The organism is Paenibacillus sp. J22R160 (assembly GCF_059692135.1).
In genome coordinates, this window is record NZ_JCAUAU010000010.1 from 1 (window position 1) to 57,671 (window position 57,671).

Genomic DNA, 57,671 nt, shown 5'->3' on the forward strand with positions numbered 1-57,671 from the left:
CTTTTTGAATTCTTCATTATAACGTTTCCGTTGTTCACCCATGGGAACACCTCCTGATATATTCATTATCGAATTCTCTTATTGAGGTGTCCACTCTTTATTCTAGCTGCAAAACTCCCGTTAATTTGCTCGGACACCCCTGCTTTCTTGCACAATCGTCTCCATTAACAGGAGAAATTCCATTTATTCATACAGAAGCTATGTTATTGCATGAAATAACAGGAATATTTCCCTTTATTTTAAAGAATCTGTCCCATACGTTCAAAAAAAGGGGCGCTCCATCGGTCATTACATGACTTTTGGGAAAGCCCCGCTTTTTTCTTTACGGGCTTTTTTCAGTGGTTTTTGGCCTCAAATCACGGAAAGCCGTCGGTTTAAATCCCGTTTGCTCCCGGAACATGCGGGAAAAATACGATAACTCCATCCCTAGCGCGTCAGCGATTTGCGAAACGTTCAATTCCGTCGTCATAAGCAAATCTTTGGCTTTTTCTGAACGCAGATGATTCATGTATTGGATAGGCGAGTAGCCGGTAAATTGCTTGAAAGCATTGATAAAATAATTAGGATGGTAATGCGCAATGCGAGATAGTGTATCCACGGACACATTCTCGGCAATATGCTGTTCCATGTACAGCAGGACTTTATTCATTTTCTCAAAAGTAGGCGTGGAGGTCAGGTTGAGCTTGACGGATTGATTTTGTTCAATAAAATCGGCAATAAACATCATCAGAATCGAGTAGGCACGGAACTCTGAGGTTATGCTATCGCTCTGGCTGTAAGCAATCAACTGTTCAAAGGCTTTCACCAGCTCTTCTGGGTCCTGAACCTTTAAGCAAGGGGAGGTTTGCAAAATTTGAAACAAATCCAAATCCCCGATTTTGGCGGAAAAATGACACCAGTATTTCCCGAAGGTATTGTCGCTTATCGTACCATAAGCTTGGTCGCTGCCGGCTGGAAGCAAATAGAGCTCCCCAGGCTTCGGATAGTAGGTCTGATCCCCAATCCTAACATAGCCTTCACCTTCGCGTATAAAATAAAGTCGGTTAAACGGACAGGCGGGATTCTCATCTGTCCAAGATTTCTGGACTTTGGTATATGCCGCGTAGGATAAATCCGGCTTTGCTTTGGCAAGGTACTTCTTCCAGAACGTGCGTTCACTCGCGTTCATTCCGTTCTTCATAGCCTATATTCCTTTCACGAATATTCGGGCATCACCTTTACGAGCATGACGGTGATATAGCTTACCTTGATCCTTTCGAATCGACATAGGGAACTAGGATCCGCTATTCCACACATTTTGGGGCATTTGGCAAACTAAAGGGAACTACATTCCGCTATTCCGTCATTTAGATGCCAAAGGCTCGTTTTTGATCGAAAATAAGACCCCGTAGTTCCCATTCACGGCTAAAGGCGCCTGATCTTAAACAAATAGCGGACTCTAGTTCCCTTTATCAGGAATAAGACCCTCGTATGCACATCAATTACTCGTTCGTTAGCTTTAACTTATCCAGCAGTTTGAAAAACAGGCTAAGCACAATAGCAACAATCGTGGCCAGCGCCATGCCCTTCAATTCAAAATGCCCCAGCTTCAACGTTGCCCCGCTAAGACCGATGACAAGAACCGTCGTTGTCAGAATCAGATTAATAGGTTTGGAATAATCAACTTTCGTCTCCACGAGCATCCGAATACCGGAAGCGGCGATGATGCCGAACAACAGCATGGAAACGCCTCCCATGACAGCCGTTGGAATCGTTTGAATCAAGGCCGAGATTTTCCCCACAAAAGAGAGAATAACCGCCAGGATCGCTGCTCCGCCAATGACCCAAACCGAGTAGACACGGCTAATCGCCATAACGCCGATATTTTCACCGTACGTTGTATTTGGCGTCGATCCAACCAAAGAAGATAACATCGTGGAGATCCCGTTTCCAAGTAAGGATCTGCTTAGACCTGGATCTTTGGATAAATCTTTCCCCACCATATTGCTGGTTACGATCAAGTGGCCGATATGCTCTGCTATAACAACAAGTGCTGCAGGAGCGATGATGAATATACTAGCCCAATCAAACGTTGGTGAGTAGAAGGTCGGCAGCTTAAGCCACTGAGCAGCGCTCAAGGTTTCTTGAATATGTACTAAGCCGAGAAATGCCGCAAGCAAGTAGCCAAGGATGATAGCCACTAGAATAGGGATGACTTTCAATAGCCCTCGAAATACGATGGAGCCAACCACGCCTATTAATAAGGTGAAAATAGATACCGTGATCACGGTCATATCGGGAACCCAAGCTTCCTTGGCATCGGCAGGAGCGATAATGCCAGCCATAGAGGCGGCTGTAGGTACTAATTCTAGCCCGATTACAGACACGATAGCGCCTCGCGGCAGGCGGGAAGACAACGTCAATCCAGCGTGTTCCTACGAAGCGAATTAATAATGCGATGATCGTAAAGATTAGACCGACAACGAGAAACCCGCCTAGTGCCGCACTATAGCCCTTTTGACCGAGGACGACGAAAACAGGCGAAAGGAAAGCGAAGCTTGATCCCAAGAAAGCGGGAATTTTTCCTCTAGTAATGAAAATATAGAGCAGGGTACCGATCCCATTCATCAATAATATCGTAGCTGGATCGACATGAAATAGAATGGGTACAAGCACGGTGGAGCCAAACATCGCAAATAAATGCTGTAAGCTGAGGGGAATGCTTTCGCCTAAGGAGGGGCGTTCATCAACTTGAATGATACGAGACACGGTAATAACTCCCTTTCTGTTTCTTCTCGTTCGATATCTTATCATAAAATATGTTCGCCGGTAACCCTTACCAATCTTTTCGCAGAGCAAATAGATCATGAAGCTCTTCATTAGAGAGCTCGGTAATCCACGCTTCGGAGGTGGAAATCACATTTTCGCTCAGACTCATTTTGCTCTCGAGCATTTCGTCGATTTTCTCTTCCAGCGTGCCCAGTGAGATGAATTTGTGCACTTGCACATTCCGTGTCTGTCCCATCCGGTAGGCGCGGTCAGTCGCTTGGTTTTCTACAGCTGGATTCCACCAACGGTCAAAATGGAACACGTGGTTTGCGGCGGTCAAATTGAGACCGACACCGCCTGCTTTCAGCGACAGAATAAAGATACCAGGCCCATCTGCGGCTTGGAACTTGTCAATCATTTTGTCGCGTTCTTGCTTCGGCGTGCTGCCGTTCAGGTACAACACGGGTTCGTCCCGCTGTGCCCTCAAAATATCAACCAGCAGCTTACCCATGCTGACGTACTGCGTGAAGATCAGGCAGGAGTCGCCTTCATCCCGCAGCTCGCCAACCATCGCTGCGAGCCTTTCCAGCTTCGCTGAGCGTGAGATGAAGCCTTCCCGGCTGTCTTCATCAAGCAAGCTCTCCTCGGAGAGGGGAGCCTCTTTGGTCAGCAGAACCGGATGGTCGCAAAGCTGCTTAAGCTGTGTTAGCGCAGAGAGGATCGCGCCTTTGCGCTCCATGCCTTCCAGCTTTTGCATGCGCTCCATGAGGTTTTTGACCGCTTGCTCATATAGAGCGCCTTGCTCGGCGGTCAAGTTCAAGTAGACCTTCATCTCCTGCTTATCCGGCAAATCGAGCTGGATAGCAGGGTCTTTCTTTTTCCGGCGCAGCATAAAAGGTTTGACGAGCTTCTGGAGCTGCATCGTCCGCTCCTCGTCTTGGTGTTTCTCGATCGGATTCGCGAAACGATGCTGGAAGCCACGCTGATTCCCCAAATATCCAGGATTCAGGAAGTCATAGATCGACCACAGCTCAGACAACCGATTTTCGATCGGTGTGCCTGTCAGGGCGATTCGATGTTTGGCTTTTAGTGAACGAACGGCGGCAGACTGTTTGTTCTGGGCGTTCTTAATATTTTGCGCTTCATCTAGGCAAAGGGAGCTCCATACCGTCTCTTGCAGCGTTTCTTGTTCCATGAGAGCAGTCGTGTAAGATGTCAGTACGATATCAGTGTCCTTCAAAGCTTCAGAAAGCGCTTCGCCGCTTAATCGGCCTTTGCCGTAATACAGCAGGACTCTGAGCTCCGGGGCAAAACGGACCAGCTCCTTCTGCCAATTGCCGAGTACAGAGGTAGGGCAGATCAGCAGAGCAGGCTGCTCGGATTCTGCTTGGTGATGCAGTAAATAGGTGATAAATTGAATGGTTTTCCCAAGTCCCATATCATCGGCAAGGCAGGCGCCAAGCCCGAACTTTCTTAAATAGGTTAACCATGTGAAACCTTCATGTTGATAGCTGCGCAGTTCAGCGCGCAAACCAGCAGGAACAGGGATCTCCTGCAGTTCTGACGGTTGTGCAAGCTGACGCACAAGCTTCATCAGATGTGCGTTTAACTCAACTTCCAGCTTGATTCGTTCTTCATTCTCAGCGTCATCTTCAGGAGATGCACTGCCCTTAGGTGAATTCTCTTTCTCCGATTCATTAAGCAGGTGAAGTTGGAAAATATCCAGCAAGGATAAACCTTCTTGCGGGTCAACGCTGGACATCAGTCTGCGAATTTGCTCAAGCAGAGCGGGGTCTAGATAGACCCACTGGCCGCGGAAGCGAATGAGGCGCTCATTGCGAGAGAGCAGCGCAGCGAATTCGGCTTCGCTTAGATCCGCCTCCCCAATGGCGATTCGCCAGTCGAAGTCGACTAAGGCGTTCAGCCCGAAAAGCGACTGCCCCTTGCCTCCAGCCTCGGAGGATACCTTCGCGCGCAGCCGCGGCTTTCGCTTGGAGGCAGCCTCCCACCAGCCAGGCAGCATAACGTTCCAACCGCCGTCTAGTAAGTGACGGCTGTCTGTCGTTAAGAATGTCCAAGCCGATTCATCGTCTAGCGGACTAGACAAGAGCTCAACGCCGCTGCTTCCGCTGGGCAGAGGTTCGGCTAGCCTTGCAGCCCAGCCGGCAGACCGTTCCAGCACATAAGGACTCCAGGTGCTGTCCCAAGTTCCTGCTGCGGTTCCGTCCGCAGCAAGACGAATTGGCGCGAGCACGGAGCGATCCGTCTTGTCCTGCAGGACAAGACGAAGTCGCCACGTGTCGTCCTCTTCATCCGGCTCGAGCAGCTGCAGCGCAGGGCGGAACGGAGCCGTGTCGGGACGCCATCCTAAGGAAGCGAGCCATTCTTCTTCCGTCAGCGAGACTGGCGAAGATGACCGTTGGAACAACGCGGGGTAGTCCCGGCGAAGGTCGGAAATCGCAGCTTCGCTAGCGTAATGCTCTGCGGTGATAACGGCAGAGAACGCCGCGCGCAGCCCGGCTAGACCTTGACCAAGAGCATCAAGGCTTTGAAATGCTGCCCAATCGAACGATTTCAACGCATCGGATTCGGCATCCCAAGTCCAACCCAGCTTTCCGTTGTGGAAATCGTGCAAGCTAGGTACATAGCGGCCAGCTTGCGCTTCTTGATAGAGAAGCGGCGCGACCTCGCGCATCGCCTTCATGCCTTCATTTCCATCTTCAAAGCGCAGGATCTCCATGAATTCAGGATCGGTGAAGAAGAGAAGCACCATATCCGCAGGAAGCACGACGACTGAGATGTCACCAGCCTGCTGCAGGTCCAAAGCGGTGCCGTAATAAGAGGGTTTATGCCAAGCGAACATCAGATTCCGCAGCTTGTCGCCAGGTACATCGCGGTCGTCAAGGAATCCCCAGAATAAAGCATCGCCGCTGTCAGTTAGTGTCATGCTCACTTGTAAATCATGCAATATTGCGTTCATCCGAGCAGCTTTCCTTTCCTAAGTTCCTCTTGCAGCGCCCGCAGTCTGCTGTGTCGTTCAACGAATCCGGCAAAGAACGTTTCCCAGTGGTCAGGCTGCTTCATTTTCTTGTATACTTTTTCGAGCCTTTTCAATAGTCTGACAGCTGCCTTATAGTCGTGACGGTTTTTCAAACCAACGTAATGGTTCACGGCTTGATGGTAATAGGGCAGAAGCAGTTGCGGCGCTTCTTTTTCGATAGGCTGAAGCACACTGACCCGGTGAAAGAGCGGATCGTGGCCCTGAAGGATCTGCATTTCGAGCCAAGCCTTCCATTTGCCTTGCTCGTAGAGAACATTTTCAATGAGAAAGTAAGAACGCGGCAGGAGACTCTCAAATGCTTTCCACATCAAATCCTCTGCCTCTGGATAATGAGCGACAGCTTTTTGCCAATAACTCGCGTAGGTGTCGAGCTCACGGGTTCGCGGATTGTTGAAGAAGACCGCCGTTTTGGTTAACCAATCTACAAGTTCCTTCCATTTGAAGGATTCTTGCAGCTGGTCGAAGAAAGTAACGAAAAGATAGGGAGGCGTGTCTTTGAAGGATGGCCCTTCCTCCAATGCTGCCCAAGCTGTCTTCGTTTGTGACATCAATAGGTGTATGTAAGCTTTCGCGGCTGAAAGTGATGGCTTGGAGGCAGAGCTATCTGCTATCCATGCATCAATCGCCTCAACTTCCTTAGGGGCGTAGGATAAAGCTTCAGCATTTCCTGAGGTCAACCATTCGTTCCAAAGTGCAGCGTACACGCCAAAATCTTGATAACTATGCCCTTGCTGATCAGCCAGCTGCGTTCTGAGATATGCGAATGTCGTCTCAAGGCGCTCGCTGGACTCGGAGAGAGCTAACTGGGAAGCGTGCTCTTTCAGCCAGGTCAGAATATCATCGTAAATCTTGTAGATCGCTGAAGACGTAAAGAAACTCGTCCCGCTCTGCGTATTCTGCCCTTTTATTTTTCTTAGAAGGAATAACGTTTGATGCAGTTCAAAAAATCCCCGATCCTGGTCCGAAAAAGGAATAGCAACCTGCGTTAACGTACTTAAATGACTGCGCAGCTGCTGAGCGTAAATGCCTTGGTCATAGGTCGGCTTTATGGAGACCGTGTATTGATCCAGAAACTGCTGCCAGCCGCTAACCGGCATGGACGGCAATTTCAGAATGGCGGATTCCGAGGTAGCTTGTGATGCCGCGCGTTTGAGCTGCATTTTTGCATTCATAATTTGGGTGGCTGGATATCCAAGACGGTCTGCAAGCTCCATCATGACAGCGGCTTGGTGCTTGCAAACGCCATGAACCGGGCATGTGCAGCTGCCATCTTTGAACTTATTTAGATTCAGCGAAACACGATAAGCTTCGGAGCCATCGACTTTGGCTTGAACCAGACGAGCATCAGATATGCTCAGTGAGACAACTTGACCTTGTTTAAAATAGGTGAACCCTCTGGAAAGGGTTACGTCTGTATAGGCTTCAGCCACATATTCGAGCAGCTTCAACCACTCTTCATCATTTAAAACAGTAGAAGTACTCATAGGAAGGCTCCTTGCTAATGAATAGAGTATCTAATAACCTTATTAGTATAAATAGTGAAGCTAATATTGTAAATTTTGTTTCTTGTTTAAATTGTTTTTTTGAAAAAAAGGAAAGGTGGGTGAATAAATGAGAAAAAGAATAGTCATAATTGGAATAGGACTAATGACCGTTATTCTTCTATTGTTTGGCATATGGAAATGGATGAATGCTCGAAATTTTCAAGTCTTCGGCGGGCTAACCAGTCATGTTGCGACGAATGAAAAAGTTGTGGCGTTAACGTTTGATGACGGTCCAACAGCACAAACCGCTTCAATTTTATCCCTGTTGGGTAAATATCAAGCAAAGGCTACTTTTTTTCTAATAGGAAGCGAGCTTGAGAAAAATAGAGAAGCAGGGCAGCAGATCGCCAAAGCTGGCCATCAGATCGGGAATCATACGTATTCACATCAACGAATGGTTTTCAAAAGGCCGTCTTTCATCCGCGAAGAAATCGAGAAAACAAATAAGCTGATACGAGAGACGGGTTACGAAGGAGAAATTGATTTCCGGCCGCCAAACGGTAAGAAGTTGATTGGGTTACCTTATTATTTACATAAGCAGCATATTCAAACGATCATGTGGAATCTGGAACCGGATACGAATTTCAGCGCAGCGTCTGAGAAAGTAGTTGAAGTCATTCAACACACTAAGCCGGGCTCTATCATTCTGCTGCATCCTATGTACGATAAGTCGGAGCTTCTTGCGATTGAAGGTATCTTAGATGCTTTGACGAAAGAAGGCTATACCTTTGTGACTGTCAATGACCTACAAAATAGATAATGTTCATTCAGCATGAGCCACATTGACAAATGATACTGTAACATTTATAATTACAGTATAGCTTGTGATTACAAATAACGCTAAAGGCGGTGCTGGATGATGAACTATCAAATCAGTGATTGGGTTACAGCCACTACGAATCAAGATGAAATGTTACATGGGTATGTAGAATCCATGGATGTGCTTGGAGGTTTGACTCGCATTTACGTGATTGCATCCGACCGTGAATCGACGATTGGTAAAGTCATTGAAGTCAGTAACCAAGATGTTAAAAAGTTACCGGCAAGGTCGCTTGATATAGAAGAGCAAGTGAGAAGTTTGATCGATGTTGCCCTCGCCGTGAGAGACGAAATGTGGTTCCTTGAATTGACAGGTAAGTTACAGGCCATTCAACAAAATGAGTCTCAGCGCAGCGAGCGCGACTTATTTCCGTCACTTGCTTTCAAAAATCGCTTAGGCGTTGATCAGCTATAATGAAAAGCCAATCCAAGACATGTGAAAACGTGTCAAGTGGATTGGCTTTTTTTGGTGGTGGGGAGGGAGGCTCAGTCCGCCGCGCATCCCGCCACGCACCCCCGCACATTACTGAACAGGCGTCTTTTTCACAACCTGCGGCCCCTTGACCATTTCTGCTTCAAACAGAGCTTGCAGCTCTGTAATTTTCCTTGGATCGGTAAGTGCCATTTTATCCTTAAAATACTGTTCCACAACAAGCTCCCAGGTAGGAACGATCTTCTGGGCCGTAATAGAGCGGATAGCTGTCTTCAGAAGTCGTCTTTCCTTCGCATTGCTGTAGACGTCTACATATTGCTGAATCCGCTCGAAATCAAGCTCTTGAAAGATCGCTTTGAACACGAGCGACGTCATCCGCGCATCATCCAGCGCTCTGTGAGCGGAGCCTTCAGCCTCGATTTGCAAATCAAGCAGGGCGGCCTCGACACTGACATCATTCGTTACATTTTTGTAGCGGATAAAGCCTTTCAATAGATCATAATAGTTGGCATTCATCCAGTACGCATCATCCAATTTATGCATTCTCGTATCGAAAACAATACGTTTCAAATCTTCTCCGCCCCAAGTAACGAGCAGGAAAGCATCACTCCGGTTCAGCCAGTCGATGAAATCCGTAATGACACTGCGAAAGCCAGCGGCGCTATCAATGTCCTCTTGCGGAATGCCTGTTTTCTTTTTAATAAAACCGTTCAATTTTGAGAAATAAACCGGCTTGATCAGAGATGAGAACTCATCGACTGGCTCAAGGGAGTCATTAAGGCGTACAGCCCCAATCTCGATGACTTCCATGGGTAAATCGCTCGCAAACTTTCGGCCGTTAAACTCTATATCCAAAATAATGTAGTCCATGATGCTTGCCCCCGTTCTATCTATTCCTATCATTTTAGCAGAAAATGTTTAGGCTGCCATCTTGGCTTTTCCATAAATTGCGCTAAGGACCAGGCTGAACAGCAGTCCGATAAAGGACATGATGGAAATCCATAAGTAAAGCGTTTGACCGCCGAAGCTTTCATAGAACCATCCGCCCAGATACGAAGCCACAATACCGGATACGCCGAAGAACAGCAGAGCAAGAACAGTTTGACCAGTCGCTCTCCACTCCTCAGGTACAATACGGTATAAATATTGGATCGCCGCGGAATAAAAGATTGGAAAAGTGAAGGTTTGCAAAAGTTGCAAGTAAACAAGTGCATGAGGTTCCGTAATCCATGAGGACAATAGAAAGCGAATGAAGTAAAAGAAAGCAGAGAAAGCAATGATTGCGAGTTCCTTCCCTTTACGCAGCCACCAGAAACTTAACGCAAAGACAAGAATTTCACTTCCTGCCGCTAAAAACCAAGCTTGTCCGATCAAGTCTGGACTGCCGCCTAATTTTCGTATATATACGCCTAAAAATGTATCATTAATTCTTTGTGGAACGGCAACAATAAAGATTAACACCATAAACCAAATTGTCTCTTTATTTCCTAGGAAATTACGTAAGCTTTTTAACGTGATTGGCTTACCAGTCACTGGCGCATCTGGAAGTGTTAAACAAATGACTAGGCTGATGATGCCAATCCCTCCGAAAAGGTAGCCTAAACTGTTCAAACCTAAATATTGAATCGCGTACCCAACAGCCAAAGACATAACGGCATAGCCGATTGCGCCGAAAGTTCGTATGGAACCATAACTAACTCCGTTTGCTTCCGCTGTTTGGAAGTTCAGGCTTTCGGTCAGCGGATCTAGCGGCATTAGGAAAAAGTACAAAAACATCGTAAACAGAAGCAGCACAATAAAGCTATTGGAGGTATATAAAAAATACCCTACAAGGCTTGAACATACTAATAGAACCAACATAACCTTCTTGATAGTTCTGGTCCTGTCACTGATCATGCCCCAAAGTGGCTGTGAGAAGATGGTTATAATTCCTCCTGTACCAATGATCAGACCAATTTTGGTCGCAGGAAGCCCTTGGGCATCTAGATAAACAGGCAGAAATGAAACGAACATGGCAAGCAGGGCAAAGTACAAAAAATTAAACGAACGTAAAAGATTTGAAGAACTCATGATGACCGTAACCTTCCTAGTTGAAATTAGCTTATGTTTGCTGTAAAACTACATTCTATCATGATGCATGAAAGATTCCAAAAAGAAAAATGTCTCAGGAGCGAATGATGCCGTTAGTGAGGTGTTTGCTCGGATAGGCTTTTTTTGCTATGTCGGCTTTTTTTATCATCATGAATCGGCATTTTTTATATAACCAATTGCAAGAATTGAAGATTGCTTAGGTAGATCTGTGTCTTTTAAGCTAATAAAGCCAGTACAAACTATCTCCTGGAAATCGTTTTCTTGCATGAAAATATGTCGATGAGGTGATCGTTATGGGAAAAATGAAAAAAGTACTATCGGTCAGTATGGTTTCGAGTCTGCTTGTATCCTTTGTCCCTATTTATGAAAGCGCTTATCATAAAGCGGAGGCTGCTGCTGTCAACTTAATGAACAATGGCAGTTTCGAACAAACAACAACGACACTGGATGCGAGCTGGAACGGCGTCACAACTCCTGCCCCGGTCGGATGGGGCTTATGGATTCCAACAGGGAGCGGCAAAGCGCCAAATCAAACGGTGAATGTCTCCTTAGACGCAACCACCTTTCATGAAGGGAGCAAATCTATTTTGTTTGATGCATTTGCAACAAGCCGAGTTTCTGTCAACCAGAGCGTGTTGACGGTTACGCCAGGCAAATCCTACAGACTAAAGGTATGGGTGAAAACCGAGAACGTCACGGGGACTGGCGCCTATTTTAGAACACAGTATTATAACACTAGCAAAGTCGGTGACGGCCCCGCGTCTGCCAAATTACTCGGTACGAAGGATTGGACGATGCAGCAGGTTTTTATGACGATTCCGGCTAATGTCACGAAGCTGGTGATCGAGCCGTTTCTTGAAACCGGCAAAGGGAAGGTATGGTTTGACGATATGAGTTTGGAGGAATATAACGGAGTTACAGGAATTACATTGGATCAAAGCGCATTTTCTATGGCCCAGGGGGCATCAGCAGCGCTAGCTCCAACGTTCGTTCCAGCGAATGCGGCGGACAAAACGGTGACTTGGAGCTCAACGAACCCGGGTGTGGCGGCTGTGGATAACAACGGTAATGTAACCGGTGTGGGGTTAGGCTCCGCTACAATTACAGTGGCGACGCCAGATGGCACGATTAAGGCGCAATGTCTCGTTAATATTGAATCTGCAGAGCTATTTCAATCTTACGCACAGATGCGGGCCAAATGGTTCAATAAACTGACAGGCGGCACGAATTATGATCCCGCTGATCCTGATATTTCCGCCAACCTGGCGAAAATTGCCGATAGCGTAACGAATGTAAGTGCGACCGGCTTCTGGGATACGCTGAACAAGTCCGCGGACCGAACGCTTGTCTGGGATGACCTTGCCAGCACGACGGATTCGGCGCAAGTCACGACTTCGTACGCGAGATTGAGGACGATGACGCTTGCCTATACGCTCAAAGGCTCGAGCTTATATCATAATGAAGCGCTTAAAGCTGACATTTTAAAGACGCTGGATTGGCTGAACGCTAACCGTTACAACGAATCCAAAACCGAGTACGGCAACTGGTGGGACTGGGAAATCGGCGCTCCGCAAATTATGAATGATATTCTCGTGTTGATGTATGAACATTTGACACCCTCTCAGATTACGAAACATATGAAAGCCATCGACCGATTTGTTCCTGATCCAAAAAAACGTACGCTCAACAATGTTGTTGAAACTGGCGCAAATCTGCTGGACAAAGCGCTTGTTGTTACAATGCGGGGCATCATCGGCAATAACAGCGCGAAAATTACGCAAGGTCGCGACCCGATTGGTCCCGAATTTGTTTATGCCAATCATGGAGACGGTGTATACATAGACGGTTCATTAGTGCAGCATACGAATATTGCCTACACAGCAGGTTATGGCGCTGTATGGCTTAGTCGAGCTGCTGATATGACGTACGTCCTGAATGGCTCCCCTTGGCCTGTAACGGATCCTGACGTTAACAATGTGTACAAATGGGTCTCAGACACGTTCGAACCTGTGATTTACAAAGGACTTTACATGGATATGGTGAATGGCCGAGGTATTTCCAGACAAGCATCGGGCAGCGCAAGAAGTACGATTACCACCTTGCTTCGCTTGGCTGAAGGAGCACCGGCAGACGTTGCGCTTTCGATTAAACGGATGGCAAAGGAATGGATTTTGACCGATACGACCTATGCGAATTATGTGGATGGACTGCCGATTTATGAGTTGACGCTGATTAAAGAGTTGATGAACGATTCGTCTATCCTGCCCAGAGGAGAGTTGAAACGCAATCAAGTATTTGCCGGTATGGATCGTGTGGTTCATTTGCGCGACGGATATGGCTTTGGATTAAGCCTTTTTTCGAACCGGATTTCTGCTTTTGAAAAAGGGAATAACGAAAATCTTAAAGGCTGGTACACGGGAATCGGGATGACGTTCCTATACGATCAGGATCTTAACCAGTACCGCAATGATTTCTGGCCGACTGTGGATTCCTTCCGTTTGCCAGGTACAACGACGGATCAGTCGGGGAAAGGCGTGACCCCAGGCGAGTGGACCTCGTACATGAACGCCAAAAATTGGGTAGGCGGCTCCTCCATAGACGGCCTTTATGGTGCAGCAGGCATGGACTTTTCCATGGATAAAGTGACGGGAAGCAACCTGCAAGGCAAAAAATCGTGGTTCATGTTCGATGACGAAATCGTCGCTTTAGGAGCAGGAATTTCGAAGAGCTCAGCTGCGAATGCGCCAGTTGAAACGATCATCGATAATCGGAAACTGGGTGATGCCGGAGACAATGCACTGACGATCAATGGTTCTGTTCAATCGAATCAACTTGGATGGTCTGGAACGCTAAATGATGTGAACTGGGCTCATGTAGCTGGTAATGCAGCCAATTCAGACATCGGCTATTATTTCCCAGAGGCTGCAAGCGTCTACGGCTTGCGTGAAGCGAGAACGGGAAGCTGGCAAGAGATTAACAGCGGACAATTGAATACGCCGATTACGCGTAATTATTTAAGCTTGGCTTTCGAACACGGGCATAACCCGACGAATGCTTCCTATGCCTATGTCATGCTGCCACACAAGGATGCTGCCGCAACAGAGGCATACAGCCAATCGCCGAATGTTGAAATTTTAAGCAATACGGCCGATGTGCATGCAGTGAAAGAGAAGCAGCTAGGCCTTACAGCAGCTAATTTCTGGAACCCGGGTTCCGTGGGAGGCATTACCTCCAGCAATCCGGCATCCGTCATGGTGAAGGAATCAGAGACCGAGCTTTCCATCGCGGTATCTGATCCAACACAAGCGCAGAGCATGATTTCACTTGAACTGAATAAAACGGGCTTGCAGTTCGTTAGCGGTGATAGCACGATTTCGGTGCAGCAAGCTTCTCCTGTCTTAAAGCTGAATATCCAGGTTGCGGGCTCGTTTGGTAAGACGCATGTCATTACCTTCAAGAAGGACAACGCAGCACCAGTAACGACAGATGACGCGAAATCAGGGTGGCAGCGCTCGGCGCAAACGGTGACATTGACGGCAAACGATGCCGACACCGGCGTACAAACAACAATGTACAGCCTCGATAACGGTACCTTTACGGAAGGGAGTGTGGTGCCGGTTTCTGAGGATGGCGTGCATCAAATTCGTTATTACAGTGTTGATCAAGCTGGTAACCAAGAGTCAGTCAAAACGGTTGAAGTCAAAATCGATACGAAGGCGCCAGCAATCTCGCCTACGGTCACGATGGACGTTTATTGGACGGATGGCGGAAGTTTAAACTTCAACATGAGCGATGAAGGAAGTGGTGTGGTTGCCAAGTCTGTCAGACTTGACGGTGTTAGCGTTAGCCATCCCTATACGTACAAACCGTTCTCGCTTCGTATCGGTGAGCATCAAGTCAACGTGACGGCAACGGATGCTGCCGGGAATGAAGCGGTCGTGAACGATGTGCTGAGAGTGCACATGGATGTCATGCATTTGGATGAAGCGGTTCGTTATGCCTATCAACAAGGTTGGATTACGAATCAAGGCATTTATAACAGCTTGTTGATGCTGGTGGAGGCTTTACAAAAGCACAAGGATGACAAAGGTGTCAAAATGGCGTTAAATGCCATCGAACAGTATGTTCGAGCTCAGTCAGGTAAAAAAATCGACAGCAATTTTGCAGGATTTTTGCTGAATGCCATTTCATTTTTGAAAGCATAAAGTTCATAGAAGGGTTTTCCTAAAAGTCATGAAGGTGGCTGAAGGAAAGCCCTTTCTTTTTTTGCGGAAAGGCATTTATGCTTCTTCCAATTCGTACGAGGACGGTTTACAATAACGGAAGAGGAGTTGATGTCTAATGGGTTCGAAGAACGTGCAGCTTGTCCTGGATGCTAAAGCTACGCTAGGAGAAGGGCCATGCTGGAATGAAGATGAGAAAGCGCTCTATTGGGTAGATATTCTAGGAGAAAAGTTTTGCAGGTTTTATCCGGAGACCGGTCAAAATGAATCATTTCTTGTTGGAGAATATGTAGGAGCAGTTGTTTGTGCCGGGAACGATGAGGTCGTTTTGGCGACGCAATCCGGTTTTCAATCCTACCACATGCAGCAGCACACTTTGAAGCCTCTCGTTGATCCAGAAGCACATTTACCCTTCAATCGATTTAATGATGGGAAATGTGATAGTCATGGCCGATTTTGGGCGGGAACGATGGAAATCATTGAAAAAGGGGCGACAGGCTCCCTCTATGTGCTTGAAACAGACTATAGCTGCCGCAAGGTTCACGAGGGCGTGGGTGTATCCAACGGGATTGCCTGGCGTCTTGACGAAAAAGAGATGTACTATATTGATTCGATGAGAAAACAGGTGTTAGCTTTTGATTTTGACGCGGAAAAAGGAGAAATTAGCCGTCCTAGAACATTGATCGATTTCGCTAGTGAACAAGGATTTCCAGATGGTATGACGATCGATGCAGAAGGGATGCTGTGGATTGCTCACTGGGATGGCTGGCAGGTGTCGCGTTGGAATCCTCGAACAGGCACTAAGCTGGAGAGCATCGCGGTCCCCGCAGCGAAAGTGACCTCCTGTATATTTGGCGGAGATGAGCTGGACACTTTATACATAACGAGCGCACGAAAAGGGCTGGAGGACGAAAAAGCAGGAGATCAGCCTCACGCTGGAGGTGTTTTTGCTGTCAAGCCTGGTGTTAAAGGAACGAAGACGCATGCATTCGGTGCACCTTACATAGAGCAAAAGGAGTAATCTTATGTCAATAGAACTTAATCAGCTAACCATTCAGTATATTGGACAGGTTGGCGTTATTTTGCGAAAAAACGACATGGCCATAGCGATTGACCCGTATTTGACAGGTTCTGTCGATCAACTCGGCGGATCTCCCGAAGGGTTCTGGGTGAGAAGGTACGCACCACCGGTGAAACCTGAGTCATTGACGGATCTGGATCTTGTGCTTTGTACGCACGAACATATGGATCATATGGATCCGGGGACGCTTCGGGCTATAGCGGAGGCATCTCCGAGTTGCCGATTCGGTGCTCCTAAGGTTTGCTTGCCAGCGCTAGAGGCGATGGGGATTGCCCCAAATCGGCTGCAGGCGCTAGGTATTCATGAAGCTTGGGAGTTCGCCGCTGGGCTGAACATTCAACCGATACCGGCGTGGCATGAAGAGCGTGTGCAGGATGAAGAGGGCTGGGACCATTATGTAGGCTACATGATAAAATGGGACAACCTTTGTCTCTATCATGCAGGCGATACGCTGCTCACGGATGAGCTGGTTAAAGCGTTGTCGGGCTATACTATTGATGTAGGCTTCCTGCCGATTAATGGCCGGGATATTTTCCGCAACAGACTTGGCGTCGTTGGCAATATGAACGCTTTGGAAGCGGCAGATTTGGCTGCTTATCTTCAATTTGACATCGTGGTGCCTGTTCACTTCGATATGTATCCTAATAATAGTGAAGGTATTTCACCTTTCGTGGAGCGGCTGTTTCAGAAGCATCTGGGGCAAAAGTTTCATATTTTTCAACCAGGTGAGACGCTTTTGTATACGAAAGTGAAATAGGTAACGAGGATCTGAAAGCGAGATCAAGAACGAGGATCTGAAAGAGAAACAAAAAGGAACCGTGAATAGGGCCTCTAAGTGTCGGAGTTTAACGCTAAGGGGCCTTGGTTCCAGAGCTTTCGACACGACAGAACGATGAAAATAGGCCATTAGGCTATTGCAACTAAGCACATCTTCATCTACAGATATCGCATATTTCGTGATATGCTAAAGAGGCTGGTACGCACCAAACAGCTGCTAACATGACCATTATGAATGGAGTGTTGTTCAGATGAAAATGTACCAATCCGTTGATTTTATCCAGCAGACTGAGAAAATCGCGCTTTACAAGCTTCATCAACAGGCGAATGAGCCGGAGCACACGCATAACTTTATCGAGCTGGTCTATATCTGGCAAGGAGCCGGCTACCATCAAGTAAATGGGAAGTCATTTGCCGTCCAGCGCGGGGATTTTTTATTCATGAATGTCGGGGATCGGCACTCGTTTGAAATTCAGAAGAACATGCAGTATATGAACATCTTGCTTGATCCTGAGTTTTTAAGCAATCGTCTGCATACAACCGAAAGCGCTTCCGAGTTTCTCCCGCTCAAGTTGTTTCAGGAGTTCAAGTCCTCACTCGCCAATCCTTCGCCACACGTCACGTTCAGGGGGAAAAGCATGATTGAGGTCGAGCAGCTTCTCGAAACGATGTACACGGAATATAGCGGTAAAAAGAGCGGCTACTTAGCTATGCTTCACGGCTATGCGACCCTGTTATTGACACGGATGCTCAGATCGATGCAAGAAAACCTACATAACTCGGAATTGCGTACGGCGTATCACATGCTCCCACAGTTGTTGTCCTATATCGAGGAGCATTATGCGGGGCATATTACGCTGAATGATTTGGCACGCGAGAGTTTTTATTCCCCCTATTATTTGAGTAAAATGTTCAAAGATTGCCTGGGGTTCACCTTCACGGAATACGTTCACGACGTCAGGCTGCGCGAAGCGAAGCGGATGCTGCTGGAAACGAAGGATTCTGTCGAATCCATCGGACGAAGTGTCGGTTATGAGGATAAAACGCAGTTTTTCCGCCTGTTTAAGCAAACTTTGGGCATGACGCCTCAGCAGCTCAGGAAGCAGATGTGAGCGTGTGCTTGAAGAGCGGCTAAGAGGAATAAGTGAGTAAGAGCAAGTACAGATAAGATGGATGAATGAGTAAAAGGAATGACAAAGAATAAAATTTGTAAACGCTTAATATGGTAAAAGGGACTTATGGCCTGCTCCGTTTTTTGGAGTGGGCTTTTTGTGCTTGGGGTTGGTTGTGGGGGATGGATGCTGGAAGACCGGTGAGTGATAAGCGAGTTTTATGAGTTTAAGTCATCCGTTGGGAGCGAGTCGCGCACGTTAACGCTGAAAAACATCGTTACAGCAGTCAATTGGAACGTTCAGCACGCGTTAGCGGTGAAAAACAGCGTTACAGCGAAGGGACCCGCAGATTCGGGGGACTTCCGCGATAGTTAAGCATGTTTTACAGCGTTACAGCAGTCAATTGGAGTGTTCAGCACACGTTAGCGGTGAAAAACAGCGTTACAGCGAAGGGACTCGCGTGGATCGAGCACCACCGCGAGAGTTAGCGTGCTCATTGGACAATTTCCAATGAAAACCCCAATGAAGCACCTAAATGGCTCATTACATTGGACGAAATCCAATGTAACTGCCATATCCGGCGCTACAGCACCACGATTTAGCGATCTCATTGGATTTCATCCAATAAGATCGCTAATCGAGCCCTCAAATCACTGTGTTCATTGGATTTCGTCCAATGGACCAATCCCACAAAGCCCAACCACCAAGTGGTGTTTTGACTTATTTTACTTTTTTGACTTTGTGGGACTTTCTTTGCAATTACCTGACTCAGCCCCGAAGTCCAGTTTTTTCCTCAAGGCCGCCTTCATACTGAGGCGGCCTATTTTAATTTTTCATAGCCGCAAATGATGTCGAGAACAAATTGGTAGCGATTACATTTTATACGCAAAGAGCCGAATCGGTCTAATCTTGTCGGATCTTAACGATGAGTAGTGAGTTTAGTGAAGATAGTGAATTTTCAGAAAATAAGGTTGATAATTAGGGGCAATCTCCATAACAATGAGGATGAGTCCACAAACTCAAAAACATTTTAGGAAATCGGAGGGTTGCAAATGAAGTCAAGGAGGAAGTCGATTATTTTACTCCTGGTTTCAGCACTCATGTTGACGCTTGTACTTGGGGGGTGTCAAGACAGTCCAGCTTCGACAACTCCAGCGCCAACGACTGCTGCGGTACAAGCAACGAAAGCGCCGGAACCAACAAAAGCACCTGACGGTGGGGGCGGACAGCCTGCGCAATTGACAGACTTTAAGGATTCGCCGGTTTTGGCGTCCAAAGGGCTGCCACCCGTGAAAGATCGCTTGCCAAGCGATTATAAATTCACGAATGAAATACCGGAGAGCCAAATGAAATACGAAGTCGGTACGTTCGGCGGTGTATTGAGAACGGTTACATCGGCTCCGAACTGGGATGCTGACGTTTTCGTCATGAGCAATGAACCGCTGCTGAACACGCCTGGTATTTTGGGCGACACGATCACAGGTAACGTGCTCAAAGATTACAAAGTCAGTGATGATCAAAAAACATTCACTTTCTCCATGCGCAAAGGGATGAAATGGTCTGACGGTAAGCCGGTTACAACGGAGGACGTCAGATTTACGGTTGAGGATATTTTGAACGATCCTGAGCTGACGCCAATCTTTCCTGTATGGCTGCGTGGCGGCGGTGAAGCTGATGCGGCTCCTATGAAACTCGAAGTTATCGATGATCTGAACTTCAAGCTAACTTTTGACCGTCCGTACGGCGGTATCCTAATCCGCTTCGCTATTCAAGGCTGGCGCGGATATACAGAGCTTATCCGTCCGGCGCATTACCTCAAACAGTTCCACAAAAAATACACACCGATGGATAAACTCGAGCCGTTGATTAAAGAAGGAGGCTTCCAACCTGGCGAATGGTTCAATCTTTTTAATGATAAAGATATTACGAACTGGGAACTTGCGAACAAGAAAGCCGTTGGATTCCCTGTGCTTTATCCGTGGATGATGACCAAAACGACAGAAAGCTTAACAACATACGAGCGCAACCCTTATTACTTCAAAGTAGATACTGCAGGCAATCAACTGCCGTACATCGACAGCATCCAAAGTACGCTCGTGCAGGATATTGAGATGGTTGGTTTGAAAACGATTTCTGGCGAAGTCGACTTCTCCAGGGAGTCAGCAGCTTTGATCAAAATGCCGCTTTATCGTGAAAATGAGAAAAACGGCTACAAAGCATTGCTGGCTAACATGCACGTTACGCCAACGGATATTTTCCTGAACGAAACGTTCAACGATCCAAACTGGCAAAAAGTTGTTCAGGATGTTCGCTTCCGCAAAGCACTAAGTCTGGCGTTGAACCGCAAAGAGATCATCGACACAATCTACTATGGCTTTGCGAAACCAGGCAGCATCGAAGATCCGACGTTTGATCTGGCTGCTGCGAATAAATTGCTTGATGAGATGGGTCTCACTAAAGGAGCAGACGGCAAACGTCTTGGACCGGATGGCAAAGTGTTCACGATTCCGTTCGAAGTTGGAGCACAAGCACCGGATATCGTGCCGTTGACGCAATTGATCGTGGAGATGTGGAAGCAGCTCGGTCTGAACGTCACGATGAAAACGATCGACCAAACGCTCTGGACGACCCGAAATACGAATAATGAATTGCAAGCAACCATGATTTGGACACATACACCACTCTGGTACATGGGCGATTGGGGTACGCAGCTTTGGGGAGCACAATGGGATCTCTGGCGTACTTCAGGCGGTAAGAACGGTCAAGAGCCGCCTGCAGACATCAAGAACCTATACAAAATGATCAACGACGCCGCAGCTGCGAAACCGGAAGATGCAAAGAAAAAAGTGGCTGAAATTAAACAAGTGATGAAAGACAAAGTGTACTATTTCATTCCGATTACGGAAGTGAAGCAGCCTCTAATCGTTAATGCGAAGCTGCACAACATTCCGAATGACACCAGCTTTGCGATCGGCGCGAACTTCAGCGGCGAGCAGTTCTTCTTTGGTAAATAACGGTTAAATAAATGAACAGGAACTAGTCGAGCCCGGACGGCGGCAGGTCGTTTGATCCGGGCTCCACAGTTCGTTCAGAGACAGGTTACATTTTTGGAAGGAGGAATCACATGCTGAATTATATCTCCTATCGGCTGTTGCAGCTTATCCCGCTGCTTGTTGCCATTAGTATTATTGTTTTTGTAATCATTCAGCTTCCACCTGGGGATTTTTTGACACAGTATATTGCCACATTAAAGCAGTCCGGAACAGCGGTTTCAGAAAGTACGGTCATTAACCTCCAACAGCTTTACGGGTTAGATAAATCATTAATTATTCAATACATCATTTGGATCAAAAATATTATCCTTCACGGTGACTTAGGTCGTTCCTTTCAATGGAATCAGCCTGTGACAGAAGTCATTGGTCCAAGACTGGCGTTGACAGTTATCATATCGCTCATTTGCCTAATCTTCGTGTGGCTGATCGCGATTCCAATTGGGATTTATTCAGCGACGCATCAATATTCGGCACTTGACTATGTGTTTACGTTTATAGGCTTCATTGGTCTGGCAATGCCAGGATTTCTCATTGCCTTGATAATTGTGTATGTCATTTTCGCGCAAACAGGCGTTTCGATCACAGGTCTGTTCTCAGCCCAATACGTGGATGCCCCTTGGAGTATGGACAAAATTATGAATATGCTGCCAAGGCTCATTATCCCCGTGGTGGTTATCGGAATGTCGGGAACAGCATCGCTGATCCGCATTACACGTGGGATGCTGCTGGATGAGTTGTCGAAGCAGTATGTCATTACCGCTAGAGCCAAGGGTGTTCCTGAAGGCAAGCTGCTGTTCAAATATCCGGTTCGATTAGCAATCAATCCGCTGATTTCGACCATCGGCTGGACACTTCCGGCGCTTATTTCAGGTGAAGCCATCGTCTCGATCGTGCTGAACTTGCAAACAACGGGGCCGATGCTGCTCAAAGCTTTGATGTTCCAGGACGTGTATTTAACGGGAAGCTTCCTGTTGATTCTTAGCGTGATGACGGTCATCGGGACGTTGCTATCCGATATTTTGCTAGCGTTCGTTGACCCTAGAATACGCTTCGGGGGTGTGGCAGAATGAGTGCGATAACGACGATTGCGAATCGGTTTCGGAAGACCAAAGTGAACAACCGGAATCGAGTCGGAGCAGATAATCAATACGAGGTCGCTTCCCAGTGGCAGCTGATGTGGTGGAAATTCATCAAGCACAAAATGGCCGTTTTCTCAGCGGTTGTGCTGATCTTATTTTATCTGGTGGCGGTTTTCTGTGAATTTCTGGCGCCTACGCTGCAGGATGCGAGGTACTCCGATTATAAGAACGCAGCACCGCAGAAAATTCATTTTGTCGATCCGAATAACGGATTTCAGCTTAGACCGTTTGTCTACGGAATGAGCGAGAAGGTCGATCCAAATACGTTTAAACGTACGTTTTCCGAAGATCCGGCGAAGAAGTTTGAGATATTCTTTTTCACAAAAGGAGAGCCGTATAAGCTTTGGGGGTTAATCCCAATGGAACGTCATTTGTTTGGTTTGAAAAATCCAAAGGATGCGCTTATTTTGATGGGGACGGATAAGTTGGGTCATGACCTGCTGTCCAGAATCATTTATGGAGCTAGAATTTCGCTCTCTTTCGGACTGCTGGGTATCGTTGTAACCCTCATTTTGGGATTAGTGCTTGGCGGAATATCCGGTTATCTGGGCGGTGTGATGGACACTATCATTCAACGAACGATTGATTTGCTCATCTGTATTCCAACCATTCCGCTTTGGATGGCGCTGACAGCTGCATTACCAAGAGATTGGTCAGCGCTGCAAACGTATTTCGGACTGATTCTCATCTTCTCCATCATTGGCTGGACTGGACTTGCTCGCGTTGTGCGGGGGAAAATACTGTCTCTGCGTGAAGAGGATTTCACAATGGCGGCCAGACTTGCGGGAGCAAGTGATTTCCGCATCATTCGCAAGCATTTGCTGCCGTCCTTCGCCAGCTACATCATCGTGAATGTGACGCTTTCGATCCCCGGCACGATTCTGGGAGAGACCGCATTAAGCTTCCTTGGGATCGGGCTTCAAGCGCCGGTTGTAAGCTGGGGAGTGCTGCTGCAGGATGCTCAAAACTTGGAAACACTAGCCCATCACCCCTGGCTGCTGTGGCCGGCGGCATTCATTATCATGACGGTCTTAATGTTTAATTTCCTTGGGGACGGCCTGCGCGATGCGGCAGATCCATACAAATAGGAGGTGGCGTGAATGTCAAATCGGGATAACATCATTTTGGAAATGAAGGACGTGAAAGTTCACTTCCATTTGGATGAAGGCGTGTTGAAAGCGGTCGACGGCGTTGATCTGCAAATCAAACGCGGGATGACGCTAGGCATCGTCGGCGAAAGCGGCTGCGGCAAAAGCGTCACATCGCAAGCGCTGCTGCGCATTGTTCCCAAGCCTGGCCAAGTGGAAGGCGAGATCAAGCTGCAGAGAAGCGGCGCCGGGCACAATGAATCGGTGGATTTAGTGAAGCTTGACCCGAGGGGGAAGGAAATTCGGGATATCCGGGGCGATGAGATCGCGATGATTTTCCAGGAGCCAATGAAGGCATTCTCTCCTATTCATACCGTAGGTAATCAAATTATGGAAGCGATCTTACTGCATGTAACACAGGATAAAAAAGAAGCTTACCGCATGGCGGTGGACATCCTGCGCAAGGTCGGCATGTCCAATCCCGAGCAGCGGCTTAGCGAATACCCGCATCAGCTTTCGGGCGGGATGAGGCAGCGTGCCATGATCGCGATGGCGCTATCCTGCAACCCCTCGATTCTCATCGCAGATGAGCCGACGACGGCCTTGGATGTCACTGTCCAAGCGCAAGTGCTTCAGTTGATTAATGATCTGAAGGCTAATCATGATACTTCGGTCATTTTCATCACGCATGACCTAGGCGTTATTGCCGAAATGTCGGACGAAGTGGCGGTCATGTATCTTGGTAAAGTCGTCGAGTACACGGATGTGGACTCCTTATTTCATCATCCGAAACATCCGTATACGAAGGCGCTGCTGAACTCGATTCCGGCCATCGGCAGGGAGAACAAAAGGCTGGAATCCATTGAAGGGACCGTTCCGTTTCCGATGAATTTGCCGAAGGGCTGCGGCTTTTATACGCGCTGCAAAATGGCGATCGACGGTGTGTGCAACGTAGCGGACGTGCCTCTTGTCGAGGTTAGAAAGGATCATAAAGTTCGCTGCTTATTAGTTGAAACGGAGCTTAAAGAAGCCGAGGTGGTCTCATGACGGTACAAACAGACGAACTCATTCTTGATGTGAGCTATATGCGGAAATATTTCCCGATTAAAAAGGGGTTCTTGCAAAAAAACGTAGGTTATGTCAAAGCAGTCGATGATGTCCAGTTTCATATCCGTCCTGGCGAAACGTTCGGCCTTGTCGGCGAATCCGGCTGCGGCAAAACAACACTCGGACGCTGTATTCTTCGCGCGATTGAACCAACCTCGGGTTCGGTGCGCTTTCGGGACCGCCAAGGGCAAATGCAGGAAGTGCTGCAGCTGGACGCCAAGGAACTGCGAGCTATTCGGCGAGATATGCAGCTCATCTTCCAAGACCCTTATTCCTCGCTCAATCCTCGGATGACGGTGCTTAATATTATTGCCGAGCCGCTCGTCTGCAACGGGATGTCGCACGGCCCCGAGCTCAAAGAGCGAGTGGCTGATCTCATGGAGATGGTAGGCCTGAACAGCCGGCATCTGGAGCGATATCCGCACGCTTTCAGCGGAGGCCAACGCCAACGGATCGGTATTGCTCGCGCTTTGGCGACGAATCCCAAGTTCATCGTATGCGATGAAGCCGTGTCGGCATTGGACGTGTCCGTACAGGCGCAGATTATTAACCTGCTGCAGGATTTGCAGGATAAGCTGAACTTGTCCTATCTGTTTATCTCGCATGATCTCGGTGTTATTCAGCATATTTCTAACCGTGTTGGCGTTATGTATGTCGGCAAAATGGTAGAGACAGCGGCAACGAAGGATTTGTTTGCTGCTCCCAAGCACCCTTACACCGAAGCGCTGCTTTCTGCGAAGCCTGTACCCGATCCTCGGAAGAAGTCGAACCGCATTATTTTGCAAGGTGAAGTCGCTAACCCGGCGAATCCGCCATCCGGCTGCTATTTCCATCCGAGATGTGCCTACGCCAAAGACATATGCAAGAAGCAGGCTCCAGAGTTGAAGCAGGTTGGCGATGGACATTACGCAGCTTGTCATTTTGCAGGGGAGCTTGAGCTTAGGGGGGCAACGTCCATATGACGTATATTCTACTTACACTGCTCGTTTTCTTCGTCTGCCTTAGCCTGATTATGCTGGGTTCGTTATGGTACATGAGGGTGCTACTCGAGAAAATGGTAGGAGGCAAGCTGCGTGACTTGGAGACACTGACAGCGACGGGCTCGATTCCTGAAACATGGACGGCCAAATATACCGAGCGCATGATTCAACATCAAAAGCTAGGCAATACCAAACAAGCGGATCGAATTGAACGATTGGCACGAAAGTCCTATTTGAACAAAATCGGCAAGCTGATAGCCTTTGTAAAAAAATCGACGCTGGTTGAAAGTGAAGAAGCGCGAAAAGCTACGCTGCGTATCCTTCAAAGAGTGGAAAGGGATTGGAGGGACGCTAACACGTATGGATCCTTTTCTTGAAATGAAGCAGCGTGATCCGGCGGCTGGGTACAAATCGGTGGGAATTACCGTCATTACTGCGGCGCTGGGGATTATGAATTGGTTCGAATTGCGAAGCCTGCTGCTGGTTTTGCTTACCTTTTTTGGCGTTAAACGTTCCTCGTGGCAGGGCATTGATAATTTTTCATTTCTGCTCATGGGTGTGGTTTGGCTAGCTTATGTATTCTACTGCCAATATTATTTGAAAAAGAAGGCGGAAGCTAAGCAGGTGCTGCAAGCTTCGGCCATGCTGTTGGCCATTCAGCTGGGGCTCTTGTTTGTATGCAATTTCCTCTCGCACGTCTTGCTGAGTGTACCGTTTGAAACGCATATGATGCTTTTTTTGATTATGGAAGGCGTTTTGACTGTCTTGCTGGGCTGGTTTGCTAGGAGTGCGGCTCGCAGGAAGCTCTTGCGTTAATTTTAGATAAAGGTGGGTTAGCCCGTATGGATATAGGTGTTGTTTCGCGCAGCTTTCCGCAATTATCGAACGAAGAGGTGGCGGCGCTGCTTGCTGAGCGCGGGTTCAAATGGACAGAGCTTTGCTTCTCGCAAACAGATTCTAACTACTGGCGTTATAATGGTCGGAGTGATCTCAGTGATTTAACGGATAAAAGAAGCCAAGAAATCGTAGAGACCTATCGCAAACATGGCATCGAAGTTGCCTCGATTGGCGTATTTACGAATTTGCTGGAAACGGATGAGAAAGAAATGGAGGCGAATTTGCAGTATTTTGAACGGCATATGCAGATTGCTGCCGGGACCGGCGTGCCAGTCGTTGCAACGGAGTGTGGATTCACTCCGGGAAAACGAGGTATTCAAGCGGATTCGTACGAGAAGGATTTCGATCGTTTCAAACAGCAGATAAGCTGGCTTGGCGAGCGTGCAGGCCACTACGGCATTAAGCTTGCGCTTGAACCCTGTGTTCTGGATGTTGTGCCTAGTGCTAAGCGAACGGCTGATTTCTTGGCGCAGGTCGGATCACCGCATGTTCAAGTGCTCCTGGATCCAGCAAATTTAATTGCGAATAGCTCGGAAGAGGAGATGTTCCATTATTTAGCGCCGCATCTAGCCTATTTTCACGGCAAAGACCGCAAGGTCAATGATACCTACGGGCGCTGTGTTGGGGATGGGGATATTGACTGGAGGAAGCTGCTGAGTTTGTATCATGAGCATAGCGAAGGTGTTCCCTTTATTTTGGAATATGTCAATATCCATAATTTCTGTGAAATTCGTGATCGGGTTCTCGCGTTTGACCAAACCCGCTAATTATCCTCTACATCAAATCGGAAATCTGAAGCTCTGGGAGGTGTTTGATGATGCTAGTCGCGGAAAGGGTTCAGCACATTCTACGGCTGGTTAACGAGCGGGGAAGCATGCGCGTCACTGAACTCAGCCAGATATGCCGGGTTACGGAAGAAACGATCCGCCGAGACTTGGATCGTTTGGAAAACGAAGGTCGTCTGCTGCGCAGCTACGGTGGAGCGATTCGTTTGCAGCCGCAAACGTCTGAAACCTCGTACGAGCTGCGGGAGACGGTGCATGTGACGGAAAAGCAGCGTATTTCGGCCCAAGCTGTCAAGTATGTGGAGTCGCACGATCGCATCGTACTCGATGCGAGCTCCACGACTTGGCATTTGGCAGCGCTGCTGCCCGACATTCCGCTTACCGTCATCACCAACTCCTTGAAGGTGGCTTTGGTTCTTAGCGAGAAGAAGAACGTCAGCGTCATCAGCACAGGAGGCATTCTTGTGCCAAATTCACTTTCTTTCGTTGGACCGCTGACGGAGCAGGCCTTGGAGGAGTATCATGTAAATAAAGCTTTCGTATCCTGCAAGGGCGTACATATGGAGCGGGGCATCAGCGAGTCGAATGAAATGCAAGCGAGGGTGAAACGGAAAATGGTCGGCATGGCCGAACAGGTATTTGTCCTAGCGGATTACAGTAAATTTGATGTGCAGGCTTTTACGATGATTGGAGCTTGGAACCAGATTCATCATCTGATTACCGATGAACAAACGCCGCTTGATCATGTGCAGCTGCTGCAGCGTAAGTTTATTAATGTCATTCAAGTCTAAGAGTAACTCAAAATGGCGCAATCCCCTTGTAAGTTGGCTGAAACCGCAATGAAAGCGTGAACTGGATGCCTTATGATAAAGACAGAAGCAAAGAAAGGAATTGTACCTATGGTTAATCTCCTGCGACAAAGTCAATTCATGAAAGACAAGCAAATTCCGTTTAGCATTAACCGCTGCTTTCATCATCAAGATAATATGCCGACCGTTCATTCACATGACTTTATCGAGCTTGTTTATGTGGTTAACGGTCAAGCGGATCATGTGTTTGAAGGAGAATCCTACCAGATCCAAGCGGGCGATGTCTTTATTATTAACCCCGGGGAAGTTCACACGTATCGTACGAAGCCGGGAGAAGGCATCGAGATTATTAATTGTCTCTTCACGCCAGAATTAATTCATGAGTCTCTGCTGAAGGAATTGGGCGTGTCACAGTCCATGGATTACTATTATGTGCATCCTTTCTTAAATCCAAGAGAACGCTTTCATCACAGGTTGAATTTAATGGGGCAGGCATCGCATCATGTTCTTACTTTGCTTGAAACGATGATTTCAGAATGGGAGCATCACCGGCCAGGCTATTTAACGCTCATTAAACTGCAAATGCTCCAGCTTCTCATCCTGCTATCTCGCTGCTATGCGGATTCCACAAGCAAGGAGAAAAAGAGCTCACGATCAGCGAATCATACGATACTGGTACGCCGGATAACGGGGTTTCTGGAGCGCCATTTTGATAAAAAAATGACCATTCCCGATTTGTGCGAGTTGTTTAATGTGAGCAGCAGGCAGCTAAACAGGGTGTTTAAACAGGAAACGAATCAAACCGTAACAGAGCGTATTCATGAAATTCGAATTGAACGGGCGAAGCAGTATTTGACAGAAGGCGACGACAAAGTGATTCATGTTGCGCAGCGTGTAGGCTATGAGGACCCGGCCTTTTTCACACAATTGTTTAGACGGAGAGTCGGATGCTCGCCAGGGCAGTACCGTGATTTGCATGGGGAAGTGCTAGAGAACGCGCAGGAAGTCCAGTAGAAGAAACGGGAGGAATAAGCAATGACGTTAAAGGTTGGGGTAGTCGGGGTTGGCAATATCGGTTCGATCCATGCGGGTGTGTACCAAGAACATGCGAAAACAGAGCTTGTTGCTGTATGTGACATCATCAAAGAGAAAGCAGATGCGGCTGCGGCCAAATTCGGCTGCAGAGCTTTTTATAGCGTGCAGGAAATGCTGGCTAGCGGCATTCATTTGGATGCTTGCTCGATGGCGACCAAAGGGGAAGAGAATGGCGGCGAGCACTATCAACCTACGATGGAGCTGCTGGAGGCGGGCATTCCTGTGCTCGGAGAAAAGCCGATTTCCAACCGGATTGACGAAGGGGAACGGATGGTGGCGCTTGCCAAAGAGAAGCAGATCCCTTTCGGCGTGAACCTGAATCATCGGTTTACACCTGCAGCCCTTCGTGCCAAAGAATGGGTACAAGAAGGCCGTCTCGGTCAATTACATATGATTAATATGAAAATGTGGATCAACAACCCGGTCGAAACGTCGCCTTGGTTTCACTTGCGTGCGCTTCACCCGCACTCCTTCGATGTGATTCGTTATTTCTGCGGGGATGTGAAGCGGGTAGCCGCCTTCATGATGAAAGGTGAAAACAGGAAGATTTGGTCCAATGCGCAGGTTATGCTCGAGTTTGAAAATGGAGCCATCGGGAATCTCGTCGGCAGCTACGATGCTGGAGCCAGTTATGGCTTGGAACGCTGCGAAGTTGTCGGCTCCAAAGGCCGATTCGTGCTGGACGATGCTTGTGAGCACTTAACCTACTATCCTCGTCACAGCATTGCAACGGAAAGCTACAGCTATTTGGGAGGCATGCGCCATTTCAACGAAACGTTCAAAAGCCGTATCAGCGATTGGATTGAACAGCTGGATGCCAAAGTGCCTTATGATCAAATCAATGGCTCGGGAGAAGAAGCGCTGAAAGCGCAGACAATCATTGAAGCAGCTATTCGTTCATTTGAAACGTCAAGCATTGTTGAACTATAACCTGGGGAGGCAGTAAGCCATGATGCAATTAGGGATAAATTCGGTGTTGTTCAAAGATTTCGATTTTAGGACGGCAGCGCAGCATATTAAGCTTTGCGGTTATGACGGTGTGGAACTCTCAGCGATCAAAGGCATGTGCGAGCACATCGAGCTTGACAAGTGGCGGGAGCAGGCGCCAGAGATTCGGAGAATTGCCGAGGAAGTTGGGCTGAAGCTCCTGTCGATGGAAGTGGCTGAGCTGAATGAGACGAGGCTTCCGCTTGCATTTGAGGCTGCAGCTGAGCTCGGGATACCAGTTGTCAATGTGGGTCCAGGTGGAAAGTCGGACGTGGAAGAGGATTTGCAGTTCACGATTGAAAAGCTGACGAGAATGTCAAAACTCGCTAGTGAGTACGGGGTTACGCTTTGCGTGAAAGCGCATGTCGGCGGTTCGATTTATAATACGCCAACCTCATTAAGAGCGATAGAGGCAATTGCAGATCCTTCTTTTGGTATCGATATGGACCCAAGTCATATTTATCGATCTGGCGAGAATCCGGAAGCCGCCTTGCCGGCTGTAATCTCACGCGTGAAGCATATTCATATTCGTGACTGCAGCGGCAGGCAAACGGGTCCGGGCACGATCGACAAACAGGCATGTGGACGAGGAGACATTGATTTGATCGGCTACTGCAAAGTGCTTGCGGATAACGGCTATGAGGGTCCTGTATGTCTTGAAGTCATTGGCGCTAATGGGCACTCGCTCGCGCAAGTTTCCATTGTAGCAGCTGAAAGCTATGGCTATTTAAATGCCGTACTGCGCTCTTTTGGAGCGAGATAAGTCGATAATAAAACGGAGAAGGAGTCATTCACATGACATCAAAAATGCCGAATTTACTGCTGCTTGGTATAGACAGCTTACGTCGAGATCATATGAGCGGTTATGGCTATCACCGGTTGACAACGCCGCATATTGATCAGTATAGCCAAGGAGGCGTGCTGTTTGAGCAGCATTTCTCCCCAAGTATTCCAACGACTCCAGGTTATGCCTCCATGCTCACGGGTATGGACTGTTTCGGAACAGACGTTGTCGCGCTGCGGCATGGCGGGCCTGTTGGCGATCATGTCAAGATGCTCTCTGAGCTGCTGGAAGAGAACGGTTACAATACAACGTGTATCGGCTTCACAGGCAACCCGTCGGCGCGCGGCTTTCAGAAGTACATTGATTTCGAAGGCTGGGGACCTGACGAAACCGGCAGAAGCCCAAAGGCGGATAACTTGAACCGTGTCGCGATTCCGGAAATGAAGCGTCTTAAGGACGAAGGCAAGCCGTTTTTCCTCTTTTTGCGGCACATGGATCCGCATTCGCCGTATTTGCCGCCTAAGCCGTTTGAGCGGATGTTTTATGATGGCAATGAGTGTGATCCCGATAATCACTCGTTGGATGAGCTTTACGATTTTAAACCATTCGCTGATTATTTCAGCTCCTGGTTCCCTGAGGGATGTACAGACAGCAAATATATCGACGCGCAGTATGATGGCGCGATTGCCTACATGGATGCGGGTATTCAAGCGATTTTCACTGCACTTGGATCCCTTGGCATCGAAGACGAAACGCTCGTGGTCATCACTTCCGATCACGGTGAAACCTTAAATGAGCATGATTGTTATTATGACCACCATGGGCTGTATGAAACGAATTTGCGAATTCCGCTAATTCTGCGTTTCCCGGGCAAGCTGCCGGCAGGTAAGCGTGTAGCCAGCTCTTCGCAAATTAAAGATGTGATGCCGACCATTGTTGAGCTTCTGGGCATACCGTGTGAGATTCCATTTGATGGCCGCAGCTTGATTCCGCTTGTCAAAGGCGAGGAGCGGGTGCCGGAGAGTGAAATGTACATCACAGAATGCACATGGATGCGCAAACATGGCTGGCGGACGCAGGAATGGAAGCTAATTGTAGCGCTTGAGCCAGATATACATTTCAAGCCTCCAGTAGAGCTGTATAATTTGGTTCGCGATCCTGAGGAACTGCATAACCTAGTTGATGAAGAGCCGGAAGTAGCGGCCCATCTCTTGAGTCGATTAAATGCGCATATAGCGAAGCGGGAGCAAGAGACTGGGCGGGAGAATCCGATCTATACAAATTTGAATTGGCATGGCTTAGGTTGCGGTCCGTTCAAGACCTCGCAGCAGGCTTTTGACTCCATGCATATCGGTTCCCCGAGGACAGCGCGATCCTTGCAAACGAAAGAGAAGGAAGCAGAAGCAGTGGCAGAAGCGGAAGGCCAAGCCGCAGAAGTGGAAGCCGATTCGACATGCTGAGAATAGCCGTTGTCGGAGTCAATCACATAGGACGTATACATTGCCGGTGTTACAAGGAACACGCAGATAGCGAACTTATCGCTATCTGCGATTTGAACAAAGAACTGGCGGATTCAGTTGCTGCACAATTTGGCGTGAAGGCTTATTACGACTTGGATACAATGCTTGAAGCTGAACAGCTGGATATCATCAGCGTAGCTACGGGCGGAATCGAAAATGGCTCTCATCACCGAGAGCCTGTTATGAAAGCCATTGCTGCCGGTAAGGATGTAATGGTTGAGAAGCCCATATCCAATTCACTAGAAGAAGCCCGGGAAATGGTTCAATTTGCCAAAGAAAAAGGCGTCCGTTTCGCCTGTAATCTCAATCATCGTTTCACGCCTGCTGCTAAGAAGGCGAAGCAGTGGATGTCGAATGGGGATATCGGCCATCCGCTTTTTGTAAACATGAAGCTGACGATCGGCAATCCGAATGAATCCAGTCCCTGGATCCATTTGCGTGCGCTGCACCCGCATTCACTCGATGTGATGCGTTATTTTGCAGGCGAGGTTCGCCGTGTTCAAGCTTTTTTGACGAAAGCACCTGGCCGTACGGTCTGGTCAACAGCTTCCATTAATCTGGAATTTGCCTCTGGCGCGGTTGGTCATTTGCTGGGCAGCTACGATATGTTCGGCATTCACCCCATTGAGGCTTGTGAGGTGGCAGGTGATCGAGGCAGATTCGTGCTGGATAATGTATATGAATCGCTTACGTACTATCCTCACCGTCAGGAAGATTTGCGGGTTTACAGGAATTCAATTATGAGCGGCATGCGAGGCTTTGAGGATACGTTTCGTCTTCGGTTGGATGCCTTTCTTCAGGAAGTGAAGGAGGGTGTTCCTCCTGAACAAATCGCAGCCTCAGGCGCGGACGCCTTGGCCGTGCAAGAAATCATTGAAGCGGCTATCCGTTCCCATCTGGCGAATGGTGCTGTTATCCCAATTTCCTAAAAACCGATCCGAAGGAGGAAGGTTATGAGTAAAGATGGAGAGGTACTGTGGTTCACTGGTCTCTCAGGCTCAGGCAAATCAACGACGGCTCGTGCCTTAGTTGAGCCACTTCGTGTCACCGGCAGGAAAGTAGAGTTGCTTGATGGAGACGAGCTTAGGCGGACGATTTCCCAGGGGTTGGGCTTTAGCAGGGAGGACCGCATCAAGAATGTTGAGCGTATCGTTTTTCTTTGCAAGCTGTTATCGCGCAATGGTGTTACGGTCATCGTATCTGCCATTACGCCATATGAAGAAATGAGAGCGCATGCCCGTGCCGAGCTGCCCGGTTATGTCGAAATTTTCGTGGATTGTCCACTTGAAGAGTGTGAACGCCGAGATGTGAAAGGGTTGTATGCCAAGGCCAGAAACGATGAGATTAAGCAATTTACTGGCATTGGGGACCCGTATGAAACGCCAGAACAGCCGGACATCGTCATTCGTACGCATGTGGACGAGGTAGAGAGCAATGTCTCTTTCATCCTGGATTATTTGATGACAAAAACAGGACGGAGTGAGGCCGTATGAACATTATTTTCATCTCCATGGACACGATGCGCGCCTCCCGGCTGGGCTGTTACGGCTATGAGAAGCCAACTTCGCCCTACATGGATCAAATAGCGGAGCAAGGTGTTCTGTTCGAAAGAGCGTATGCGGCAGACATTCCAACGGAAGTAGCCCATACCGGTATATTTACGGGAAAAGTAGGGCTGCGAACAGGCGTTGTTTCACACGGTTCACCGCTTACACAGCTGCCTAAGAAGGAGTCATGGCTGCCTTCACTTTTACAAAATCAAGGCTTTACGACGGCTGCTGTTGATAATTTATACCAATTAAAAGAATGGTTTGCCAGAGGCTATCGGTACTACATCAACTCCGTTCAAAAGACGCGCAGCATTGACGGGAAGTCGGTTAACCAGCTTGCCTTCAAGTGGATTCGCGAGCATAAAGAAGATGACTTCTTTCTGTTCCTGCATTATTGGGATCCGCATACACCTTACCAGCCGCCGGCAAGTTATGTGCCGGCATTCTATGATCAGAGCCGCGATCCTTATGATCCGGCAAATCGCAGTATGCATGCCGCATATAACCATGCGGCTTATCCGTTTTTTAAGCATCATCATTACGATTTGCTAGGCCCTATAACGGATGCTGCTTACGTCAATGCGCTTTATGATGCAGAAGTGCGATACCTCGATGATCGTCTTCGAGAGCTCGATGAGCTGCTCATTGCGGAAGGGGTCTATGATGACACCTTATTGATTTTGTTCGGCGATCATGGGGAAAGCTTGACGGAACACGATATTTACTGGGATCACTGCGGTTTATACGAAACCTCGGTTCAAGTCCCGATGATCATGCGCTGGCCCGGCAGAATTCCAAAGGGACTAAGGGTCAAAGGCTTAGTTCAGCAGGTCGATATGCTGCCGACCATTCTGGAAGCAGCCGGTATCCTAACACCGCCTAACATCGACGGGCGCAGCTTGTGGCCGAGTATACGAGGGGAAGCGGATGGGACGCATGATGCCATTTATTTGAGCGAGTGCGCTTGGCAAGCCAGCAGAGGGATCGTGACGAAGGATTATAAATTTATTCGTACGCTGGATGCAGGACCTTTTGTACGTCCGCCAAGGGAACTATTCGATTTGCGTGTTGACCCTGATGAAACGGTGAATATCGCCGAAAGCTCTCCGACTATTGCGGATGAACTGGCCTATCAGTTAGATAATTGGACAGAGGAAATGCTGAATGGACGGGCGGATCCCATGCTGACACAGATCGAAGCGGGACTCCCGTTTCGCAATCGGATTCATGAGATTTTGCTGCAATATGGTTTAACATGGGATGAATGGATCAAGGATCCTCGGCGTGACCGATTCGATGAAGCATCCGCAGCTAGACGTGCGGGGAGGTAATCATCATGTCGGAGATGGCTCAAAAGCCGAATTTGCTTATCATCATGGTCGATCAGTTGCGGTATGACTGCCTCGGCTATAGCAAGCAGGCGCCTGTTTGGACGCCTCATCTCGATAAGCTCGCGTCCGAGGGCATGTGGTTCGACCGCGCCTATAATCATATTCCCATATGTGGTCCAGCGAGGCAGTCTTTCGTCTGTGGCAGGAGGGCTGAATCCTTCGGCGGACTTTGGAACTTCTCTTTGGGAATGCGAATCGGTGCATTGGAGCCCACGAGCTACTCGTGGGCCCGTTCTTTGCAAGGGGCAGGCTACAGGAACGGCTATCTCGGAAAATGGGATGTGCATCCGACTTGTGATCCAACGCATTATGGGTACGATATTTTTGTTTCCAGTGATGAGAAATACCGGGAGCGAACAAAGGCGCAGTACCCGGAACTGACGTATACTGGCGGGTTCTTTGGCGAAACCGACCCCTTGCCGCTTGAGGATACGCGGACACACCAGACAGCCGAAATGGCCATGGCTTTGATGAAGCGGCTGTCGGAGGAGAGCTCGGGCGCACCTTGGCAGCTGCGGGTTAATTTCCAAGAGCCGCATCTGCCTTGCCGTCCGATTGCCGAGTTCGCAGCTATGTATTCACCGGAGAGCATTCCCGAATGGGGAAGCTTCCGTGAAACATTCGCGAATAAGCCGTATATCCAAAGTCAGCAGCTTAGAAATTGGGAGATCGAGAACTATGACTGGGCGGATTGGGCGCCTATCGTCGCGCGATACTATGCGATTATCACTCAGTTAGATGATGCGGTTGGGAAGGTACTTGCGGAGTTAGACGCGCTCGGACAAAGTGAGAACACGGTTGTCATTTTTACAACCGATCATGGCGACATGTGCGGCGGGCACCGGATGCTGGATAAACATTACGTCTTATACGAGGACGTCGTTAAGGTTCCGCTAATCGTTAGGTGGCCTGGTGTTATTGCACCTGGCAGCCGCTGCGAGCGATTCGTCCAGACCTTGCTGGACCTGCCACCGACACTGCTCGCGATCAGCGAATCGGAGCCGCCGCCGGTTGAGCATCGGCTTCATGGCGAGTCTTTGCTGCCGCTGCTTCTCGGGGCTGAACCTGAGAAGTGGCGTGATGAAGTTGTCGCCTCCTACAATGGCGGACAATTCGGTCTCTACACGCAGCGAATGATTCGCACCCGGGAGTGGAAATACATCTGGAATTGTACGGATGTCGATGAACTTTACGATATGAGTCATGACCCTCATGAGCTGCATAACGTGATTCATCATCCGGCTAACAGGTCTGTTGTTGCTGAACTGCGGAAGCGGCTATACCATATTTTGTACGAGGATGGCGATGGGATCGTGCAAAACGATTGGATGCGGGATCAGCTGCTGGAGGGGCGGAAGGGGTAGTAGAGGATGATATGTCCAGCTTGGTTATCTTTCAAGGGCCTTATGGAGTTTTCATTGGACGAAATCCAATGACTTACGATGAAATCGCTTTATTTGCCTCAAATTCCAGCCTCTCATTGGATTTACTCCAACGAAAATAATATTTGCACGTCCAATTTCGGCATCTCGTTGGATTTCATCCAATGAGCTGCCCACATTCATCTCTAAGTAGAACCTACTTCGTCATATAAACGGAACTTCATCCCCCTTTTGTGACAAAAAAAGCGAAGTTTTGGTTTCCGGAGGGGAACTTCAGGTTTTTTAACTCAAAGGGCTGTTTTCGGAAATTGCTGCCCTCTATTTCCTTTGGCAAAAGGGATGGGGCGTTGCAGGCAGATTTTGCTTGCGTCAATAAAGAAAGACTATCCACAAAGTCGTTAGTGATGACCTTGTGGACAGTCCCTTTATTCTACCGCTGCCTGACTAGCTTCGTTACCCGGCCATCGGAAATCCACTCGGCCAAGTAGACGTTGCCTTCGGAATCTACACAGATGCCGTGCGGGGAGCTGAATCGATCCGGACGGTAATAGCTTTTGGGAAGATTCGGCCAACCTTGCTGTTTGTAGGCTTGTTGATCCTCGCCTAAGTGAGTGATCAAACGATCATTTGCGTCCAAGATGGTCACTCGGCTGTGAAGATCGGGCAGATAAACTTCATCGCCGAAGAAGTAGAAAGAACAAGGAAGATCCAAATTATGTTCAACGAAACGCAGGTGCTCGCCTTCTAGGGTGAAGACTTGGATACGGTTGTTACTGCGGTCAGCTATGTATATTTCCGGTACTTCTCCGCGCAGATTGATGGAGATGCCGTGAGGCGAATTAAGCTTGCCTGGCTCAGATCCCGGCCCGCCCCACGAGCGGATATAAGTTCCCTCTGCATTGTAGTGATGGACGTAAGATTGACCATAGCCATCGGAAACATAAATGTCCCCGTTTGGAGCGACACAAACATCTGTTGGCACATATTTGCGTTCAGCATCATACAGATCAGGCCGATCTGGCGGAGTAATCCGCAGGAGCACTTCACCGGATAATGTCGTTTTGACGATCATGGAGCGTTTGGTGTCGGCAAAATAAAGGTGCTGTTGTCCATCCGAATTGCGATGCAAGTAAAAACCATGGGCACCGCCTTCAAATTCACTTCCCCAGGAAGTAAGAAAGGTGCCGTTTTTGTCAAATACAACAACGGACTCTTTGCCAGTATGATGTACATACACACGATCTTCATCATCTACGCATACCCCATGTGTGTAACCATATTGGATATCAGCTGGTAGTTGGCCCCAGCCTTCTTGCACGGCATAAAGATGTGAAGCGTTTCCAATAATAAGCTGCTCAGACATTTGAAACCTCCTTAGTGTTGACAAGCTTCTTTATCATCATACACCATCCCCTAACAAAATAGGGCGGTTAATTTCTCAGGTTTGATTTTTCTGTGAAAAGTGCAATTTCAGGTTGGAAATATCTAACGACTCAGAAGTTTGCTGACCGTACAATAAAGATATACCAAGCGAGGAGGAATCATTCATGCTATCACAAGAGCAGATCAAACAATTCGATGAGTTGGGGTTTCTTAAAGGCGATGTCGTTTTATCCGATGAAGAAGTGGAACAACTCCGTGAAGAGCTGGAAAATGTCATGGAAGGGAAATCTGTTAAAAAGCCAATCCTCAACCGCAATATGCTCGATAACTCCCATTACGGGATGACTATAACGAAGAAGGAAACCGTTGTCCAAATCGTGAATATATGGATGGCGAGTGATGTGTATTTACAGCATGCGGCTAACCGCAGAATTTGTGAGGAAGTTGCGCAACTATGCCGTACGGATACGCTTCGAATTTGGCACGATCAAATTCAATACAAACCGCCAGTCATGGGAGGCCCGACACACTGGCATCAAGATCACCCGCTATGGCCGGTGATTCAACCCGCTGAGCTCATCAGCGCATGGGTAGCTTTGGATGATGCGGTCATTGAAAACGGCTGCATGTGGATGGTGCCGGGCAGTCATAAATGGGGCAATCATCAAAAATATTTAGGTTCGAACGACGCGTTCATGCCGGTTCACAAACAGCCGGACTTGCTGCCTGAAGGAGCAAAAGTGGAAGCGGTACCTTTTGAAATTAAAAAAGGTCAAGTTGGCTACCACCACTCTCTGACATGGCATGGCAGTCCGAATAACCGTTCAGAAATGAAACGAAGGGCGATTGCGGTTCACTATATGCCAGGTCATACGTATTACGCTCCGACAGGCGGTCATCCAATGGAGCCCCATATTCATGTGGCGCCAGGCGAGATCATGTCCGGAGAGAGCTTCCCGGCGGTTTACCAGAGATAGCCCTTCGGTAAGAAAGGGGATTTACGTATTCCTAACTCGAAACCTACGCCTTTTCCAGATATTAACGAAATGCTAGCGCAACTGCTGCTTGGTATCAAACGTGTACTCGATCAGGATGTTGTTGGGGTTTATGTTCACGGTTCCCTAGCACTGGGAGACTTCAACCGTGAAACGAGTGATGTTGATTTCCTGGTGGCAACTCGGATTGAACTGCCTGCAGAAAGGATTCCAGCCTTGGAACAAATGCATGCTGATCTGCGAAACCAGGGGTTCAAATGGGCTAGCAACATGGAAGGTTCCTATATTTCGTTGAACTTGCTGAAACGCTATGATCCAGAGCAATGTTGGCATCCTGCGTTGCGTTGTGACGGCAGCTTTGGTGTAGATGGGCATGCGAGCGATTGGATTATTCAGCGAGCCATCATTCGTGAACATGGCCTTACATTGTACGGCCCAGCACCAGATACTCTGATTGATCCTGTTGCACCAGCTGAGCTCAAAAAAGCCACGCAAGCGATTTTAAACGAATGGTGGGCCTTATTATTTGAGGATGCGTCACGCATCGACACGAGTGAATATCAAGCCTATGCCATTCTTACAATGTGCAGATGCTTGTACACGATAGATGAAGGGCTTGTCGCCTCGAAGCCTGCCGCAGCCCAGTGGATGATTGATACACATGGAAGCAAGTGGGAGTCGCTGATCCGGCAAGCCCTGGCATGGCGCAGGGGAGATGAGCTGAACGCAATCGATGAAACGTTGGCCTTTGTCAGGTATACCCTTGATTACGCTGAAAAATAATAAAAGTCCCTTTTCCATCTGGATATGGAAGGGGACTTTTGCTTTTATTTTTACTCCATCTGATATTCTTTCATTTTGTTATAAAGGGTGCCTCGGGAAATGCCTAACAGCTTGGCGGCTGCGCTTTTATTTCCTGCTGTCTTGGCAAGCGCTTCTTCGATGAGTGTGATTTCTTCCTCGTCCGATACCTTAGCTTTCAATAAGACGGCTGCGGAATCTCCTTCAAAAGAGGCTAGGCTAGGCTGGCCCTCTTGCAGGGCTGTAGGCAGATGCTCCAGTTGGATCATATCCTCATCACTAAGAATGACGCAGCGCTCGATGACATTTTTTAATTCTTGTATATTTCCAGGCCAAGTATAGTTCGTGAGCGCCAAAATGACTTCTGGGGAAAGCACGGGAACCGGCTTCTGATATTGCAAAGAAAACTGCTTTAGATACATATGAACCATGGCAGGAATATCTTCCGTTCTATCGCGTAAAGGCGGAATTCGGATGGAAATAACATTAAGCGCATAGTACAGATCAGCGCGGAATTCCTGAGTTACCAGCTTAGCTGCCAGATCCTGCGTAGTTGCAATGATAATCCGCGTGCGAACTCGAATGGGTTGGCTTCCTCCCGAACGGACAATGGTTTGCTGCGTGATAGAGTGGTAGAGCTTGGCTTGAAGATCAAGCGGAAGCTTCTCGACCTCATTAATGAATAAAGTGCCGTCTTTGGCTAGCTCCAATTTCCCGGCTTCCCCTGTGTCACTCCCTGTAAAAGCGCCGCCTTGATAGCCGAATAATTCAGCCTCAAGCAGCCCCGCGGGCACAATGCCGCAATTGAGTGTCAAGAAAGGATGCTCGGACCGCGAGCTAGACTGATGAATAATATGAGCCAGCTGCTCCTTTCCGACGCCCGATTCTCCAATGAGGAGGACGGGTGTTTCTGTTGCGGCTACCTTTTTGGCCCACCCAATGACTTTGCCGATTGCAGGACCTTTGCCTTTGATCAAAGTAAATAAATCTTCAGTTTGTTCTTTATTAGGAAGTCCGAAGGACTCAGCAGATGTTAACTGTTCATTTAATCTCACCAGCTGTGTAATATCCTGTTCAGTCGCAATACCGCCAATGATATGTCCTTGGGCATCCCTAATCGGGGAGGCGTTAATAAGCACATGTGTGTCTGGGCGCGGTCGGTGATAGGTATTACGAATCACGCGGCCTTCGTCCAAAATTTTGAGCACCATTAGGGTTTCTACGTCAAAATGCTCACCAATCCGCTTCCCTAAAATATCTTCGCTCGGAAGCTGATACAGCTCTTCGGCAACTGTATTCCAGCAGATCACACCGCCGTCTCGATCAACGACTGTGACAGCATCAGTAACGGTGTCAGCAAGGGCGGTGAAGTATGATGCCCACTTTTGCTGTTCTAGAGCTGCAGTACGGAAAAGGCCAGACAAAGAAGAGTATCCCCGTATGTTCCCTTCTTTATCCTTAATCAGAAGAGGTCGATTCGATACTGGCGGCAGAGGAATGCTGCTTGGCTGGCCTTCGTTATCGTCCAATTGCACAGATTCTGCAAGAAAAAAGGAGCTCTTCTCCAATAAAGCCTTGACGTTCACAGCGGATAATGCAGGCAGAAGCGCGGCGTCTTCCGGCGTAAATAAACAGGTGTGGATTTCCGAATGGGCAATAACAGCCGTGCCTTTATTTAAATAGGAGGAAACTTCTTCGAGTGTTGCTTCTATAGAGATGGTAACTATCGCGGTGTTTAACAGAAAGTGTTCATTTTTGAACATAGTCGACCTCATTTATGGAGCATTGATTTGCTATAAATTTACCACGAAGCTAATGGCGATTCAACACGTTCTGCAAGGGCAGCGAGTATGATAGGAGTATAGTTGATAATGTGTTCAAAATTATGAAAAATATACACATAAACAAATAGTGTTCAAAATATATTTTATAGTGTACAATAAAAACATGAATTAAACACTATTGTACAAATTCCTTTGGAGGAATAACACAGATGGAACTCATGATGAGAAACATGTTTCAATCTTTAGGGAAGAGCCGCACCGCGAATCGCTTAGCGAAGCGATATGGATTACGCTTTGGCGCCGCACGTTTTGTTGCCGGTGAGACCATTCAGCAATCTATTACTGCTGTGCGCGGACTCAATCAGGATGGCCGTGTTGCCACACTGGATCATTTAGGGGAGTTTGTTTTCAGCGAAGCGGAAGCCTTGGAATCTGCGGATATGTGTATCCAAACCTTAGATGCCATCGCCCAATCAGGCGTCACATCCAATTTATCTCTAAAAATGACCTCGCTTGGTCTAGACATAAGTAGAGATTTGTGTGTAAGCAATATGAGACGGATTCTTGACCGCGCTCGCATGCACGGCAATTTTGTCCGGATTGATATGGAAGATTATGCGCACTGCCAAATTTCTTTGGACATTTATCGTGAGCTTCGAAAAGACTACGACAACGTAGGTATCGTTATTCAAGCCTATTTGTTCCGCACGATGAAGGATATGGACGATTTGCATGAGCTTGGCGCGAACTTGCGTCTTGTGAAAGGGGCGTACAAGGAATCCCCGCAGGTTGCTTTTCCAGAGAAAAGTGCTGTTGATGATAACTACAAAAAAATAATTCAAAAGCATTTGCTAAACGGCCATTATACGGCGATTGCCAGCCATGATGAAGCGATTATCAATTTTACAAAGGATTTTGCTAGAACGAATGGGATTTCAGGCGATCAGTTTGAGTTCCAGATGCTGTACGGGATTTGTGAAGAATTGCAGAAGCAATTAGTGAAAGAAGGATACCGGGTACGCATCTATGTTCCTTACGGTGTGGATTGGTTCGGTTATTTCATGAGAAGGCTAGCAGAACGTCCAGCCAATGTCTGGTTTGTTCTTAAAAATATGTTTAAATAAACTTCCCACTCGGAGAGGAGAAATAACATGACAACATTTACAAAGGTGAGCCCCTACGCGAATGAGCCGTTTACAGATTTTAACCTTGAGGCAAATAAAAAGGCCATGCAGGCAGCTATTTCGAAAGTAAAAGAGGAAATGGGCCGCGAGTATCCGCTCCACATCGGGTCGGAGAAAGTAACGACTGAAGCGAAAATTACTTCCATTAACCCAGGTAATGTGGATGAAATTATCGGTTACGTAAGCAAAGCGGACCAAGCTCTTTCAGAAAAGGCGATGAACGTTGCGCTTGAAACCTTTGAGTCTTGGAAAAAGGTTCCGGCAAGAGAGCGTGCCGAATACTTGTTCAAAGCTGCGGCACTGATGCGTGCTCGCAAGCATGAATTCTCAGCGTTGATGTTGCTTGAATCCGGCAAAAACTACGTGGAAGCCGATGTTGATACGGCAGAAGCGATTGATTTCATCGAGTTTTATGCGCGTGAAATGATTCGCCTGAGTGAAATTAACGAGACGCAGCCACTAGTCAAAATTCCAGGTGAAAACAACAAACTAACGTACATCCCACTAGGTGTTGGCGTTATTATTCCTCCTTGGAATTTCCCGCTTGCGATCTGTGTGGGGATGACGATGGCGGCTGTTGTATCCGGTAATACCGTTCTGCTTAAACCAGCTTCCACGACGCCAGTGATTGCGCACAAATTTGTTGCGCTCATGGAAGAAGTGGGACTGCCAGCAGGCGTCATCAACTTCATTCCGGGCAGCGGTGCTGAGGTTGGGGACTACTTAACGACTCATCCGAAAACGCGGTTTATCTCCTTCACAGGCTCCAAAGAAGTAGGATTACGCATCAACAAGCTTGCCGCTGATACCGTTCCGGGTCAAATTTGGATTAAGCGCGTTGTAGCTGAAATGGGTGGCAAAGATGGTATCGTCGTAGACGAAACAGCTGATCTTAACGCGGCTGCAGCGGCAATCGTGGCATCGGCTTTTGGATTTCAAGGGCAAAAGTGTTCCGCTGGTTCCAGAGCGATCATTGTGGAGTCCGTATATGACGAAGTGGTTGAAAAAGTCGTTGCTTTAACGAACCAAATTCAAAGTGGTTTGCCAGAGCTTAATTTTGCGGCAGGTCCAGTTATTGATAAAACTTCTTACGAGCGGATTCTGGATTACATCGAAGTTGGTAAAAACGAAGGAACACTTCTGGCTGGCGGCGGCAAAGCTGAAGGCAACGGTTACTACATTCAGCCTACCGTATTCGGCGATGTAAGCGGTAAAGCTCGCATTATGCAGGAAGAAATCTTCGGGCCAGTTCTGGCCATCGCGAAAGCGGAGGATTGGAAAGAAGCTATCGCGATGTACAACGATACGGAGTTTGGTTTGACGGGATCGTACTTCTCCACCAACGAAGAGCGTATCTCTGAAGCGCTTGACACTGTACATTGCGGCAACTTGTACATTAACCGCAAATGCACGGGCGCTTTGGTTGGTGTTCATCCTTTCGGCGGCTTTAACATGTCGGGAACAGACTCCAAAGCAGGCGGTAATGATTACCTGCTGCTCTTCACGCAAGCGAAGCTGACATCTCGCAAGGTGTAATAAAGATGAAAGACGGACGAATGTGTCCGTCTTTTTTGTTGTCTTGAGGGGCTCTGCATTCCCCTCCAGGCGCCTAGCCCCCGCTATTCGCAGAAATAGCGGACCGTAGTTCCGCTAAGTTGGCTGGGTAGCCAACTTAGCTCTGGTGTGAGGTCGAACCTCTCCACCATACACGTCAGTAACGCTGAGTTCTCAGCGTTACGCGTTCTAACCCCATGAGAATTCGCTGATTTCGCGCTCTTAGACCAGTTAAACAACGGAGGAGTCGTCAACGCCTCCAAACGCTTCCATCCTCCCGCGGATGGGAACTAAAGGGCGCTATTTCTATGAAAAGCGCCCTTTTACGCGCTGAGGGGAACTAGGGTCCGTTATTCCCTCAGATTTGGCTGAAATTCAGCCAAATACGAAGAAATAAGGACCTGTAGTTCCCGCAAGCTGCCTAGCCCCCGCTATTCGCAGAAATAGCGGACCGTAGTTCCGCTAAGTTGGCTTGGCAGCCAACTTAGCTCTGGTGTGAGGTCGAACCTCTCCACCAAACACGTCAGTAACGCTGAGTTCTCAGCGTTACGCGTTCTAACCCCATGAGAATTCGCTGATTTCGCGCTCTTAAACCAGTTAAACAACGGAGGAGTCGTCAACGCCTCCAAACGCTTCCATCCTCCCGCGGATGGGAACTACAGGGCGCTATTTCTTCGAAATGCGCCCTTTTACGCGCTGAGGGGAACTAGGGTCCGCTATTTCCTCAGATTTGGCTGAAATTCAGCCAAATACGAAGAAATAAGGACCTGTAGTTCCCGCAAGCTGCCTAGCCCCCGCTATTCGCAGAAATAGCGGACCGTAGTTCCCCTCCAAGCGCCTAACCCCCGCTATTCACAGAAATAGCGGACCGTAGTTCCGCTAAGTTGGCTTGGCTGCGAAGTTAGGCTTCCGCCTAACTCTTACAAATTCAACCGGTACATACGTGCTCGCGTATGCCCGCTCGAGACGAGTAACAGCTGCTTTTCGCACAAGCCATGCAAAAGCTTTCTGGCATATCTAGTGCTCACTTGAAGATGGGAGGCTAAGTCGGAAGGGGAGAGGGGGCGCATCATTCGCCTTGCGAATCGAATCGCTTCGCTTTCGACCCAAGTGAGGTGCTCTAGAGTATGGGCGGAGGAGATGAATCTGCCCACCAAGGAGAGAACAAGCTGTTGACACAGCTTTGGCGACTCTATGATTGACGGATAGGCGATAGGCATAACCAGCCAGCCGTCCAATGCAAGATGGCAATGTCTCTGGCAAAGATCTTTGAAGCGCCAAAGTTCAAGATCCCGAGCATGTGAGCTGTAACCTTGGATTTCAATTGCTCCTCTGGCATCGCCAGGCATGTAAGCAAAGTCCAAGTAACGATACCCATTAGTAAAGTCGCGCACTTCCCATTCCGGATATAGATTGTCAAAGTGTCCGATAACCGGGAACCACACAGCACGGAGAAATTCCATTTCCGCATGTCCTAGTCCTTGCTCCAATCGCTCCCGTCTGCGCCCATTGGTTTCCTCAGCAATCTGTGAAGTCATGAAATCTTCAAAGGCTTTCTCAAATCTCATTAATAATCCCATCTTTCTCTACTAGAATTTTGCTGGGATAAAACGCAAAACGCCGCTTTCACCTGTTCGTCAAGGAGAGGACTCCTGCGAACTTAGATGAAAGCGGCGTGTGCTTCACGACCAGCTTGTATAATTAATTCAAGTATAACGGAGACAAGATTGTTCTGCCAGTCTTTTCTTAGGAACTACAGGGCGTTATTTCTACGAAATGCGCCTTTTCCTCGTCGAGGGGGAACTAGGGTCCGTTATTTCCTCACATTTGGCTCAAACTCAGCCAAATGCGAAGAAATAACGTCCTGTAGTTCCCCTCCACACGAGCAACCCCCGCTGTTTTAAGAAATAGCGCACCGTAGTTCCCACAACGCCCGCCTACAAAGGCAAATCCCGTCGGCGAAACAGCACAACCCCTGCTACAAAAGCCACAACGCCAATGGCAGCCAATATCGACCAAGCAAGCCCAATTTCCGCCTCGCCAACAATGATCCCACTCGGATCATAAAGCGAAAAGTAGCTCAGGCTGCGCAGCCAATCAATTTTCTCGCTTAGCTTACCGATAAAATCCAAAGAGAAAAATCCAAACGTCAGTACTGCGGAGATACGGAGCGCCTTTTTCTCATCATTTGCCACCGACGAGACGAGAAAGGCGATGCCGCCGACTGCGAAAAACAGCAAGAACGCCGCGACGTTCATTCGAAGATAAGCCGCGCCGTGAAAGGCGCTTAAATTTCCGATAAACAGAGCATACCCCGCAAAACCGCACAACGTCGTGACTGCCATGATCGTCACAAGCCCTGTCACAAGCACAGCGGCCTGTGTCAAAGCGACTTTGCCGCGAGTCGTAGGCGCTATGAGCAAATAAGCCATCGCACCTTGGTCTACGAGCTTCGCCATTAACTGAGTGGAGAACAGAATACAGAAGATGGCTACGATCAGAACGAGCAGCAAGCCGTAATATTCTCCGGAGATGAACCCCTCCACAGTCCCAAAGCCGCTGCCTAAATTGAAGGCGTTGGTAATGCTCGCAGGCAGGGACTTTATCAACTCATTCAGCGCTTCGTTATTCCCCGCGAAGCTTGGAAACAACCAAAACATAAGCAAGATATAGAAAGCTGATCCGAATGCATAATTGATCATGCCTTTGAAATGAATCTTCATCATATGTTTATAGAGTGCGACATTCATTGTAAAGCCCCCTTCCGGTCGTAGTAGTTCATGAACACGTCTTCGAGGCTTTGTGTAAACACATCGAGGTTGCGAATCGCGTACTTCGACGTTTCCGCCAAGAAGTGAGCGTACTCACCCTGAACAGCCACCCGCACCCGGCTGCCTTCGATAGATTCGATCACCAAGCCGGACGTCCTAATAAATACTTCCGCATCTGCCGCCTGTTCGAAAGTCACTTCGAACAATTTCCGCTGCATGGACTGCAGTTCATGGATGTCTTTGACGGTAAGGATTACACCATCCTTAATGATCGCTGCCCGGTCACATGTTCGCTCAATTTCGGGAAAGCTATGCGAAGACATCAGGAAGGTGGTGCCGCGTTCTTTTTCCTCCAGCACGAGGTTAATGAACACCTTTTGCATGAGTGGATCCAACCCGGAAGTCGGCTCATCCAAGATGATAACCTCTGGTTGATGCATGAATGCGGCTACGATGCCGACTTTTTGTTTCATGCCTTTTGACATTTTGCGAATGGGCGTCTTGACGTCGAACTGAAAGCGTTCGATAAGCTCATCTTGCCGTGCCAACTTCTTCATGCCCTGCATTTCAGCCATAAAATCCAAAAATGACTTCCCAGTCATTCCTTCTATAAAAGCAATTTCGCCCGGCAAATATCCTAGATACTTTTGAACAGTTCCTTGCTGGGTCCATGTATCCAGCCCGTGAGCCGTGACCGACCCTTTATCCGGCTTCATGAATCCCATGATATGCCTTATCGTCGTTGATTTCCCTGCGCCATTTGGCCCGAGAAAACCGAAAACCTCGCCTTTTTTAACTGAAAATGAGACATTGAAAATGCCTTTCCCGTTCGGGAACTTTTTGGTCAACTGCTCAACGGTCAACATGCACGGCCACCTCCGAAAACGTAAAGTTATGAAATATAACCGACATTTTATTTCAAAACTTATGTTACTCCTCCATGAACCCCTCGTCAATAACTTTTGAAATATTTTTATGCTATAATTTCATTATTCTAATAAACAGGTGATGTAAATGAACGGCTTTGAAAAAAGGGCCCAGCAAAAAAAACAAAGCATTATGCAGGCTGCACTGCACTTGCTCCAAACGACCGATCCCAAAAAACTGCGAATTGCCGATATTGCCGAGGAGGCCGGTGTTTCGCAGGTTACGATTTATAATTATTATGGCAGTAAAGAAGCGTTGGTAAGAGAAGCAATTATGGATTATATCCGGAAGACGATCAAGGAATTCGATGACTTTTTAGCTGGCAGTCATACGTTGAAAGAGAAGATTGAATATATCATTTTTCAAAAAAAGGAATCGTCCAAAACCTTCAGTTTGCAGATGATGAAGGAGATCTGGCAGGGGGACCCGGAATTGGCGCGCTTCGTTAGAGAAGAATATATGGCGAAAGGCATTCCACTTGTGATCAAGCTTATTGAAGATGGCAAGAGAAATGGCGAGATCACCGAAAAACTCTCCACATCCACGATCATCATGTATATGCAAATGCTGACCAATCAAGCGGACACGATGCTTGAATATGCCGAGCAGCAGGGGAATATGGAAGTGCTGATCGAGGAGATGGCTCATTTGTTTTTCTACGGAATCGGAGCAGTCGCTCAGCCGTCGGATGTATCCTAATCCTTGCCATATTGCTCCAAAGGACTGGATTTGAGATAATGCACATAGGAAATTGATAAATTAGGAGATGGTTATTTTGTCTAAGTCCCAGAAAACGCTAGCATTTATTGGTTCCTATGCGGATTCAAGCAATCCAGGCGTGTATACCTGTCAATATGGAGAAAGTAATGGAAATCTCGAAATCCTTCACGAAGTGGAGGGTTTGCAAAATCCAACGTTTCTATCCGTCGATAAGGAAAATTGGAGGCTCTACGCTATATCCGAAGGGATTAACGAAAGCGGTCAACGCTGCGGAGCAGCAAGCTCTTATGAGATTGACACAGCTTCGGGGAAATTAGCCTTTTTGAACAATGAGATCACGCTTCCAGCGACCACTTGCCATATCCAGCTTGACCATTCGAATCAAGTGATTATGGTTTCAAGCTATCACGGGGGCATGGTAGGCTTGTCGCCGGTTGTAGCGGATGGGCGCATCGGTGAAAATGCAGATATTCAGCAGCATGCAGGGGCCAGTCTTTTGGATGTCCAGGATAGACCGCGTGCTCATTCCGTTTTCTTGGATCGTACGAATACCTATGTTGGCGTTTGTGATTTAGGTTTGGATAAAATAAAGCTGTACAAGCTCGATCTTGCTGTGAAAAAGCTGCATCCTCATGGTGAAGTGTCTGTTGCTCCAGGGTCAGGACCGCGGCATTTTGCCTTTCACCCGTCCTACAAATACGGGTACGTAATCAATGAATTAGGCTCCACTGTGACAGCGTTTAGCTTCAAGGAGGAGCAGGGCGTGCTTACTGAAATCCAAACGATTTCTACGCTTCCCGAGGCGTTCGAAGGTGAAAATGCCTGCGCGGACATTCACGTATCTCCTGACGGAAAGTATCTATACGGCTCGAATCGCGGGCATGACAGCATCGTTGTGTACGCTATTGATGCGGATACGGGGAAATTGACTCCAGTCGAATATGCACCTACGCTTGGAAAACATCCGCGTAATTTTGCCATTTCACCAGACGGGGCCCATCTTTTAGTCGCTAACAAAGACTCGGATAACATTGTATCGTTCGCAAGAGATGCGGCAACTGGGAAACTCCAGCCAACCGGAAGCGTGCTGACGCTGTCTAAACCGGTATGCATCAAATTTGCAATTGTAGAATAACATGACACCGTACACGGAACGCGTTATCGAAATTATCCGTGCTATCCCTGAAGGCAAAGTGATGACCTACGGACAGATTTCGCGGCTTGCGGGAAGCCCCAGAGGAGCCCGCCAAGTGGTGCGGATTTTACATGCGATGAGCAAAAAGTATAAGCTGCCATGGCATAGAGTCGTTAATGCGAAAGGGGAAATCGCAATCCCAGATGATGAAGGATCGGAGCTGCAAAGCTTTTTACTTCAAGCAGAAGGCATTGAACTCATCGAAGATCGCTTAATCTCGCTTGAACGCTATCAGGCTCACTTGGAAGAAAATACATAAGCTGTAACATAACCAGCCTCATTTCTTGCAACAATAAGAAGTGAGGCTTTCGTATGTCAGAAGGAAACTGTAGAATCTTGTCGAAGTGTAAAGCACTAAGCTAAGCATTATCGGGGGTTATCATGAGTCAACATCAAGCGCTGCCATCATCGGTATATAATTTATTAACGATGCCGTCTAATCGCGCACAGCGGCGGTTTGCTTATATCATTGGGGCACTAGTAACCCTTATCTCTTTGTTTTCCGTGCCTTTTGTACGCATTCAGCTAGGAGAAATGGCTGCTTTTCAGCCAGCTATTTTCTCTACGGTCGTTTGCTTTGAACTCATTACCGCTTATGTGATATATAGTCAGTTCAAAATTTCCCGTTTACCTGCCGTGCTTGCCCTATTCGCAGCCTATTTGTTCTCGGCAGGAATGAGCTTAGTTTACATCCTCGCGTTCCCCCGAGTATTTGCTGACAATGGGGTGTTCAACTCGGGACCTCAGACGTCCGTTTGGTTGTATGCGCTTTGGCACCTAGGCTTTCCGCTGGCCATCCTGCTTTATTTGTGGCTAGATGCCACATATAGAAATGTGCGGTACAGTGCTCGACAAGCAAAGCTAGCCGGTTGGGCTACATTTATCGGTACAATCGTTTTGCTAGCTGTGTGTACCTTGTTTACGACGCATTACGTTGAACAGTTGCCAACTGTTTTGTCGCAAGGACAGTTGTCTCCCACGTTTGTTAAGCTTGTTGGGATCCCAATCGTTGTGCTTACGTTTATCACATTGCTGATTTTCTACATTCGGACTAAGGCTAGTACGGTAACCTCAATCTGGCTGTGCGTTGCTATCCTCGCGATGATGCTGGATGTCATCATTGTCCTTTGCGGCGGCGGACGTTTTAGTTTGGGCTGGTACGTAGCCAAGTGGAACTCCTTTGTATGCTCGAATGTTGTACTGGCCGGAATGATCTATGAGTTTTCGAAAATGTATCTGAACATGGCGGATCTTTTTAGAAAAGTAAAAGATAGCGAGTTTAGCTACAAAGTGCTTCTTGGAGAAAGTCAGCAGGCGGAGAGGACGATCTCCGAACAAAACACAATTATCGAGCAAATGCTGGAGTCCAGCCATGAAGCTATTGTCATGTGTGATACCGTAGGCAGAGTCATTTTTGCGAACCGGCGTGTGGAGCTTTTTTTTGAAAATCCGATAAACAAAGGGGATTGCTTGTCAACGTATTGCCAAGGCATGCGAACGTCAGATGCTGCATTTAACAACGTCGTTGAAGCCTATTTTAACCAAAATATACCGCCTTTTCTGAAAAGGATTTCAAGAGTATCGCTTTCCGGTGAAATGAAGCATTATGAATGCTACGTAAATCCGATAGTAGACGAGGGAGCAGACACGCTCAGGGGGCATTTATTTGGATTCAGGGACCGGACCGAGGAGGAGCGGATCGATGAAATGAAAAACGAGTTTGTCTCCATTATTTCCCATGAAATCCGAACTCCGCTGTCTTCCATTATGGGGTTTATTGAGATTTTGGCGACCCGCAGCGTCACAGAGGACAAGCGAGCCAAGTACGTGGAGACGATTCATAAAGAGTCTATGCGGTTATCCAATTTAATCAACGATTTTTTGGATTTGCAGCGATTGGATTCAGGTCGGCATGCCTTTCATTTTCAAATGTTGAACGCGGCGCATCTGATGGGCGAAATCGTAGATCAATGGCAGGGGAAAGACAATCATGAGATTGCACTGCACATCCTTGACGATAGCCCTTTTATTCATGGGGACGAAGAACGTCTGAAACAGGTTTTTCATAATCTGATCTCCAACAGCATTAAGTATTCTCCTAATGAATCGAAGATTGATGTGTATGTAGAACGTGAGAATGGCCATGTGCTCATAATAATCCAGGATTATGGACTCGGCATTCCAGCGGATGCGTTGGACAAATTATTTGCGAGATTCTATCGCGTGGATAATTCGGATCGCAGGAAAATCGGGGGCACGGGACTTGGACTTTCTATTGTCAAAGAAATTGTAGAAGCTCATCACGGTAAAGTGTTGGTGGACTCCGAACTGGGCAAGGGTTCTGTTTTCACTGTTCAATTTGATGCATATAAAGACGAGTCGCTTTCTAAATAAAATTCACGAAGAATCTGGCCTAGTGCCAGGTTCTTCTCATTTTCGCCCAAAAATTTGCAAAAAACAAGCAAAAGAGTTACAAAGTCTTTACAAGAGGAATAGACTATCTGTATCAATAGGCCATAGGACAGGAGGCATTTCGATGAATGAAAGAACCTTATATCTATTCGATGGCATTAATAAAAGCTCTGTGAAAACCATTGTCGAGCAAATCATGAAAATAAACCAATTTGATGATGACAAAGATAAGAAAGAAAAAGATTTTAAACGCGTTCCAATCGACGTTATTATTAATAGCAACGGGGGGAGCGTCTATGACGGTCTAGGCCTCATTAATGTGATTGAAAACAGTAAGACGCCTGTACACACCTACGTATATGGACTAGCTGCCAGTATGAGCTTGCTAATCGCTGTGAGTGGCCACAAAAGATATGCAGGCAGGCTTAGCACCTTCATGTATCATGCGGTTTCTACTCACATTGACGGTCATCTGGAATATTTGAAAAACCGGGTGGATGAAACACAGAGGCTGCAAAACATTTATGATGAATATCTCTTATCCAAGACGAAGCTAACACAGGATGAGATCCTTCGTGTTCAGGAGCATCAGCGAAATTGGTATATGAGTCCTGAGGAGGCTTTATCATATGGTGTGATTGATGAAATTGTATAGCAATTGGGGAGAGAAGCCTAGGGGATTCTCTTTTTCTTTGTTTTTTATCTCTTTTTGGTGTTTAATGAGAGAAAGAGAGAAGGCTGGCAGCGACAGCTGCCGTCAAGTGCAAAGGAGACCCAACTGTGTATAAAATTGTGTTTTTTGATATCGACGGTACACTTGTCAATGAGGAAAAACAGGTTCCTGCTTCAACGGTAACAGCTATTCATCAATTAAAGCAGCAAGGCATTGAACCGGTGATTGCTACCGGACGAGCCCCATATTTCATTAAGCCCTTGGCTGAGCAGCTCGGGATCGATTCCTATGTTTGTTTGAACGGGGGATATGCCGTATATCGGGGGGAGCCTCTGTACAGACGTATCATGGCCAAAAGCAGCATTGAGGCTTTGGTAAGATTGGCCGCGAAGTACAAACATTCCCTCGTATTCGAAGGGGAGCACCAGTTTTTTACGGACACGGAAGATCATCCATTCGTAACAGGATCCGTTTCTTCATTGAAGGTGGATTTGCCAGGTTATGACCCGGATTTCTGGAAAACGAATGATATTTATCAGATTTTCCTGCATTGCGAAGATACGGATGAGCATCTGTATGAAGAGCTTCAATCGGAATTTAAGCTCATTCGCTGGCATCAGCATGCCATCGATGTTTTGCCGGCAGGAGGTTCCAAAGCGCAAGGAATTGCAGCACTGCTTGAGCTCGTAGGTATTAAACCGGAAGAAGCGGTTGCATTTGGTGATGGCTTGAATGATATGGAAATGCTTTCCTTTGTTGGCATGGGCATCGCAATGGGGAACTCCCACAAGGATTTGCTTCCTTATGCTGATCATGTGACAACACACGTGGATGAAGATGGCGTTCGTAACGGACTTATAACAGCAGGATTGCTCTAACATCGAAAGAACAAGATCAGGGTGAAAACATATGAGAATAGCTTTTTTTGATTCAGGAATAGGCGGAATTTCCGTTCTACACGAAGCCATGAAGCAGTTGCCTCATGAGGATTTTCTTTACTTTGCGGATACGCTCCACGTGCCTTACGGGACGAAATCCAAGGATGAGGTCCTTTCTTTTGTGAAAAAAGCGGTGTATACCATCAGCAAGGAAGAGGTTAGTGCGCTTGTTATTGCTTGCAATACGGCTACGAGCATTGCTATCACTGAACTTCGCACCATATACGAAATGCCAATTATCGGCATGGAACCTGCGGTAAAGCCGGCGATTGCCATGAACCGCTCATCGGGCAAAAGAGTGCTTGTGCTCGCGACGCCGTTAACGCTCAAAGAGTCCAAGTATCGAGAACTTGTTTCCCGTGTCGATGATATGGGAATGGTGGATTCGCTGCCGATGCCGGAACTAGTCCAATTCTGTGAGCAATTAAATGTGGATAGCCAGCAAATCGTCGATTATTTCCATGCTCAATTAGCATCGTTCGATCTGAACATGTATGGTACGGTTGTTCTAGGATGTACGCATTTTCCTTTTTTTCGGCGTGTATTGAAAAGGGTTTTACCGGATCATATCCAGATTGTTGATGGAAGCGCAGGGACGGTGAACCGGCTGACGCAGCTGCTAGGCGATCAAGATCAACTGCTTGGTAAAGGACATTCCGATCTGAAATGGATGTGCTCGGATGCAGATCCAATGTACCTGGAGAAAATGCGGAAAGCGTTGCAGCTTTTTGAGGTAGTTGGGGTATAAGAGTTGAGTATGAGAACCCGAAAAGGGGCTGTCTTTAAGTAGATATATCTACTTAAAGACAGCCCCTTTTCGGGCTAACTAACTACACGCGAATCTCAAGCAGTTCGTAAGAAATAACACCCATTGGCGCATTTACGCTGATTGTATCGCCAACTTTTTTATTCATAAGTGAAACGCCTAGCGGGCTTTCGTAGGAAATTTTATTTTCATTGACATTCGCTTCCGAAGTACCAACGATTTTGTACTCAATTTTCTCGGCGAATTCTACATCATTAAGCACGACTGTCGATCCTACTTGGACTTTGGACGCATCAAGATTCGTTACAACACGTGCTTTCTTTAACATTCTTTCGATCGTCAAAACTCTGGTTTCCATGAAGCCCTGTTCTTCTTTGGCCGAATGGTATTCGCTGTTCTCTTTCAGATCACCGTAGCTAATGGCAGTTTTAATACGGCTTGCCAATTCTTTGCGTTTAACGGTTTTTAGTTCCTCAAGCTCAAGTTCTAAACTGCGTAATCCTTCGGGAGTTAGAATAATTTCGTCATTGGACATTTTTACAGCTCCTCATGTATTCGATACTTGTTATAGTACTAAAGTAGCGAGGTCAAGTAAAGTAATCGTAAAAAAGTAACTTTTAAGCAGGGGAGCGGGGAGGCCGTATAAAGTGTGGGATGAGCAGGTGCAAGGGTGTGAACGGCTAGCGGTGTCTTGAATTCAGCGTTATTGAGGTGTTTGGTGGGGAGGTTCGATCTTACAGCAGAGCCAAGTCGGCTTGCAGCCAAATTGGAGGAACTGCGGTCCGTTATTTCGACGAATAGCGGTGTTTTAGTGGTTTGGGGGAACTACAGGGCGTTATTTCTTTACATTTGGCTGAATGATAGCCAAAAGTGAAGAAATAGCATCCTCTAGTTCCCTACGCACGTAATAGGGCGTATTTCTGTAGAAATAGCGCCCTGTAGTTCCGCCGTAGAGTTCCATCCTGTTTCTTGGCATTTTCCCCTATCTTACCAATGGTTTAAAAACCTCAACATTAATTGATAGACAAGGCTTTCCTATCCTACTATACTACTGAAAGAGACATATATTTTCGGATAGTGTCGAAAAAAGGTTTACATAGTGTCAACTTTGTAATATCCATTTTACAACATATAGAAAGTGTGAACATCTTCATGAGAATAAACTCCAAAGTCATCTACATCACCTTAATTATCGTTATCCTGTTGCTGGTGACGAATAATACCTCTTATTATTGGTATACCAAATCACTGTTAACAGAAGCATTATCGATGAGGATGGAGTCGACAGCCAACCAAATACGAACTTCCATTGAACTGTCAGAGGAAGGTTCCTTCTTCGTGGAAGATTTAGTTGGAGAGAAGCTGCGCTCTGTCGCTCTTTTCGCCGCGAACAAGCTTGATCCAGATGTTGATAAAGTATCCAATGAACAATTGGTTCAGCTAGCCAAACAAGCGGGGGTCGATGGTTTTTCACTGATGAAGCGCAGTGGTGTTGGAAACGATATCATGGTTAGCAAGTCATCGGAACCCAAAGAACTTCAAATCAAAAGCACGATTCCTTTCGGCTACTGGTTTACCGCTTTCGATCAATTGATGACGAACCACCAGGTCACCATTCCTGAAGGTCAGAAGCTGCCTAATTTCTGGTCAGGCATTTACGAGGTTCCAGCTTCAGGGTCAAGTAATGTCAGTAAATTTGGTTATTATTACGATGGTTCAACCAATTATATTATCTGTGTGTTTGTGAATGCGGATAAAATTCAGCGTTTTAAAGAAATTGTAGGAGCCGATACGGTTGTAAAGAAAACGCTTGCTGCAAATCAGGATATTTTGGAAATTTCGGGTCTGCACGGGGTTACGTTTGGTACAAAGCCAATTGAGTACAAAGGCAGTGACGGCGCATCTTTCATATCGGTGTATGATCGGCCGCTGCTGTTTGGTTCGTACAACATCTCCAATGACAAAGATTTGAAATATTATAAAGAGTCCATTGAAAATAATAAACCGGTCAGCGTTGTTGAAAGTTGGAATGGTAAGCCGATTCTCAAAACGTTTGTCTACGTTCCCGTTAAGAACAAACTGACCGAAATCCAACGAGAAGTACCCTACGTCATCTCAATTACGTCGGATTATCAGACGATTCAAGACACTTTAAACAAACAGCTCGTTCAGCTTATGCTTATCGTTGTTCTGTTTACCGTCTGCAGCTGCATCTTTATTTATTTTGTATTCCGGTTTATTACCAAAAGCCGTGAAACCGCGGTTCAATCCACGCAAGAAATGTACATTCAAAATGTGGATTTGATGTTTGCTACGATACGCAGTCAGCGGCATGACTTTTTAAATCATGTGCAGACCATGTATGCGCTGCTTGCGAATGGCAAAAAGGAAGACCAGATGAAGTATATGAAAGAGTTGCTGGAAGAAATCAACGAAGTGAACGATATTATTCGTATTGGCCATCCAGCGATCGCAGCTTTGATCCAAGCGAAGTTTGCGCTTGCTATGCGGACGAAAATTGATTTTCATTATGAATTTACGGGACTTGATGGCTTAGCTTTAGGGGTAAAATCCGTGGATCTCGTGAAAATTATCGGAAATTTGATTGATAATGCTTTTGACGAGGTTAATAAATTCCCGCCAGGCGAACGCGAGGTTATTGTGAACGGATGGTCAGAGTCGAATCAAGTGACGATATCAGTCTCCAATCCCGTACTTCCGGATTTCCAAGTAGAGGACTACAATCAAATGTTTACGATCGGCTACAGCACCAAGGGTGATGGCGAGCATCAAGGTTTAGGTTTGTCAGTCGTAAAGGAGCGAATTGAGCACTACAAAGGGACGATCGAAGTGTGTGTAGAAGATGGATGGATTTGCTTTAAAATATCAATACCAATGCAGTAAACATAAAGCCCCTTCCTTTCTGTTTAGGCAGAGAGGAAGGAGCTTTTTTATAAGATGGGGTACACATAAAGCATAAAAGGGATCAGCAAGGTGATTGCCAGAAGCAACCAACGGAATACGGTTTCACTCGCAGATCCCGTATCAATGGCGATGAATTTCGGCAGCAGACGGATTTTCATAGGGAGCGGCCAAAATAATTGGATGCCCC

At 47.4% G+C, this 57,671-nt stretch carries 48 protein-coding genes and 1 pseudogene (1 of these 49 running past the window's edge); 36 read left to right on the forward strand and 13 right to left on the reverse strand.

What is annotated here, in order from left to right; all coding sequences use genetic code 11:
• Positions 1-322: 322 nt before the first annotated feature.
• The 4 genes and pseudogenes from AC58UW_RS19810 to AC58UW_RS19825 form a co-directional block, all read right to left on the reverse strand.
• Positions 323-1,180, reverse strand: coding sequence for an AraC family transcriptional regulator (locus tag AC58UW_RS19810; protein ID WP_497422333.1), 858 nt, complete (start codon positions 1,178-1,180; stop codon positions 323-325).
• Between the two features lie 301 nt (positions 1,181-1,481).
• Positions 1,482-2,793 (reverse strand): annotated as a pseudogene (gene uraA, locus AC58UW_RS19815) (uracil permease).
• A 22-nt stretch (positions 2,794-2,815) separates the two neighbouring features.
• Entirely contained in the window at positions 2,816-5,728 is a 2,913-nt protein-coding gene (locus AC58UW_RS19820) for a DEAD/DEAH box helicase (protein ID WP_497422334.1), read from the reverse strand.
• The gene (locus tag AC58UW_RS19825; protein ID WP_497422335.1) at positions 5,725-7,293 is read right to left on the reverse strand and encodes an SWIM zinc finger family protein; all 1,569 of its coding nucleotides are present in this window, start codon (positions 7,291-7,293) and stop codon (positions 5,725-5,727) included. Before AC58UW_RS19825 ends, AC58UW_RS19820 begins: the two co-directional genes overlap by 4 nt.
• 127 nt (positions 7,294-7,420) lie before the next feature.
• Here AC58UW_RS19825 and AC58UW_RS19830 point away from each other — a divergent pair, with 127 nt between their 5' ends.
• Complete coding sequence (locus tag AC58UW_RS19830; protein WP_497422336.1) at positions 7,421-8,113, forward strand: polysaccharide deacetylase family protein; 693 nt, start codon at positions 7,421-7,423, stop codon at positions 8,111-8,113.
• A gap of 96 nt (positions 8,114-8,209) precedes the next feature.
• Complete coding sequence (locus AC58UW_RS19835; RefSeq protein ID WP_497422337.1) at positions 8,210-8,587, forward strand: hypothetical protein; 378 nt, start codon at positions 8,210-8,212, stop codon at positions 8,585-8,587.
• A gap of 108 nt (positions 8,588-8,695) precedes the next feature.
• Here the strand turns inward: AC58UW_RS19835 and AC58UW_RS19840 are convergent, their stop codons facing one another.
• Together AC58UW_RS19840 and AC58UW_RS19845 are read right to left on the reverse strand one after the other, a co-directional pair.
• Complete coding sequence (locus tag AC58UW_RS19840) at positions 8,696-9,475, reverse strand: 3'-5' exonuclease (RefSeq protein ID WP_497422338.1); 780 nt, start codon at positions 9,473-9,475, stop codon at positions 8,696-8,698.
• 48 nt (positions 9,476-9,523) lie between these two features.
• Positions 9,524-10,675: an MFS transporter gene (locus tag AC58UW_RS19845; RefSeq protein WP_497422339.1), complete on the reverse strand. Its 1,152-nt coding sequence runs from the start codon at positions 10,673-10,675 to the stop codon at positions 9,524-9,526.
• A 323-nt stretch (positions 10,676-10,998) separates the two neighbouring features.
• Here AC58UW_RS19845 and AC58UW_RS19850 point away from each other — a divergent pair, with 323 nt between their 5' ends.
• From AC58UW_RS19850 to AC58UW_RS19955, 22 genes are all read left to right on the forward strand, one after another.
• On the forward strand, positions 10,999-14,901 hold the full coding sequence (locus AC58UW_RS19850) for a polysaccharide lyase family 8 super-sandwich domain-containing protein (protein WP_497422340.1): 3,903 nt from the start codon (positions 10,999-11,001) through the stop codon (positions 14,899-14,901).
• A 136-nt stretch (positions 14,902-15,037) separates the two neighbouring features.
• Complete coding sequence (locus tag AC58UW_RS19855) at positions 15,038-15,940, forward strand: SMP-30/gluconolactonase/LRE family protein (protein ID WP_497422341.1); 903 nt, start codon at positions 15,038-15,040, stop codon at positions 15,938-15,940.
• Between the two features lie 4 nt (positions 15,941-15,944).
• The gene (locus tag AC58UW_RS19860; RefSeq protein WP_497422342.1) at positions 15,945-16,757 is read left to right on the forward strand and encodes an MBL fold metallo-hydrolase; all 813 of its coding nucleotides are present in this window, start codon (positions 15,945-15,947) and stop codon (positions 16,755-16,757) included.
• 271 nt (positions 16,758-17,028) lie between these two features.
• Positions 17,029-17,889: an AraC family transcriptional regulator gene (locus tag AC58UW_RS19865; protein ID WP_497422343.1), complete on the forward strand. Its 861-nt coding sequence runs from the start codon at positions 17,029-17,031 to the stop codon at positions 17,887-17,889.
• Positions 17,890-18,093: 204 nt separating this feature from the next.
• The gene (locus AC58UW_RS19870) at positions 18,094-18,264 is read left to right on the forward strand and encodes a hypothetical protein (RefSeq protein ID WP_497422344.1); all 171 of its coding nucleotides are present in this window, start codon (positions 18,094-18,096) and stop codon (positions 18,262-18,264) included.
• A 677-nt stretch (positions 18,265-18,941) separates the two neighbouring features.
• Entirely contained in the window at positions 18,942-20,903 is a 1,962-nt protein-coding gene (locus tag AC58UW_RS19875) for an ABC transporter substrate-binding protein (protein ID WP_497422345.1), read from the forward strand.
• Positions 20,904-21,013: 110 nt separating this feature from the next.
• The gene (locus AC58UW_RS19880; RefSeq protein WP_497422346.1) at positions 21,014-22,012 is read left to right on the forward strand and encodes an ABC transporter permease; all 999 of its coding nucleotides are present in this window, start codon (positions 21,014-21,016) and stop codon (positions 22,010-22,012) included.
• Positions 22,009-23,169 (forward strand): ABC transporter permease, encoded by a 1,161-nt coding sequence (locus tag AC58UW_RS19885; protein WP_497422347.1) that lies wholly within the window; start codon positions 22,009-22,011, stop codon positions 23,167-23,169. The genes AC58UW_RS19880 and AC58UW_RS19885 overlap by 4 nt, the downstream gene beginning before the upstream one ends.
• A 12-nt stretch (positions 23,170-23,181) precedes the next feature.
• Complete coding sequence (locus AC58UW_RS19890) at positions 23,182-24,216, forward strand: ABC transporter ATP-binding protein (RefSeq protein WP_497422348.1); 1,035 nt, start codon at positions 23,182-23,184, stop codon at positions 24,214-24,216.
• On the forward strand, positions 24,213-25,238 hold the full coding sequence (locus AC58UW_RS19895) for an ABC transporter ATP-binding protein (protein WP_497422349.1): 1,026 nt from the start codon (positions 24,213-24,215) through the stop codon (positions 25,236-25,238). Before AC58UW_RS19890 ends, AC58UW_RS19895 begins: the two co-directional genes overlap by 4 nt.
• On the forward strand, positions 25,235-25,633 hold the full coding sequence (locus AC58UW_RS19900) for a hypothetical protein (protein WP_497422350.1): 399 nt from the start codon (positions 25,235-25,237) through the stop codon (positions 25,631-25,633). Before AC58UW_RS19895 ends, AC58UW_RS19900 begins: the two co-directional genes overlap by 4 nt.
• On the forward strand, positions 25,617-26,072 hold the full coding sequence (locus AC58UW_RS19905) for a hypothetical protein (protein WP_497422351.1): 456 nt from the start codon (positions 25,617-25,619) through the stop codon (positions 26,070-26,072). The genes AC58UW_RS19900 and AC58UW_RS19905 overlap by 17 nt, the downstream gene beginning before the upstream one ends.
• 26 nt (positions 26,073-26,098) lie before the next feature.
• Entirely contained in the window at positions 26,099-26,920 is an 822-nt protein-coding gene (locus AC58UW_RS19910; protein WP_497422352.1) for a sugar phosphate isomerase/epimerase family protein, read from the forward strand.
• Between the two features lie 50 nt (positions 26,921-26,970).
• Complete coding sequence (locus AC58UW_RS19915) at positions 26,971-27,729, forward strand: DeoR/GlpR family DNA-binding transcription regulator (RefSeq protein WP_497422499.1); 759 nt, start codon at positions 26,971-26,973, stop codon at positions 27,727-27,729.
• Between the two features lie 108 nt (positions 27,730-27,837).
• A complete protein-coding gene (locus tag AC58UW_RS19920) occupies positions 27,838-28,761 on the forward strand; it encodes an AraC family transcriptional regulator (RefSeq protein WP_497422353.1) in 924 nt (307 codons plus the stop codon).
• Positions 28,762-28,782: 21 nt separating this feature from the next.
• The gene (locus tag AC58UW_RS19925) at positions 28,783-29,772 is read left to right on the forward strand and encodes a Gfo/Idh/MocA family protein (RefSeq protein WP_497422354.1); all 990 of its coding nucleotides are present in this window, start codon (positions 28,783-28,785) and stop codon (positions 29,770-29,772) included.
• Between the two features lie 19 nt (positions 29,773-29,791).
• Positions 29,792-30,592: a sugar phosphate isomerase/epimerase family protein gene (locus tag AC58UW_RS19930; RefSeq protein WP_497422355.1), complete on the forward strand. Its 801-nt coding sequence runs from the start codon at positions 29,792-29,794 to the stop codon at positions 30,590-30,592.
• Between the two features lie 32 nt (positions 30,593-30,624).
• Complete coding sequence (locus AC58UW_RS19935) at positions 30,625-32,073, forward strand: sulfatase family protein (RefSeq protein ID WP_497422356.1); 1,449 nt, start codon at positions 30,625-30,627, stop codon at positions 32,071-32,073.
• On the forward strand, positions 32,067-33,062 hold the full coding sequence (locus AC58UW_RS19940; protein ID WP_497422357.1) for a Gfo/Idh/MocA family protein: 996 nt from the start codon (positions 32,067-32,069) through the stop codon (positions 33,060-33,062). Before AC58UW_RS19935 ends, AC58UW_RS19940 begins: the two co-directional genes overlap by 7 nt.
• A 24-nt stretch (positions 33,063-33,086) precedes the next feature.
• Entirely contained in the window at positions 33,087-33,626 is a 540-nt protein-coding gene (cysC, locus tag AC58UW_RS19945; RefSeq protein WP_497422358.1) for an adenylyl-sulfate kinase, read from the forward strand.
• The gene (locus tag AC58UW_RS19950) at positions 33,623-35,014 is read left to right on the forward strand and encodes a sulfatase family protein (RefSeq protein WP_497422359.1); all 1,392 of its coding nucleotides are present in this window, start codon (positions 33,623-33,625) and stop codon (positions 35,012-35,014) included. The genes cysC and AC58UW_RS19950 overlap by 4 nt, the downstream gene beginning before the upstream one ends.
• 5 nt (positions 35,015-35,019) lie before the next feature.
• A complete protein-coding gene (locus tag AC58UW_RS19955) occupies positions 35,020-36,438 on the forward strand; it encodes a sulfatase family protein (RefSeq protein ID WP_497422360.1) in 1,419 nt (472 codons plus the stop codon).
• Positions 36,439-36,886: 448 nt separating this feature from the next.
• Here the strand turns inward: AC58UW_RS19955 and AC58UW_RS19960 are convergent, their stop codons facing one another.
• Positions 36,887-37,819 carry an NHL repeat-containing protein gene (locus tag AC58UW_RS19960; protein ID WP_497422361.1) on the reverse strand — a complete coding sequence of 311 codons (933 nt, stop codon included), beginning with the start codon at positions 37,817-37,819 and terminating at the stop codon, positions 36,887-36,889.
• Between the two features lie 184 nt (positions 37,820-38,003).
• Here AC58UW_RS19960 and AC58UW_RS19965 point away from each other — a divergent pair, with 184 nt between their 5' ends.
• Positions 38,004-38,816, forward strand: coding sequence for a phytanoyl-CoA dioxygenase family protein (locus tag AC58UW_RS19965; RefSeq protein WP_497422362.1), 813 nt, complete (start codon positions 38,004-38,006; stop codon positions 38,814-38,816).
• A gap of 69 nt (positions 38,817-38,885) precedes the next feature.
• A complete protein-coding gene (locus AC58UW_RS19970; protein ID WP_497422363.1) occupies positions 38,886-39,617 on the forward strand; it encodes an aminoglycoside adenylyltransferase domain-containing protein in 732 nt (243 codons plus the stop codon).
• A 50-nt stretch (positions 39,618-39,667) separates the two neighbouring features.
• Here AC58UW_RS19970 and AC58UW_RS19975 read toward each other — a convergent pair whose 3' ends face one another.
• Entirely contained in the window at positions 39,668-41,398 is a 1,731-nt protein-coding gene (locus AC58UW_RS19975) for a sigma-54 interaction domain-containing protein (protein ID WP_497422364.1), read from the reverse strand.
• Between the two features lie 230 nt (positions 41,399-41,628).
• On the opposite strand from AC58UW_RS19975, the gene AC58UW_RS19980 reads away from it, so the two are divergent.
• Complete coding sequence (locus AC58UW_RS19980) at positions 41,629-42,543, forward strand: proline dehydrogenase family protein (protein ID WP_497422365.1); 915 nt, start codon at positions 41,629-41,631, stop codon at positions 42,541-42,543.
• Between the two features lie 27 nt (positions 42,544-42,570).
• Complete coding sequence (gene pruA, locus AC58UW_RS19985) at positions 42,571-44,139, forward strand: L-glutamate gamma-semialdehyde dehydrogenase (RefSeq protein ID WP_497422366.1); 1,569 nt, start codon at positions 42,571-42,573, stop codon at positions 44,137-44,139.
• A gap of 938 nt (positions 44,140-45,077) precedes the next feature.
• Here pruA and AC58UW_RS19990 read toward each other — a convergent pair.
• From AC58UW_RS19990 to AC58UW_RS20000, 3 genes are all read right to left on the reverse strand, one after another.
• Entirely contained in the window at positions 45,078-45,725 is a 648-nt protein-coding gene (locus AC58UW_RS19990; RefSeq protein WP_497422367.1) for a transcriptional regulator, read from the reverse strand.
• 369 nt (positions 45,726-46,094) lie between these two features.
• Positions 46,095-46,907, reverse strand: a complete 813-nt coding sequence (locus AC58UW_RS19995; RefSeq protein WP_497422368.1) for an ABC transporter permease subunit — start codon at positions 46,905-46,907, stop codon at positions 46,095-46,097.
• Positions 46,904-47,794 (reverse strand): ABC transporter ATP-binding protein, encoded by an 891-nt coding sequence (locus tag AC58UW_RS20000; RefSeq protein WP_497422369.1) that lies wholly within the window; start codon positions 47,792-47,794, stop codon positions 46,904-46,906. Before AC58UW_RS20000 ends, AC58UW_RS19995 begins: the two co-directional genes overlap by 4 nt.
• Positions 47,795-47,942: 148 nt before the next feature.
• On the opposite strand from AC58UW_RS20000, the gene AC58UW_RS20005 reads away from it, so the two are divergent.
• The 7 genes from AC58UW_RS20005 (at position 47,943) to murI (ending at position 54,541) form a co-directional block, all read left to right on the forward strand.
• Positions 47,943-48,554 (forward strand): TetR/AcrR family transcriptional regulator, encoded by a 612-nt coding sequence (locus AC58UW_RS20005; RefSeq protein ID WP_497422370.1) that lies wholly within the window; start codon positions 47,943-47,945, stop codon positions 48,552-48,554.
• 67 nt (positions 48,555-48,621) lie between these two features.
• Positions 48,622-49,710: a lactonase family protein gene (locus tag AC58UW_RS20010; RefSeq protein ID WP_497422371.1), complete on the forward strand. Its 1,089-nt coding sequence runs from the start codon at positions 48,622-48,624 to the stop codon at positions 49,708-49,710.
• Position 49,711: 1 nt separating this feature from the next.
• The gene (locus AC58UW_RS20015) at positions 49,712-50,029 is read left to right on the forward strand and encodes an MGMT family protein (protein ID WP_497422372.1); all 318 of its coding nucleotides are present in this window, start codon (positions 49,712-49,714) and stop codon (positions 50,027-50,029) included.
• A 122-nt stretch (positions 50,030-50,151) separates the two neighbouring features.
• The gene (locus AC58UW_RS20020; RefSeq protein WP_497422373.1) at positions 50,152-52,164 is read left to right on the forward strand and encodes an MASE4 domain-containing protein; all 2,013 of its coding nucleotides are present in this window, start codon (positions 50,152-50,154) and stop codon (positions 52,162-52,164) included.
• Positions 52,165-52,306: 142 nt separating this feature from the next.
• Positions 52,307-52,837, forward strand: coding sequence for an ATP-dependent Clp protease proteolytic subunit (locus AC58UW_RS20025; RefSeq protein ID WP_497422374.1), 531 nt, complete (start codon positions 52,307-52,309; stop codon positions 52,835-52,837).
• Positions 52,838-52,962: 125 nt separating this feature from the next.
• The gene (locus AC58UW_RS20030) at positions 52,963-53,733 is read left to right on the forward strand and encodes a Cof-type HAD-IIB family hydrolase (protein ID WP_497422375.1); all 771 of its coding nucleotides are present in this window, start codon (positions 52,963-52,965) and stop codon (positions 53,731-53,733) included.
• A gap of 31 nt (positions 53,734-53,764) precedes the next feature.
• Entirely contained in the window at positions 53,765-54,541 is a 777-nt protein-coding gene (murI, locus tag AC58UW_RS20035; RefSeq protein ID WP_497422376.1) for a glutamate racemase, read from the forward strand.
• 82 nt (positions 54,542-54,623) lie between these two features.
• On the opposite strand, the gene greA is transcribed toward murI, so the two are convergent.
• Positions 54,624-55,094: a transcription elongation factor GreA gene (greA, locus tag AC58UW_RS20040; RefSeq protein ID WP_497422377.1), complete on the reverse strand. Its 471-nt coding sequence runs from the start codon at positions 55,092-55,094 to the stop codon at positions 54,624-54,626.
• A 617-nt stretch (positions 55,095-55,711) separates the two neighbouring features.
• Between greA and AC58UW_RS20045 the strand changes: the two genes are divergently transcribed.
• A complete protein-coding gene (locus tag AC58UW_RS20045) occupies positions 55,712-57,463 on the forward strand; it encodes a sensor histidine kinase (RefSeq protein WP_497422378.1) in 1,752 nt (583 codons plus the stop codon).
• A 47-nt stretch (positions 57,464-57,510) separates the two neighbouring features.
• On the opposite strand, the gene AC58UW_RS20050 is transcribed toward AC58UW_RS20045, so the two are convergent.
• Positions 57,511-57,671, reverse strand: partial view of a metal-dependent hydrolase gene (locus AC58UW_RS20050; protein WP_497422379.1) — the 3' end only. The gene runs 343 nt beyond the window's last position; only the last 161 of its 504 coding nucleotides appear in the window; its start codon lies off the right edge, out of view; the stop codon is at positions 57,511-57,513.

Excerpts from the sequence above, each read along its gene's own strand:
- cysC (WP_497422358.1), top strand. The coding sequence starts at position 33,087 with ATGAGTAAAGATGGAGAGGTACTGTGGTTCACTGGTCTCTCAGGCTCA.
- AC58UW_RS19820 (WP_497422334.1), bottom strand. The coding sequence starts at position 5,728 with ATGAACGCAATATTGCATGATTTACAAGTGAGCATGACACTAACTGAC.
- greA (WP_497422377.1), bottom strand. The coding sequence starts at position 55,094 with ATGTCCAATGACGAAATTATTCTAACTCCCGAAGGATTACGCAGTTTA.
- AC58UW_RS19840 (WP_497422338.1), bottom strand. The coding sequence starts at position 9,475 with ATGGACTACATTATTTTGGATATAGAGTTTAACGGCCGAAAGTTTGCG.
- AC58UW_RS19980 (WP_497422365.1), top strand. The coding sequence starts at position 41,629 with ATGGAACTCATGATGAGAAACATGTTTCAATCTTTAGGGAAGAGCCGC.
- AC58UW_RS19885 (WP_497422347.1), top strand. The coding sequence starts at position 22,009 with ATGAGTGCGATAACGACGATTGCGAATCGGTTTCGGAAGACCAAAGTG.
- AC58UW_RS19865 (WP_497422343.1), top strand. The coding sequence starts at position 17,029 with ATGAAAATGTACCAATCCGTTGATTTTATCCAGCAGACTGAGAAAATC.
- AC58UW_RS20045 (WP_497422378.1), top strand. The coding sequence starts at position 55,712 with ATGAGAATAAACTCCAAAGTCATCTACATCACCTTAATTATCGTTATC.
- AC58UW_RS20015 (WP_497422372.1), top strand. The coding sequence starts at position 49,712 with ATGACACCGTACACGGAACGCGTTATCGAAATTATCCGTGCTATCCCT.
- AC58UW_RS19825 (WP_497422335.1), bottom strand. The coding sequence starts at position 7,293 with ATGAGTACTTCTACTGTTTTAAATGATGAAGAGTGGTTGAAGCTGCTC.
- murI (WP_497422376.1), top strand. The coding sequence starts at position 53,765 with ATGAGAATAGCTTTTTTTGATTCAGGAATAGGCGGAATTTCCGTTCTA.
- AC58UW_RS19970 (WP_497422363.1), top strand. The coding sequence starts at position 38,886 with ATGCTAGCGCAACTGCTGCTTGGTATCAAACGTGTACTCGATCAGGAT.
- pruA (WP_497422366.1), top strand. The coding sequence starts at position 42,571 with ATGACAACATTTACAAAGGTGAGCCCCTACGCGAATGAGCCGTTTACA.
- AC58UW_RS19950 (WP_497422359.1), top strand. The coding sequence starts at position 33,623 with ATGAACATTATTTTCATCTCCATGGACACGATGCGCGCCTCCCGGCTG.
- AC58UW_RS19925 (WP_497422354.1), top strand. The coding sequence starts at position 28,783 with ATGACGTTAAAGGTTGGGGTAGTCGGGGTTGGCAATATCGGTTCGATC.
- AC58UW_RS20005 (WP_497422370.1), top strand. The coding sequence starts at position 47,943 with ATGAACGGCTTTGAAAAAAGGGCCCAGCAAAAAAAACAAAGCATTATG.
- AC58UW_RS19900 (WP_497422350.1), top strand. The coding sequence starts at position 25,235 with ATGACGTATATTCTACTTACACTGCTCGTTTTCTTCGTCTGCCTTAGC.
- AC58UW_RS19890 (WP_497422348.1), top strand. The coding sequence starts at position 23,182 with ATGTCAAATCGGGATAACATCATTTTGGAAATGAAGGACGTGAAAGTT.
- AC58UW_RS19875 (WP_497422345.1), top strand. The coding sequence starts at position 18,942 with ATGAAGTCAAGGAGGAAGTCGATTATTTTACTCCTGGTTTCAGCACTC.
- AC58UW_RS19830 (WP_497422336.1), top strand. The coding sequence starts at position 7,421 with ATGAGAAAAAGAATAGTCATAATTGGAATAGGACTAATGACCGTTATT.
- AC58UW_RS19955 (WP_497422360.1), top strand. The coding sequence starts at position 35,020 with ATGTCGGAGATGGCTCAAAAGCCGAATTTGCTTATCATCATGGTCGAT.
- AC58UW_RS19940 (WP_497422357.1), top strand. The coding sequence starts at position 32,067 with ATGCTGAGAATAGCCGTTGTCGGAGTCAATCACATAGGACGTATACAT.
- AC58UW_RS19930 (WP_497422355.1), top strand. The coding sequence starts at position 29,792 with ATGATGCAATTAGGGATAAATTCGGTGTTGTTCAAAGATTTCGATTTT.
- AC58UW_RS19905 (WP_497422351.1), top strand. The coding sequence starts at position 25,617 with ATGGATCCTTTTCTTGAAATGAAGCAGCGTGATCCGGCGGCTGGGTAC.
- AC58UW_RS19910 (WP_497422352.1), top strand. The coding sequence starts at position 26,099 with ATGGATATAGGTGTTGTTTCGCGCAGCTTTCCGCAATTATCGAACGAA.
- AC58UW_RS20000 (WP_497422369.1), bottom strand. The coding sequence starts at position 47,794 with ATGTTGACCGTTGAGCAGTTGACCAAAAAGTTCCCGAACGGGAAAGGC.
- AC58UW_RS19835 (WP_497422337.1), top strand. The coding sequence starts at position 8,210 with ATGATGAACTATCAAATCAGTGATTGGGTTACAGCCACTACGAATCAA.
- AC58UW_RS20010 (WP_497422371.1), top strand. The coding sequence starts at position 48,622 with ATGGTTATTTTGTCTAAGTCCCAGAAAACGCTAGCATTTATTGGTTCC.
- AC58UW_RS19895 (WP_497422349.1), top strand. The coding sequence starts at position 24,213 with ATGACGGTACAAACAGACGAACTCATTCTTGATGTGAGCTATATGCGG.
- AC58UW_RS19935 (WP_497422356.1), top strand. The coding sequence starts at position 30,625 with ATGACATCAAAAATGCCGAATTTACTGCTGCTTGGTATAGACAGCTTA.
- AC58UW_RS19990 (WP_497422367.1), bottom strand. The coding sequence starts at position 45,725 with ATGAGATTTGAGAAAGCCTTTGAAGATTTCATGACTTCACAGATTGCT.
- AC58UW_RS19855 (WP_497422341.1), top strand. The coding sequence starts at position 15,038 with ATGGGTTCGAAGAACGTGCAGCTTGTCCTGGATGCTAAAGCTACGCTA.
- AC58UW_RS19880 (WP_497422346.1), top strand. The coding sequence starts at position 21,014 with ATGCTGAATTATATCTCCTATCGGCTGTTGCAGCTTATCCCGCTGCTT.
- AC58UW_RS19960 (WP_497422361.1), bottom strand. The coding sequence starts at position 37,819 with ATGTCTGAGCAGCTTATTATTGGAAACGCTTCACATCTTTATGCCGTG.
- AC58UW_RS19995 (WP_497422368.1), bottom strand. The coding sequence starts at position 46,907 with ATGAATGTCGCACTCTATAAACATATGATGAAGATTCATTTCAAAGGC.
- AC58UW_RS19810 (WP_497422333.1), bottom strand. The coding sequence starts at position 1,180 with ATGAAGAACGGAATGAACGCGAGTGAACGCACGTTCTGGAAGAAGTAC.
- AC58UW_RS19975 (WP_497422364.1), bottom strand. The coding sequence starts at position 41,398 with ATGTTCAAAAATGAACACTTTCTGTTAAACACCGCGATAGTTACCATC.
- AC58UW_RS19965 (WP_497422362.1), top strand. The coding sequence starts at position 38,004 with ATGCTATCACAAGAGCAGATCAAACAATTCGATGAGTTGGGGTTTCTT.
- AC58UW_RS19845 (WP_497422339.1), bottom strand. The coding sequence starts at position 10,675 with ATGAGTTCTTCAAATCTTTTACGTTCGTTTAATTTTTTGTACTTTGCC.
- AC58UW_RS19860 (WP_497422342.1), top strand. The coding sequence starts at position 15,945 with ATGTCAATAGAACTTAATCAGCTAACCATTCAGTATATTGGACAGGTT.
- AC58UW_RS20020 (WP_497422373.1), top strand. The coding sequence starts at position 50,152 with ATGAGTCAACATCAAGCGCTGCCATCATCGGTATATAATTTATTAACG.
- AC58UW_RS19850 (WP_497422340.1), top strand. The coding sequence starts at position 10,999 with ATGAAAAAAGTACTATCGGTCAGTATGGTTTCGAGTCTGCTTGTATCC.
- AC58UW_RS19920 (WP_497422353.1), top strand. The coding sequence starts at position 27,838 with ATGGTTAATCTCCTGCGACAAAGTCAATTCATGAAAGACAAGCAAATT.
- AC58UW_RS20025 (WP_497422374.1), top strand. The coding sequence starts at position 52,307 with ATGAATGAAAGAACCTTATATCTATTCGATGGCATTAATAAAAGCTCT.
- AC58UW_RS19915 (WP_497422499.1), top strand. The coding sequence starts at position 26,971 with ATGCTAGTCGCGGAAAGGGTTCAGCACATTCTACGGCTGGTTAACGAG.